The organism is Allosphingosinicella sp., assembly GCF_059502505.1.
Window position 1 is genome coordinate 1 of record NZ_JCACEU010000020.1, and the last position, 53182, is coordinate 53182.

Consider the following 53182-nt stretch of genomic DNA (forward strand, 5'->3'; position numbering starts at 1 on the left):
GGCCGTCAAGGCGCCGGGCTTCGGCGATCGCCGCAAGGCGATGCTCGAGGACATCGCGATCCTGACCAATGGTGAGATGATCAGCGAGGATCTCGGCATCAAGCTCGAGAACGTCACGGTCAACATGCTCGGCCAGGCCAAGCGCGTCACCATCGACAAGGACAACACCACCATCGTCGACGGCGCCGGCCAGGCCGAGAACATCAAGGGCCGCGTCGAAGCGATCCGCCAGCAGATCGAGAACACCACCAGCGACTATGACCGCGAGAAGCTCCAGGAGCGTCTCGCCAAGCTCGCCGGCGGCGTTGCCGTGATCAAGGTCGGCGGCTCGTCCGAGATCGAGGTCAAGGAGCGCAAGGACCGCGTCGACGACGCGCTCCACGCGACCCGCGCTGCGGTCGAAGAGGGCATCGTCCCCGGCGGCGGCACCGCTCTCCTCTACGCCACCAAGGCGCTCGAGGGCATGAAGGGCGTCAATGACGACCAGACCCGCGGCATCGACATCGTCCGCCGTGCGCTGCAGTCGCCGATCCGCCAGATCGCCGAGAATGCGGGCCATGACGGCGCCGTCGTCGCCGGCAAGCTGATCGACGGCTCCGACCAGACGCTGGGCTTCAACGCCCAGACCGAGGTCTATGAGAACCTGGTCCAGGCCGGCGTGATCGACCCGACCAAGGTCGTCCGCACCGCCCTCCAGGACGCCGCGTCGGTCGCGGGCCTACTCATCACCACCGAAGCGGCGGTGAGCGAGATGCCCGAGGACAAGCCGGCTGCCGGCGGCATGCCCGGCGGCATGGGCGGCATGGGCGGCATGGATTTCTGACAAGACGGCCGGCGCTAAGGCAGCGGTCGCCCTGCGACCGCAACTTAGCGGCGGACTCGTCGAAGTCCGGCCGGCGGGCCGGCGATCTCTAAAGATCGCCGAACCCGACCGACGGCGCGGGCCGCCCCGCGCCGCTGCACCAGACCGAAAAGAAAGGGCCGGAGGCGCAATCCTCCGGCCCTTTTCTTTTGCTCTGAAGCAGTTAGTCTCCCCGAATAGGGGGGATGATCATGCACAAGGCCATCGCGCTTTTCGGAGCGCTCATCGTCGCGGCCTCGCCTGCGCTCGCGATCGAACCGCGGACGATCAGCTCACCCAGGCAGATCAAGCCGCAGCACGGCGCGGTGCGCCTCTCCGTCCAGAGCCAGGTCCAGCAGCAGGGCACCGTCCACCTCTGGTTCCTGCGCGAAGGCGGCGACCCGTCACGCTCCGCCGACATCCTGAAGTTCGAGCGCAAGCAGGGCGTGCCATTGCTCGGCATGAACACGGTCGACAGCCGTCCCGCCGTCTATTCGGTCGCGCCCGGACGCTATCGCTTGCTCGCCTACGGCGTCGCCTGTCCGAACCTGCCCCCGCCCGGAACCTACGCCTGCACGGCCACGATCAACAATATCCCGATGGGATCGATGCCGGCGCGGCGTTACGACGGCGAGGTCCCATCGTTCGAGGTCGAGACTGGCAAGCTAACGGAAGCGGGCGAGTTCATCCTGGAAGCGCGCCCCGATGCACCGATCGGGGAGGACGAGGCCCTCAAATTTTTGATGCGCGATCACCGCGCCTTCGAGATCCGTGTTCGCCCCACGGCAGTCGAAGGCCCGGCGGCCTTCAAAGGCACGGCCGCCGGTCCCGAGCCGAGCGTACCGCTCGCCTTCGTCTCTCAGATCACATGCCGGCAGCGCCCCAAGGGCGCGATGATGTACCTGCCGTTCACCTGCTGAACAGAAGCCGCTTTTCCCGCGGCGCCGACGATCACTGCGCGTTCGCCGCCGCACCCTCCGTTACATTCGCCTCGGCCGCCGCATCGGCCTCGCCGCTTCCTGCCTCGCCATTGCCGAGGCCGGTCTCGTCCGGCGCGGCCAGGCTGTCAGGTGACGCGTCCAGCATCTCCGCGGCCTCGTTCAATTGCTTCGATTCCTCCGCGGTGACGCCGCCCTCGCCCTCGCCGCCGCCGCAGCCTGCGAGCAGCACCAGCGCCGCCGCGCCCGCGATCAGGGATGCCCTCATGTCCGTCTCCTTCAAGCTCTTTGGCCAAGACTAGACGGACGGCAGGCAAAGAAAAGGGGCCGCGAGCACATGGCCCGCGACCCCCATCTCAACCTGGAACGCTTACTGGGCGTTCGTGGTGTTCTCGGCGACGTTCTCGAGCGCCTCGGTGCCGTTCTCGATCGCGTTGCCGGCCGCGTCGAGAGCGTTCTCGGCGGCGTCGATGGCATTGGCGTCGGCGGTGGCGGCGTTGACGTCGGCGGTCGCCTCGGTTGTGGTCTCGGTGGCGTTCGCCTCGGCGGTGTTCGCCTCGGTGGTCTCGCTGCCGCCGCAGGCGGTCAGACCGAGCGACGCAACGGCGGCGAGGGTGAGAGCAATCTTCTTCATTGGCTTTTCTCCACGTGGAGTAACTGTTTTCGCTGGGCGAGGTGCCGGCGGAACATCCGACGACTTCCAGCGGATTTGAGCGTTTATAGGTGCCGGAGCAGTATGTCTACTCTTTTGGTAGGCAATTCGTCGCATCCTTTCAAACACCTGGCTTCCTCCCCACATGGCCATCAGGGAAACGAGCGGAGACATCATGGAACAGTGGCACGGCACGACGATCCTGTCGGTCCGCAAGAACGGTCAGGTGGTGGTGGCGGGCGACGGCCAGGTGTCGCTTGGCCAGACCGTCATCAAGCCCAATGCGCGCAAGGTCAGGCGACTTGGCGACGGCTCGGTGATCGGCGGCTTCGCGGGCGCGACCGCCGACGCCTTCACCCTGTTCGAGCGGCTGGAGCGCAAGCTGGAACAGCATCACGGCGCCCTGATGCGGGCGGCGGTCGAGCTCGCCAAGGACTGGCGCACCGACAAATATCTCCGCAACCTGGAGGCGATGATGATCGTCGCCGACAAGGATGTCACCCTCATCCTCACCGGTAATGGCGACGTGCTGGAGCCGCAGGACGGCGTCGCCGCGATCGGCTCCGGCGGCAACTTCGCCCTCTCCGCCGCGATGGCCCTCAACGACTATGAGCAGGATGCCGAGACGATCGCCCGCAAGGCCATGAAGATCGCCGCCGACGTCTGCGTCTACACCAACGGGAATCTCACGGTCGAAAAGATCGAGCAGGCGGCGAGCTCCGACACCGCGCCGAGCTAATCTCCAGAAACCCGTTTGCTTCGAGCGAAGTCGGGAAGCCGGCGTGGTGAGAGGCGTTTCCCGACTTCGCTCGAAACGAACGATGATTGGAGACGGTCTGCTCTAGCCAACCCGCCCTTCTAGCGCCGCTTCCAGAACCTCACGCGCGGCAGCCGCGTCGAACGTCCGCGGATTCCCCCCCGCCGACGGATCCTGCTCCGCCATAACGGCGATCCGCTCGAGGCTTTCGGCGGTGACGTTCAGCTCCGTCAGCCCATGCGGAATGCCGAGGCTTCGCCGCAGCTCCAGCACCCAGCCGAGGAAGCCGCCGAACGACGCATCTTCAAGCCCGATAAACCCGGCCAGCCTTGCCATTCGCTCCTCCACGGCCGGGCGATTGAAGGCCAGCACGTACGGCATCAGCACCGCATTGGTGAGCCCGTGATGGCTGCCGAGCATGGCTCCGATCGGGTGGGACAAAGCGTGCATGCCGCCCAGCCCCTTCTGGAACGCCGTCGCACCCATCGATGCGGCGACCAGCATGTGGCCGCGCGCATCGATGTCGGTTCCGTCCTCCACTGCCCGCGGCAGCCACTCGCGGATCAGCTTCACGCCCTCGGCCGCGATGCCGTCGGCCATCGGGTGGAAGCCGGGCGCGCAATAGGCCTCGATGCAGTGGGACAGCGCGTCCATGCCGGTCGCGGCGGTGACGTGCGGCGGCAGCCCCACCGTCAGCTCCGGATCCATGATCACGATGCCCGGCAGCATCTTCGGGTGGAAGATGATCTTCTTGAGCCCGGCATCCTCGTCGAGGATCACGCCCGCTCGCCCCACCTCCGAGCCCGTGCCGGCCGTGGTCGGCACGGCGACGATAGGCGCGATGCCGGCGGGATCGGCGCGCGACCACCAGTCCTCACGGTCCTCGAAATCCCAGAGCGGCCGCGTCTGGCCGGACATGAAGGCGATCGTCTTGCCGGCATCGAGCGCGCTGCCGCCGCCGAACGCGATCACGCCGTCATGGCCGCCATCCGCATAGGCAGTCAGGCCCGCCTCCACATCCGCTCCAACCGGATTGGCATGGATGGCCGAGAACAGGCCCGCGCCTTCCAGCCCCGCCAGCGCCTCCCCCACCATCGGCAGCGCCGCCAAGCCCGGATCGGTGACCAGCAGCGGCCGTTCGATGCCGAGCTCCCGGCACGCCTGCGGCAGTTCCGCGATGCGGCCGGCGCCGAAGCGGATCGCGGTCGGATAATTCCAGTTGGCGTTGGGAAGGGCCATCAGGCGGTCCTCAGGTGGAAGGATCGGGGTCGGGTGACGCTTTCGAAACCCCAGCGGCCCAGCGAAGCGCCGCGGCCGCTATCCTTCACGCCCGTCCAGGCGAGCAACGGGTCCAGATAGTCGCAGCGGTTCATGAACACGGTGCCGGCCTCGATCTCGGGCGCCAGCCGGTCGGCGGCGGGCAGGTCGCGGGTCCAGATCGAGGCGGTCAGGCCATAAGCGCTGTCGTTCATCAGCCGCACCGCCTCTTCGTCGCCGGCGACCGGCATGATTCCCACCACCGGCCCGAACGTCTCCTCGCGCATCACCGTCATCGAGTGATCCACGCCGGTCAGCACCTGCGGCATCAGATAGGCGCTGTCCGCCTTGTCGGCCGGGAAAAGCTGGCGTTCGACATGGGTCACGGCGCCCGCGTCCACGGCTTCCCGCACCTGCTGCCGCACCTGTCCCGCTGCCCGCGCACTCGACATCGGCCCGAGGCTGGTCTCGGCATCGAGCGGATCGCCGAGCCGGTAGCGATGCGTCGCCTCGACGAAGCCATCGAGAAACGGCTGCCACACCGCCTCATGGACATAGATGCGTTCGATCCCGCAGCATGATTGGCCGCTGTTGAAGAAGCTGCCGTCGACCAGGCTCTCGACCGCGGCGGGCAGGTCGGCGTCCTCGCGCACATAGGCCGCATCCTTCCCGCCGAGCTCCAGCGTCAGCGTGGTGAAGGAGCCCGCCGCCGCCCGCTCAATCGATCGCCCGCCCTCGACGGAGCCGGTGAAGGTCGCATGATCGACAAGGCCCGAGCCGAGCAGGCGCGCCGTCTCCTCATGGCTGAGGAACAGGTTGGCGAACAGGCCGTCCGGCAGCCCCGCTTTCTTCAGCGCCTCGGCGAAGCGTTCGCCGGCGAGCAGGGTCTGCGAAGCATGTTTCAGGAGCACGGCATTGCCCGCGATCAACGCAGGGATGATCGTATTCGCGGCGGTCAGGAACGGATAGTTCCAGGGCGCGATCACCAGCACCAGGCCGGCGGGCACCCGCGCCACATAGCGCCGCGTTCCAGCGCCCGGTGCCGGCTCGACCGGCGCCAGCGCCTCCTCCGCGATGGCGACCATCCCGCGCACCCGCTCCACCAGCGATCGAAGCTCGCCCTCGTAGCGGACCGGCCTTCCCATCTGCCAGGCAAGCTCCGGCACGATCTGAGAGTTCAACTTCTCCATCGCGCCGACGAAGCGAAGCGCCATCCGGCAGCGCTCGTCGACCGGCACCCGCCGCCACTCCCGCTGCGCCTGCCGCGCCCGCTCGATGGCGCGGTCGACCTCGGCCGGCAGGGTGGGCGCCCGCCGCGCATATTCCCGCCCATCGACAGGCGAGATGCAGATGAGGTCGCTCAAGCCGTCGCTCCCGGTCAGATGATCTCGAAATAGCGGGCGAGTTGCCAGTCGGTGATCGCCTTGCGCGCCTCTCGCTCCTCCCATTCGCGGGTGGCGGCATAATGTTCGACGAACTCGCTTCCGAACAGCGCCCGCGCCGGCTCCGAGGCTTTCAGGCGCTGGGCAGCATCCCAGAGCGTGGACGGAAGCGTTCGCTCCGATCCAAGTTCCTGCTCGTATGCATTGCCGACGATCGCCTCGTCCGGCTCGATCTGCCGCTCGATCCCCCAGAGACCCGATCCGATTGCCGCGGCAAGCGCCACATAGGGGTTTATGTCGGCCGCGCCGATCCGATACTCGACGCGCTGCGAGTTGGCCGATCCGCCGATCACCCGCAGCGCGCAGGTGCGGTTCTCATAGCCCCAGGTCGCCGAGGTCGGCGCCCAATAGCCCGGGATCATCCGCGTGTAGCTGTTGACCGTGGGCGAGACCATCGCCAGCAATTCGGGCATCAGCGCCTGCTGCCCGCCGACGAACCAGCGCATCCGGTCCGACATCGCATGCGGCTTGCCTTCCTCGTGGAAGAGCGGCTGCCCCGTTTCCTTGTCGAGCAGCGACATATGCAGGTGCCCCGACTGACCCGGCCAGTCGCGCGACCATTTGGCCATGAAGGTCGCCATCCACCCGCGCCGCTGGGCGAGGATCTTCGTGATCGTCTTGAACAGCGCGCCCTTGTCCGCCGCCTCGAGGGCATCGTCGACCTTGATCGCTGCTTCCAGTACGCCCGGGCCGGTCTCGGTATGCAGCCCCTCCAGCTCGATCCGCATCTGGTCGCAGACCGACCAGAGCTCCTGGTAGAAATCCGAATGCACCCCGGAGCGGAGCATCGAATAGCCGAAATAGCCGGGCGTGATCGGCTTCAGGTCGCGATAGCCCTTCTCGCGCACCGAATGTGGCGTCTCCTCGAAGACGAAGAACTCGAATTCGGCCGACGCCTTGAGCTTGAAACCCATGCCCGCCGCGCGGTCCAGCACCCGCCGCAGGACACCGCGCGGATCGATGGCTTCCGCGCGGCCGGTGAACTCGCCCAGGATCAGCGGCATGCCGCCCTCGAACGGCATCTCCCGCAGCGTCTCGGGAAGCAGCCGCGCCTCCGCGTCGGGATAGGCGGTGTGCCAGCCGGTGAAGCTCAGATTGTCGACCAGCTGGTCGCTCGAATCCCAGCCCAGCACCACGTCGCAGAAGCCGAAGCCCTTCTCCAGTGCGGAGGCGAGCTTGTCAGCGGCCATATATTTGCCGCGGAAGATGCCGTCGATGTCGAAGACGCCGACCTTGGCGCAGGCCGGCTCCCGTTCGCGCACCACCTTCAATATCTCTTGCGGCGAGAGCATCGCGTCTCCTTCTCCACCGGCCGCTTCTGGAAGAGCGGGTGCAAAGGCACAAGCCGTGGACGCGGCGGCGGTTCCAACGCTACAAATCCCGGGTGCAAAGCCCTCTTGTCGACCGCCGCCAATTGCTGTCCGCAGGCGCCGCCGCGGCAGGTGCACTGGTCCTGCCGGGTTGCGCAACAACGACGCCGGCTTTGCGCGTCGCCACCCCGACCGGCTGCCTGCCGCCGGTCCGCGTGGCCGAGAACCGTGTCATCCGCACCGTCGCCGGGCTCCGCCCTTACCGCGCTTCGGGCTTCGTGGTTCGCGCCGAGCCGCTCGGCGACAAGCGTCTGGTCCACAATTACGGCCACGGCGGCGCCGGCATCACGCTCAGCTGGGGCAGCTCGCGCCTCGCGGTCGATCTCGGGGTGCCCGGCCATCAAGGGCCGGTGGCGGTGATCGGCGCGGGCATCATGGGCCTCACCACCGCGCGGCTGGTGCAGGAGGCGGGCTTTCCCGTCACCCTTTACGCCAAGGCGCTGCCGCCGGACACCACGTCCAACATCGCCGGCGGGCAGATCTCGCCCTACGGTCATTTCGATCGCAGCCGGGTAACGCCGGAATGGCGCCGCCAGTTCGCCGCCGCGATGGACTATAGCTGGCGGCGCTTCCAGCTCATGGTGGGCGAAGAATACGGCGTGCGCTGGCTCACCACCTATAATGACGGCGACGGCCCCGATCCGTCCGATCCGCTCGACCGCTACCATCCCGCCGGCCGCGTCTACACAGCCGACCAGCACCCGTTCCCGGTCGATCGGATCGCCAGCTACGACACCATGTATGTCGAGACCGGCCGCTTCCTCCGCCGGCTGCTCGGCGACATCGAGAATGCCGGCGGCCGCATACAGACGCGCAGCTTCGCGACGCCTGCGGACATCACCCAGCTGCCCGAGCAACTCGTCTTCAACTGCACCGGCCTCGGCGCCCGCGACCTGTTCGGCGATACCGAGCTGGAGCCGGTCCGGGGCCAGCTCGCGGTGCTGCTCCCGCAGCCGGAGGTGCGCTACGCCTTCACCGGCCAGGGCTATATGTTCCCGCGGCCGGATGGCATCATCCTCGGCGGCACGTTTGAACGGGGCGAATGGTCGACCACGCCCGATCCAGACGACATCGCCCGCATCCTCGCCGGCCACAAGCGGCTGTTCGAAGGCTTCCGCTGCACCGCTTGATCCCGCCCCGCCAGCCTCCATCTAGGGCCAAAGCGAACCTTTCGGGCAAAAGCACTGACATGAACGACTCTCTCACCCCCAAGGCGGTGGTTGCCGCCCTTGACGCGCATATCGTCGGCCAGACCGAGGCCAAGCGCGCCGTCGCGGTGGCGCTGCGCAACCGCTGGCGCCGGCAGCGCCTCGAGAACGGCCTGCGCGACGAGGTCACGCCCAAGAACATCCTCATGATTGGCCCCACCGGCTGCGGCAAGACCGAGATCAGCCGCCGCCTGGCCAAGCTCGCCGACGCGCCGTTCGTGAAGGTCGAGGCCACCAAGTTCACCGAGGTCGGCTATGTCGGCCGCGACGTCGAGCAGATCGCCCGCGACCTCGTCGAGGAAGCGGTGCGCCTGGAGAAGGAGCGCCGCCGCCTCGCCGTCAAGGACGCCGCCGAGGAGGCTGCGATGGACCGCCTGCTCGACACCCTCACCGGCAAGGGCGCCAGCGAAGCGACCCGCGAGAGCTTCAAGCGCCGCTTCCATGACGGCCATCTCGACACCAGCGAGGTCGAGGTCGACGTCTCGGACCAGCCCTCCACCCCGTTCGAGATCCCCGGCATGGGCGGCCAGGTCGGCATGATCAATCTCTCCGACATCATGGGCAAGGCGCTCGGCAAGCAGGCCCAGAAGCGCCGCCGGCTCAAGGTCCCCGACGCCTGGACCAAGCTCGTCGAGGAGGAGGCCGACAAGCGCCTCGACACCGACGACGTCAATCGCGCCGCTTTGGCCGACGCGGAGGCGAACGGCATCGTCTTCCTAGACGAGATCGACAAGATCGCCGTCTCCGACGTGCGCGGCGGTTCCGTTTCGCGCGAGGGCGTCCAGCGCGACCTCCTGCCGCTCATCGAGGGCACCACGGTCGCCACCAAATACGGCCCGATGAAGACCGACCACATCCTCTTCATCGCCTCCGGCGCCTTCCACGTCGCCAAGCCGTCCGACCTCCTCCCCGAGCTCCAGGGTCGCCTCCCCATCCGCGTCGAACTGAAGGCGCTGACCGAGGAGGATTTCGTCCGCATCCTCCAGGACACCCGCGCCAGCCTCACCGAGCAATATCGCGCCCTTATCGCTACGGAGGGAGTCGAGGTCGACTTCACCGACGACGGCATCCGCGCCATCGCCCGCATCGCCGCCGAGGTGAACGGCCAGGTCGAAAATATCGGCGCCCGCCGCCTCCAGACGGTGATGGAGAAATTGCTCGAGGACGTCAGCTTCGAAGCCGAGGACCGCCAGGGCACGACGGTGCTGGTCGACGCCGCCTACGTCGACACCCAACTCGCCAGCATCGCGCGGAACACGGACCTCAGTAAGTACGTCCTGTAGCACCGCGAGCAAGGCGGACGACGCGAAGCGACGCTCCGCCTTGGTCAAGAGATGCGAAAGGCCGGCCGGTCTCGCTTTGGCGAGGACCGACGGCGCGGGGCCGCCCCCGCGCCGCTGCGCCTACTTGTTCGTCCGCCCCTCTTCCATATTCACCCCGCCGGCGACGCCCGCGTCATTGTCGGTGTCGCCTTCGAAGGTGTTGTCGCCTTCGATCAGCTCCGTGTCCTCGCCGCCTTCGCGGGCGAACAGGCCCTTGGACGAGCCGATCCCCGGGTTCCGCTCCAGATCGTCCTGAAGCTCGACCGGCTGCTCGCCGGCGTTCGGATGCTTGCTGCTGCTCATCGCCTTCTCCTCATTCCCTGCTGAGCGCCGACGGCTTGTGCGCCGCCTCGCCGGAGCCGCTGTCGGACTTCACCAGGAACTGCGGATCGTCCTTGGACGCCCGCACCTGGTGGCTCTTGATCTTCGTATCGGAGGTGAGCTTCTTGACGACATGGCCGTGCGCCTCGCCGCCATGGCTCTTCCACTTCACCTTGTCGCCTGCCTTCAGGTCCTCGGCCATCTCCGTCTCCTCATGCCGGCCTTGCCAACGAGCGGACGGCGCGGGCGGTTGCGGGCGCCGGGGCGAAAGGTGGTCAGGAGGCGACCGGCGTCGTCAGCAGCGCCTTCAGCGCCGCCTCCAGCGCGTCCTGGCTGAACGGCTTGGTGAGCGTCGGCCGGTCCTGCCATTCCTCGGGCATGCTGAAGTCGCCATAGCCGCTGACGACCAGGAACGGGATGCCGCGCTCCGCGAGCGTCCGCGCCACCGGAAACACCTTGCCGCCCCGTATGTTGAGGTCGATCACGGCCGCGTCGATCTTCTCGCCCGCGGCCATCTCCAGCGCGATCGCGAGGTTGCCCATTGGCCCGACCACGTCGCAGCCGAGGTCCTCGAGCATCGCCTCCAGCATCTCGGCCACGACGGGCGAATCCTCGACCACGAATATCCGGCGCGACGCGAGCTGGTCCATGAAGCATCCTGAGGCAGCGAAGGACGCTCGGCCCCCCTGTCGAGAACCCGAGCGCCGCATGGGGAAGACCATGCCTGGAGGCTAACCCGCCGAAGCGGCGGGTGTTCCAGCCGACCCGCCGAGCACATGACCGCCGGCGCGAAGCGCCGCCGGATCAAGTGCGAAGAGCCGGGCCAGGCCGGCCAGCCTGCGCGCAGCGACAGGACTGACGGCGCGGGCCGCCCCGCGCCGCCGCACCACCCACGCCGCAAATTCCCTCTTTCCTACACAAACCAACTTGGTTCACACCGCGAATCATGAAGAACCGCACCCCCGTCCTCTGCGACCGCTGCCGCGCCGAAGGCCTCGCCGGCCTCGGCTCCTTCTCCGCCATGAAGCCTTTGCTCGACTTCGCCCCCGTCCCGCGCCGCCCGCGCCACGACGGCTGGACCCCGAAGCGCCAGCGCGCCTTCATCGCCGCCCTTGCCGAGACCGGCTCGGTCAGTCAGGCCGCCGCCGCCGTCAACATGACGCCTGAAGGCGCTTATTATCTCCGCCGCCAGCCCGGCTCCGACGAGTTCCGCGCCGCCTGGGACGCCGCCCTCGATCACGGCGCCGAGATCGTCGACGGCGCTGCGCTGGAGCGCTCGATCCACGGCGTCGCCGTGCCGATCTTCCAGGGCGGCAAGCAGGTCGGCGAGCGCCGCGTGTTCAACGAGCGCCTGACCATGTTCCTCCTCCAGCACAGGAAGCCCGCCAAATACGGCCATGCCAAGCGCGGCGACCTCAAGGCCGAGGATGCGAAGCGCGCCGAGGAGATCCGTGCCGAGACGATCGAGCGCCACGACGAATGGATCGATCGCCTGTCCTGGCTCTACGGCAAGCGCATCGGCCAGGAGCGCAAGGCGCGGCTCGAAGGCAATGTCATCGCCGCCGATTTCTACCTTCGCCAGCTCACCCACATGGAGGTGCTGCTGGAGCTGGGCGGCGGCGGCAAGCATCTGCTCTTCTGGGCCGAGGGCGGCAACGGCTCCGGCGAGGACCCGCCCTTCAACAGCGGCAAGAGGATCGCCGCCACTCAGGTCACCGAAAATCTCGACGCGATGCGCCGCGAGGTCTGGGCCGAAGCCGGCGAACCCGACCGCCCGGCCCCGTTCGGCAATCGCGAGGTTCTCCACGGCGGCATGTGGGGTGGGCCTGAGCTGGAGCAGCGGCAGGCGAAGCTGGCCGATGCCCGGGCGCGAGCCGCGCAGGCGCAGAGAGATTGGGAACAGGCGGTCAGGGACCAGGTCGAAGCCTTGCGCCCGAGCCCGCCGAGCACATGACCGCCGGCGCGCAGCGCCGCCGGATCAAGTGCGAAGAGACGGGGCCAGGCGGACGGCCTGCGGCTTCAGCCGACAGGACCGACGGCGCAGGCCGCCCTGCGCCGCTGCGATTAGGCCGAGAGCCGCCTCTGGTGACGCTCAATCGCAATGAGCAGGAAAAAGAACATTAGCACCAGAAAGCCGCCAACGATCTGCAAGGCCGTCCAAAGTGTCGTCTTGCCCATGAGGTTGCCGAAGCTAATCTCTTCGCGCTTACGCGCCGCCTCGGCCTCATATCTTTCCCGCCGCTCGTTCATCAACGAAAAGTACCGATCCTGGAAGGCGCGGAAAATCTGCGCATGTGTCTGGGTATCCTCCGGGAATTCCTGGGTCCGGACTGTTTCGGTATAAGGCACTTCCACCGCCCGAATGGTCGGGCAGCCACCGTTTTCGTACCAACCGATGCACGTATATCCATCCGGGTCCCAGCCCTCGCGCACTTCGGTGCGTGTCCGCTGAATCTTTCTCGCCACGGTCACCTTTTTGGCAGTCTTGTACTTCTGCAACCGCTGTTGAGTTTGCGGTTTGCCGGCCGCTTCAGTCATGACAGCGAGCAGTCGGTCGAGTTCAGCTTTATCTGCTTGGAAAAAAAGCTCTCCCTTCGCGATTGCCTGAATACGCTCGTTAGATTTTACAAAGGCGTCATCGAATTGATCACGGCTTAGAGGCTTGTCTTCCTTCTGACGGAAGGGCTCGAACCCTTTCCGGTAGAGCCCATAATAGCGGTTCACAAAGTCGGTGTAGTAGCGTTGATGGATTGGGTCGACGAACGGTCTTGGTGCTCCGTTGCCGGCCCTCGGTCTTGCGACAGGCATTTCGGCATCGGTCAGTTCATCGGCCGCTACTGTCGCTTGCTGCTCAACTACCGAGGCTGGTGATTGAGCAATTTTCCACAGGCTCCAAGCCGCCAGCCATGCTGCATAGAGCAAGAGGCCCGTCGCGATGATCAGGATAGCCGCTCGCAATGCCTTCAGGTAAAAGCGCTCCGCTCGATCAAGCGCCGATCCCAATCGTGTCCGAAACGCCTCCTGCGGCGGGATGCTAATATCGTTCATTGCGCTGCCCCCTTAGGCGCCCCCGCCTATCTAATAATTTGAAGCGGTTGGACGTGAAGGTGTCAAGGTGGCGGCAAGGCAATTCAACATTGATCATGGTCTGCGATCACCGCCTCGCGCCACGGGACAGACTGTTAGCTCAGTGGCGATCAGCCCATGCCAAAGACGATGATGCTAGCGACGGAGGGGCATGAGCCGCCACGGGCGCGGTAAAACAGCAGTGGGGGGGCAGGGTACCGCGCGTATCAATTAAGGCTCTTCGCTCGCTTGCATTGACTCTGACGCCATTTCCGTTCCATGTCTGTTCCAGTGGCCGGGTGTGAGGATGCAGGGTGAGCGCCTACTACGGATCGAAAATACCGGAACCACCGCCGCCCCAAGAACCTCACTTTGGGCGCGTTATTTGGACACTGCTTGGTGGAGTCATAGCCGCAGCCTTCGTCCTGTTCCTTCAGGGAGCAGGGATCAAGTTGACCGGAGGTAAAATGAGTTTCGAGGTATTCGCCGGCGTCCTCTTAACCGCAGTGGCCGTTATAGTCGCCGTGTTTGGTGCGGGCTTGGCAATCTTAGCCTTCTGGGGTTTCTCTCAGTTAAAGAAAGAATCTATCAAAGCATCCGTGAGTGCTGCGCGACAGCAGGTAGATCGCCTAATTCGCGAGGAGATCGCATCGCCGGAGATGGAGCAGAGAATACGTCATAGAGTGGATGAGATCGTTTTGGGTAATGCTCGAGACAGAGAGCTCGACGCTGATCTTGATGAAGAGGGAGGCGCCGGTGCCTAGCCGTGAGTGGCAGCGACTGCCCGAACAACAAAAGCAGATTATTAGAGAACATCAAAATGACTTCCCTATCCAACTTGCTCCATTAGCACGGGCACTTGGCATTAGAGTACAAGCTTCAACTCTGGCCCCGGGAATTTCTGGTGAGTTACGACCAGACGGTGCAGGAGGATTTGTAATTCGAGTGAATCGGCATGATGCGCCTGTAAGGCAGCGTTTTACGGTCGCTCATGAGATCGCGCATTTCCTGTTGCACCGGGATCACATCGGTGGCGGGATTAGGGATGATGTTCTTTATCGATCTGCTCTTTCGGATGCTCGTGAGGCAGAAGCAAATAGGCTAGCAGCTGACATTCTCATGCCTGAGGATAACGTGTGGAATTCATATCGGCGGCAGCGCGGTCGGGAGAGAGATGAAGCCATTATGGAACTTTCTCAGCAGTTTGGAGTGTCCGAATCTGCCATGAAGATTCGGCTCGATTTATAGGTAACCTGATAATCTATGGCCCTTCGTGAGCTCAGTGACGTGCCCTACCTCCCAATGCTGTCTTTACGGCCAGCGGAGATGCGCGCCCTAGAGGAGCTTCCCAATCGAACGAAGGACCTATTGCTTCCGATCATATCCCTTCGGCCGTGGGGAGCGGCACATCATCTTGAGAGTGCCCTTGAAAGAGTGCAGCGCACGTACGGCAGTCGCCCTGTCGTTGTAGGGATGGGGTACCCTGAGCCAATTAGGTCTCGCCGTCCGGTTCACGACGCACTGGATGAGCTGCGGGAGGTCGATGCCGGCTACGAAAGCTGGTGCGATTTCATCGAGCATCACGACAACTTTATCCCCGCAGTGCAACTCGGATCGGTTCGGGACGAGATCCGGCAGTTTGAGTGCTTCCACGGGCTTGGGCGGGGTATGGTGGTGATTGTGGAGCAGCCCGGCTTCGGCGGCGTTCGTGCGCTCTCGAGCAGAGTCTCTGATGCCACCGATGGCGGCGAAGATGTTTGCTTCGTGCTGGATTATCTTCGGGTTTCGCGGGATCACCTGCAGCGTGCAGCGGCAACCGCGGGGATCATTGACACTATTTTGGCGGAGGCGCCGGAAGCATACATCAGCGTCTCAGCCTCTTCGTTCCCTGATAACTTTGTGAATGTGCCCGAACAGCAAATCTATGAGCGTCGGCTTTTTGATGCCGTCATGCAGGCAGTCGATACTGACCGGATGATCTATAGTGACCGCGGCAGCGCGAGGGTTGAAAGACAGCAGGGTGGGGGCGGCACTCCCAGTCCCCGGATCGACTATCCCATGCCAAGGGACTGGAAGTTCTACCGCTCAGAAGACTCAGTGGGATTCCGTGGTTACCGCGAGCAGGCGCGGCGCCTGATGGCCGACGCGGTATGGAACGGGGACCTGCGCGTTTGGGGAACACAAATGATTGAGAGGACTGCCGCCGGGGACTCATCCGCCATCTCGAATCCGGCTCGATCGACTGCTGCCAGGATAAATATTCATCTGCAGGTGCAGAGTTTCTACGACGACCCCGCCTCAGCCGCCGATACTGACGAGGAGTGGGAGGACTAATCCTCCAGGTCAACGCTGGCTTCGGCCCAACGGCGCCAAAATTCGTCCCGATTTTCGGCATGCTTACGGTGAAGCGTCCGCAGTTCAGCAAACCTACTCAGGCTAGCGAGGTCCTCCTCCCTGATCCCACGTCCTCTCACTTGATCCCAGAAAGCCGCGCTTGTCCGTCCATACCGAGCTCTGAATGCTTCAGCGAAATAGGCTCTCGGTGTCTCTGGACTTGCGCCTGCTTGCGTTCCAAAAAAGCGTCGCCTTTCCTGCTGAGGCAGAAGGTCAAGTAGCACCATGGGGTCTTTGGCTGGCCCAGTACCCGCCGGAATGACCTCCTCGATTTGCCCGGCGCCTGTCAGCCGCCATAGCGCTGCGCCCTTCAGCCAAGCGGAATCTATACCTCTGATGTGCTTGTCAGCGACTACGAGCACCACTCGATCGAAGTACGTAGCGTATGCATCGAGCTGACCTCGGAGCCGCCGCAACGTATCGCTCGCACTTTTGATCTCTACGCCAATGAAGTCTTCCGCCAATATGGCCAGGTCCGCTCTAACCCCGCTCTTGGGCAAGGGGAACTCAGGCGCGACAGTTGGCTTGGCTCGCCGGCCAGCGGCCCGGCGCACCTGCGCGAGGATCGCGGCTTTGATTCTTCCTTCGTCCATGCTCAGCAACTCACGAGTGGCACGAAATTCTGCTGTCACTCCTCCCCCATCCGCAGCGCTGCGATAAACGCCTCCTGCGGAATGCTCACCGAGCCATATTCCCGCATTCTTTTCTTCCCCTCTTTCTGCTTGTCCAGCAGCTTGCGCTTGCGCGAGATGTCGCCGCCATAGCATTTCGCCGTCACGTCCTTCCGCAGCGCCGCGATCGTCTCCCGGGCGATGACCTTGCCGCCGATCGCGGCCTGGATCGGGATCTTGAAGAGGTGGCGGGGGATGAGGTCCTTGAGGCGCTCGCACATGTGGCGGCCGCGCGCTTCCGCGGCGGCGCGGTGGACGATCATCGAGAGCGCGTCGACCGGCTCGTTATTGACCAGGATGTTCATCTTGACGAGGTCGCCCTCGCGGTGGCCGATCTGGTGATAGTCGAAGCTGGCATAGCCGCGGCTGATCGACTTCAGCCGGTCGTAGAAGTCGAACACCACCTCGTTGAGCGGCAGCTCGTAGGTGAGCTGGGCGCGGCCGGCGACGTAGGTCAAATTCTTCTGGATGCCGCGGCGGTCCTGGCAGAGCTTCAGGATCGGCCCGAGATATTCGTCGGGGACGTAGATGGTCGCCTCGATCCACGGCTCCTCGATGCTCTCGATGCGGTTGGGATCGGGCATGTCGGCCGGGTTGTGGAGCTCGATCGTCTTGGCCGCCTCCTCCTTCGAATGGCTGAGGTGGATGCGGTAGACCACCGACGGCGCCGTGGTGATGAGGTCGAGATCATATTCGCGGGTCAGCCGCTCCTGGATGATCTCGAGGTGGAGGAGGCCGAGGAAGCCGCAGCGGAAGCCGAAGCCCAGCGCCGCGCTGGTCTCCATCTCGAAGCTGAACGAGGCGTCGTTGAGGCGGAGCTTGGAGATGCTTTCGCGGAGCTTCTCGAAGTCGTTGGCGTCGACCGGGAAGAGGCCGCAGAAGACGACCGGCTGGACTTCCTTGAAGCCGGGCAGCGCTTCCGCGGCGGGCTTGCGGACGTCGGTGATGGTGTCGCCGACGCGGGTCTCGGAGATGTCCTTGATCTGGGCGGTGATGAAGCCGACCTCGCCGGGGCCGAGTTCGGCGAGCTGCTCGATCTTGGGGCGGAAGGCGCCGACGCGGTCGACCAGGTGCTGGGTGCCGCCGGCCATGAACTTGACGTTCTGGCCCTTGCGGATCGCGCCGTCGATGACGCGGATCAGGATGACGACGCCGAGATAGGGGTCGTACCAGGAGTCGACCAGCATCGCCTTCAGCGGCGCGCCCCTGTCGCCCTTCGGCGGGGGGATGCGGGTGACGATCGCTTCCAGCACCTCGTCGATGCCGATGCCGGACTTGGCGCTGGTCAGCACCGCGTCGTCGGCGGGGAGGCCGACGATGTCCTCGATCTCCTTGCGCACCTTGTCCGGCTCCGCGGCCGGCAGGTCGATCTTGTTGATCACCGGCACGATCTCATGATCATGCTCGATGCTCTGATACACGTTCGCCAGGGTCTGAGCTTCGACGCCCTGCGCCGCATCCACCACCAGCAAAGCCCCCTCGCACGCGGCGAGAGAGCGGCTCACCTCATACGCAAAGTCCACATGCCCAGGCGTATCCATCAGGTTGAGGACGTAGGCGTTGCCGTCCTTCGCCTTGTAATCGAGCCGCACGGTCTGCGCCTTGATCGTGATCCCGCGCTCCTTCTCGATCTCCATATTGTCGAGGATCTGCCCATGCGTCATCTCGCGCTCGGTCAGCCCCCCCGTCCGCTGGATCAGCCGATCCGCAAGCGTGGATTTCCCATGATCGATATGGGCAATAATCGAGAAATTACGGATACGGCTAAGGTCGGTCACGTGATACGCCAATGTCGGGAGTTTCGCGCCCGATAGCAGCGGCGGCGGGTGAGGCAAAGGGCGGCGACGACAAGCCGCGACCTAGCCGCACGCAGTGGCTATGCGCCGCCGACGGAGGGCCCTCTCCCAGCGGCTGAAGCCTGACCAGGTGGCGCGACATTGGGGGCATGGGCAAACCTTGCCCTGGCTGCTGCGGAGAAGGTCCTGCCGACCGGCACCAGGCTGTCGTCCTTCAGGCAGAGGAAAAGCTTCTGCCCCTCCGTCCGCATGCCTGCGACCGCGGCCTCAGCGACCCACCAGCGGCGATGGACCTGCACGCCCAGCTGGGGATCGAGCAAGGCGACCGCATCGGCCATCCGCATCAGGATCAGGTGGCTCCCTCCGACCGCATGAACACGAAGATAGTGATCCTCGGTCTCGAGAGCGATGATGTCGCCGCCGATTCCGGGCGGCAGTTTGCTGAGCAGCGCGGCCGGAAAGGCAGCAGAGGCGGCCTCGTTCGCTGGTACCGGAGGAGCCGGCGCACGGCCGGCTACCTGCACGTGGTTACCCGTGGGCGAGGTGGTCGTCGTCGCGTAGACCACCAGCAGTTGAACGGCCGCAACCCCCCAGTACAGGGCCGTCAGTTGCTGGGGCGTGTAGAAGCGGCCCGGCTGAACCAGCGACACGGTCCATGCCACGACGAACGTCATCGGCAGCGCGGAAACCAGAGCGACGGCTCCGATCCGGATCACACCGGCGCGAAGCCTGGTGAGGGGCAGCACGGCCTCCACCGCGACTGCGGCGATCACACCAACGACCGTCAGTCCTAGCCAGAATGCGTAGCGGGTCGCGGTCGGGAAGCCCGGGTAGGAACCGAAGGGACCCAGGAAGCCGAGGAGCAGGCCCACCGGTATCGCGGCCATGAATGGCCTCCATGCCCCTCGGGAAGGCCGTTGGCGCTGCGTGAACTGCATCCTTCTCACACTGGCGAAAAAGCGGAAGCTATTGGCGAAATCCCGGATTGTCCATGCGGCGAAGGCAGGTGGATGTGGATCGCCGCTCGGCGGGGATTTGCAGACGACTGAACACAGGCGTTCGAGCGGATTCCAGTTCAGCGAAGACATATTCCGATAGCCCAAGCGGGAAGCAGAGGAGCAGAATAGATGCGCAGTTACATTGCGTTCACGATCGGGGCCGCATTCCTGGCCCTCGCATGCGCAAGCCCAGCAAGCGCTGCAATGGTCGTCGTGGACTTCGAGGATCTTGATGGAACGGGAGTCCTGGTTCCGGATGGTTATGAAGGGATCGAATGGGGTGGCAAGTTTCTGACTTACGATACTGCTATGCCTCCGTTCACACCCACCTCAGGGTCGACGGCCGCATACTTCAACTATGTCAGTGGGGATATGGTCGAAGGGTTCGTCTACACGCAACCGCTCAAGTTTGCCTCGTCAGTCCTCTTCAAGGGCGCATACTTCTCGGGCGATACGGGTCGCGTCACTGCAGAATTCTACCGGGCTGGCAAACTGGTCGGTCAGAATTCCGTATTCACGGGCGCCGTCCCGCAGTTTCTTCGGGGGAGTGACGAGGTCGTTGACGAAGTTCGCATCACCGGAGGCGCCGGCAACTTCGTCCTAGATGACGTGACCTTCGACACTAGTGTGGTGGCAGCCGTTCCAGAGCCATCGACTTGGGCGTTGATGCTTGGCGGCTTTGGGATGCTCGGCGGAGCATTGCGCTCGGCCCGCAAGAAACAAAGGGTGGCCGTCACCTACGCCAGGTGATCGAGGGTGCCCGCTCGAGCCGCTGGCTGGGACGCTGGCGGCGTTCCCCTGTCCCCAAAGCTTGTCACACATGGAGAAATGAAGATGAAATGCTTGATGACGCTTGCCCTGGCAGCGGCCTTCGCGGCTCCTGCAGCACTTGCCGCACAGCCCGCAAAGTCGGTTGCCCTAAACTGCGACGCGGGAGCCGCTGCGGCGGGCGGCGAGGCTCCGAACCTTCACGGCCACTGGGATTTCCTGATGGTTCCCCGGGGAACGCCCAGTTTCGGCCTGATGTCGATCGGCTTCGTCGGCGCCGACTATGGCGGATCGCTGGCGCCGGCGAGGACCGCGCCCGTCGTCCTGCGCAAGGTCACCTTGACCGGCAACAACATCCACATGGCTGTCGCATCGACCGAAGGCGACGTCCTGTTCGACGGCAGGCTCTCGGCCAAGGGGGACTTCATGTGCGGAACCGTAACCTACCACGGAGGCGAGACCTTCCCGATGGTGGCGCAGAAGCGGCCTTCGACCTATCAGTCGCAGCCCCAGTCCCAGCGGGCGCGCTAAAGGGCTGCAGGGTCGGACGGCGCCGGGAGTTTCTGGCGCCGCCGTTTCCGGTGCACATCGCGATCGGGGATAGATGAGAGGCAGCACCAGCCACGCTTACCGTCTCGCCCTACCGGTTTGGGACCGCGCCGGCGGCTTCCACCCGCTCCGCCCAGGCCTCCGCCTCCGCGCGGGCCTTTTCCTCCCACAGGCGTTGCGCTTCGGCGGCGATCTCCTGGTCGCGGGCGCGGGCTTCGGTCCAGCGGCTCCGGTCGCCGTCGAGAGACGGCATGTAGGCGGTCCGCTCACCGGTCGCGATGCCGTCCCGGGTCTGGCCGAGCGGCGCCGGCGCGGGGCGGTCGGGCTCGCCCTTCTCGCGCCAGATGTCGCGTCGGCAGCTGTCGAGAAACAGGCTCATCGGCGTGGCGGACGCATTGACAGTCGCCATGTCCGGCGGCGTCAGGCTGCCGAAGACCTGGATGAGATCATGGGCGGCCATGCCCTGGCTGCCGAGGTCGAGCATCACCTCGATATAGGTGAGCTGGCGGACGAGGAAGTCCGCCTCGACGATGCGGCCGTCGAGGCGCGCCTCCCGCTCGGCGACGAGCTTCAGCGCGTATTTGCGAAGGATGCTGCCGAACACCTCCTCCTTGAAGGCCTGCTCGGCCTCAGGATCATCGAAGACTGGCCCGGGCGCGGCGGTCGTCATCGCCAGCCGCTCCCCGCGGGACGGACGGCCGGTGCGGACCGGCTTCGGATTGCGGCGGTGATAGAGAGCGAGCGCCGCGTCCCAGGCGGCAGCGAATTCCTCGGCGCCGGCGGAGGTGCGGACCTTGTAGGCGCCGCTTTCGGTGCGGCGGACCCGCTGCGCCGCCCGCCATGGGCTGCCGGTTTCGACCAGGGCGGCGACGAAGCCGCGCTGGATTTCGGGCGGCCAGCCGTCGTGGCGGACGCATTTGCGCTGGACGGGGGTGAAATCGAGGAGGGCCTCGATTTCGGGATCGGCCTCAGCGGGCGGGGCGGATTGTTCTGCTTGGATGGAATCGCTCATATGCGAACCAAACAGGAACATTTCCTACATTGCAAGATGGCAGTTTCGGTGCAGCGGCGCGGGGCGGCCCGCGCCGTCGGTCCTGTCGCTTTGCGCAGGCCGGCCGGCGTTCGCCTGATCCTCGCCTAAGCCTCGGATTGCTGCGCAACCCTCGCTTAGTCTCGCGGCTTACGCTCGGGCCTCAGCGGACGTTCGCGACCTTATACTCATAGGCTTCGGCCTGGGTGAGGCAGCGGCGGGTGGAGCCGTCGCCGGCGCTTTCGACCGCCGACTGCTTGTACATGATGTCGGTGAGGAGCTTCCGCGACACGCCCATGCGGATCAGGAAGTCGTTGTCCTCGCTGGCGAGCATCGCCGAGCCCTGCTCGATTTCGGCGATCAGGCCAACCGTGTTCTCGGTGCCGCGGGCGACCTCGGACTTGATGAGTTCGCGGTCCTGCGTGTGCGTGAACATGTGGACGATGAAGTGGCCGCCCGGATCGATGATGCGGGCGCGGCCGCCCATGAACAGGAAGTTGCAGGCGGAAAAGCAGCCCCAGCCGGCCGGGATGCGGGTGACGACCGGCGTCTTGCGGATGAGCAGGCCGGCCTGGTTGCCGACCTTGGCATTACCGCCGGGAGAGCGGATCCAGATTTCGTCGACCGGCTGCTCGAGCGCCTTCTGGAGGCGGGGGATGAGATCGTCGTCGATCGCGCCTTCGGCGATCAGGATCTTCAGATCGCCCTGCTGCTCGACCCGGAACTGCATTGGCGTCAGCGCACCCCAGCCCGGCTCCTTCGGGCAGGTCGGGTTCTTCGGATCCATCGCCGGCTGCATCGCCGCCACCAGCATCGCGGAGGCGGCGAAGGCAGCGAGGGCGCGGCGCAGGCGCATCAGGCCGACAGCACGTAGCCGCTGCCGCCGGGGGCACGGCACATCTGCTTGGAAACGGTGGTCTCCTCGCCCTCGACGATGATGACGTCGTCGACGGTCATGCAGGAGGCGCCGTCGGCGCGGGTATTGGAGGCGGTGACGACGGAGGCGCCGGTGACGCCCTGGCGGGTGGCGCTCGTCCAGGTGGTCTTGGTGCCGACGCCGCCGGCGATCGCCTGCTCGGTCGCGGCGACGGCCTGCTTCTGCTCGTCCTTGTCGAGCTGGCAGGCGATCGCGTCGGTGAGGGCATTGGTGAAGACGTTCAGCGGCACGAAGCTGGTGATCGCGCCGGCGCGGCCGCCGATTGCGCGGTTAGCGAGGCCGCCGAGCAGATTGCCGGCCATGCGCGAGCCGCGTTTCCTCTTGTCGGAAACTTTGCAGCCGCCCTCTTCCTGGCTCTCGCTCTTCTGCTTCGAGCCGGAGCTGATGCCGAATGGAAACTGCGCCGCCGCGGGCGCCGCCGCGATCAGGCTAAGTCCCGACAGGGAAAGCACAAACTTACGCATCATCGCCGGAAAACCCCCATCCGTTGCGAGAGGCTCAACTCTACGCCTCGGGAGGTTGAGGGTCAATCAAGCCTACAGTCGCACTGGTCGCGCCGTCGGCCGCTTTGGTCGAAAAAGATCAAGCGTTGCAGGGGGATGTGGCGGAGCGGCCGTTCGGCCCCCATTTTCGAAAACCCTTCGAATCGACATGGAAGCGAAGGCCGCTGTAGAAGCCGAGGCCGATGTCGTAGCCGCTCCCGCGCCATTCGTGGATGCGGCAGAGGCTGCGGATCATGCCGTCGCGGCTGATCTCGCGGAGCGGGACGAGATCGAGAGCGAAGAAGCGGCGATGCGCGCTTTCCTTCGCGCCGCCGGAACATTGGTTGAGCTCGGCATTGCGGTAGCCGGACATCGCCTCGACATCGCCCACCACCGGCTCGACATGCGCCTTGATGAAGCGCAACGTCCTTGAAATGTGCTGCCACTCGGTGAACGGCGCGACCTCGAAGCGGGGGCCGTTGCACTCGCGCCACATGCTGGCGGTGCGGACGAGCTGCCAGGTGGGCAGCACCTCGTCGATCTTCTCCATCTCGAGGAACTGTTTGAAGGCGAGGAGCTGCGCGCGGGCGGCGGGCTCGCGGGCGAGCCAGGCGTGATAGTCGGCCTTGTCCTGCCCCTCCGCCTGCTCCTGCGCGGCGGCGGGGCCGGCGCCGACCAGCGCCAGGAGGATAAAGCCGACGAAGCACCGCATCCGTTCGACATAGGGACGCACGCCGCGGTTTGCAGGATCGGAGCGGGGCGCTAGCATGGAAGGACAACGAGGGAGCGGCGCATGAGGTTCAAGCTGAGAACGGCGGGCGTGATCTGCGCGGCGTTGGCGGCGGCCTGCGCGCCGGCGCAGCAGCAGAGCGGCGGCGGGCTGATGGCCAAGGCCGGCGACGCGGGGACCTTGCTGGTCGGCAACAAGGGCGAGGACACGGTGAGCTTCATCGACCTCGCCAGCGGCGGCGAGCTGGCGCGGGTCAAGACCGGGCGGATGCCGCACGAGATCGCCGTCTCGCCCGACGGCGAACGGGCCGCAGTGGTCGCTTATGGCGGCGCGAGCATCGATATCTTCGAGGTCGACACGTTCAGGCTGCTGCGGCGGATCGACCTCTCGCCCAACCAGGGGCCGCACGGCCTGGTCTGGCTGCCGGACGGGCGGCTGGTCGCGACCACCGAGCGCAGCCAGACGCTAACCATCGTCGACACCAGGCGCAAGGATGCGGTGAGCGCGGTCCGGACCGACCAGCAGGGCACCCACATGGTCGCGGTTTCACCGGACCTGTCGCGCGCCTACACCGCCAACATCCCGGCGGGGACGGTGACGGTGATCGACCTCAAGGCGGGCCGCAAGCTGCGCGACATCGCCGTCGGCGGTCGGCCCGAGGGGATCGCGGTGACGCCCGACGGCCGCACCCTCTGGGTCGGCGACCTGGAGGGGGCGCGGGTGCAGGCGTACGACACCAAGAGCTTCGAACGGGTGGCGGAAGTGAAGACCGGGCCGGTGCCGATCCGGGTGCTGGCCAGCGCCGACGGCAGGTGGATCGTCACATCAAATCTCGGCAGCGGCAGCCTCAGCATCATCGATGCGAAGACGCGCAAGCTGGCGCGCGAGGTGCCGGTCAGCGGCAGCGAGGAAGCAGGTCAGGTGACCATCCTCCTCTCGCACGACGGCAAGCGCATCTATGCGGCGGAGACGGGGCGGGACGAGGTGGCCGAGGTCGACCTCGGCAGCGGACGCGTGCTCAGGCGGATCAAGGCCGGCAAGAACGGCGACGGCCTGGCGATCGCGCCGCCGGATTGATCAGCAGTTGCTGACGGCCCCGCTGCGCGCGTTGGTGATGTCGTGTTCGGTCCGGCCGCGGACGATGAAGGCGCTCTCGTAGCGCAATATCCGCGGCTCGATCACGCCGCCAATCACGGGCGCATATTGGTAGCTCACCTCAACGAACATCACGGCGGTATTGGGCACCGACTGGATCTCCCGGCCGGCGGGCCCCATGCCCTGCAGGCTGCCGTCCTCCTTGCCATCATCCTGCTCGCCATAAGCGGGATCGACATCGAGGTCGCCGAAGCAGCGCTGCCAGTTGATCATCTGGCCCTCATCCTCGTCCTCCAGATCGTTATGCTGGAGCGACGACAGGACGACCCGGCCATTCTCGGCGAAGTCGATCGGTTCACCGACCAGCTCGGCGCCGGCGAAGACCTCGTCGATATCAGCCTCGTCGATCCTGGTGGTGACGCGGCCGGCATTGTCGGCGACAGTCAAGGCGATCTGGCTGACGCGCATATGGGTCAGCGCCAGATTTGCCAGCTCGATGCCGCCAAGCGCGAGCGCCGTCACCAGCGGGATCGTCAGCGCGAACTCGATGATGCCGACGCCGCTGCAGTCGGCTGCGAGGGCTGCGAGCGGCCGCTTGCGTGCAAGGAGCTTCATTCCTGACACTCCGTCGGGGGGACCGGCTGGTTGGCGTAGGGCTGGTTGCGCACGGCCGAGCGCACCTGGATATCGTAATTGGGCGCCATGCCGATCAGCTCGGCCATCGGCAGGATGCGCGGCATGGACAAGGACGCCGTGTAGATGGCGATGTCGTCGGCGCTGCCGATGCCGCCGCGGCTGGGCGCCTCGTCATATGAGCCATTCTCCTGGAGATCGAGCCAGCAGTCGCCATCGTCGATCTCACCATTATCGTTCTCATCGTGGAGGATCTTCTCGGGCGCGCCAACGCTCGAAAACTCGTCGAAGCTCTCGACATCGACGTCCCACTCGGCCTCGGATGCAAGTCCCGAGAGGCGGTCACGGATCGCGGCGCTGATCCGCTCCTCGATCGTGCCGGTGCCGGTGAAGTTCGGGTTCTGCACGACCGCCATTCGCGAGACGTCGTTGACCGCTCCCTGCATCGTCGATCGCAGATACATTGCGAAGCCCATGTCGAGCACGCCCAGGAGAACGATGGACAACGGAATGATGAGAAGCCCGAATTCCATCAGGACTGCGCCCTTGGCATCGTGGAGGAGGGTGCGGAGCCGGTTCATCGCGTCAGCCTCAGCTTGCCGATTTCCTTGCCGATCGTATCGAAGGCGTCTTCCAGACTGTCGCTGTCGTCGGCTTCGAAATAATGGTCGGAGCCTGAGGCGCACGAGCTGATGTCGGAGGATGGCGCATCCAGCGCGATCACCCAAACCGTCATCCCCATCTGGCGGGCGCGGTTGCAGGCGTTGAGGAAGCGGGCCTGGTGCTTGGCTTTGAGATTGGCTTCGGTGACGCCGCTGGACGACCAGAGGTTGGTATAGCTCGGCATGCCATAGGCGGAATAGTTGAAGCCGTAGGAGGTCATCGAGCCGTCGGTCAGGAAGACCAGGTGCTGGTCGACCCGCATGTCGTTGATCTCGGTTGGGTTGTCGTCCGAGAACATGCCCGTGCGCGACAGGTAGCGCATCCCCCACGTGATCCCGAGATCGTGATTGGTCGTGCCCCCAACCAGCGCGATGCTGTCCTCGAGCTGCTCCTGGAATTCGGCCTCGGTGTCATAGACTTCGAGCTTTCGTGCCGGCGCGGGGCAGAACCAGCGCAGATTGTTCGGCCAGACGCTGGTGTTGTTATAGGGCGACGGCGGGAATTCCTCGCGCCGGTTCGTGACCGGGTCATAGGGGTGCCATTTCAGCTTGTCGTTGGTGGTGCTGACGGTGTCGATGTCGGCCTGAGCAACCTCCGGGCCGATCACGACGGCGGCGGCCGCGTTGCGGGAGATAGTCGCCCGTTCTTCAATGCACCCCCCCCAACTGTTGGCGAACCAGGTGGCGTTGTGCGTCACATTCTGCCGGACGTTGTTGCTCCCGCTCCTGACCCAGTAAGGCGAAGTGGTCCGCAACCAGCTCGTGTTGAAACCATCGGTGTCGTCGGCGTTGCGGACGTTGACGGTCATCGAATAGGGCATGAAGCCGTAGCGTGTCTGCACGCCCTCGTCGGCCGTGGCCAGCGCACGGTAGAGCGCCGCCGCCGCCGTCCGCAGCGCATCGAGACGTGAATTGTTCTGCTCGGTCGCCTGGTAGACGCAACCGTCGCCGGTGCCGGCGGCGCAGTACATCGAGCCGGTGACGTCGAGCACCAGCATGATGTCGTTGTGGACGAAATCCTGGTCGGCATTGCACGACACGGCAACGTCCATATTTTCCTTGCCGAAGATGCGCATGATGCTGGTCGGAACCTGCGTAGAGGCGGTGACCTCGACCACGTCGGTATCGGTCGCGTTGACGCCGATCTCGAGGTCGACCTCGGGCGTTCCCATCGTGCCCTCGGGGAAGTTGAAGTCGAAGAACTTTTCTCCTTCCGCCTCGGCAGCCGCGCTGAAGGCGCTGCCGCCCATGAAGCGGCGAGTGGCGAGGGCAGCGGAGTCGCATGCCGTCTGAAGCTTGGCCTTCGTCATGTAGGCGCGGCTGATGTCGAGGCCGGATCCTACCATGCCGGCCATCGGCACGATCGCGGCGGCCATCATCGGCAGGACGTTGCCCGACTGGCACTTCCTCAGCCGAGTCAGGAAGGAGCCGGCGTGGGGCCGGTCGCGTCTGTAATCGCTCGCCTTCATAAACAGCTGCACCCAAAAAGGACCTGAGCGCAACGGCTTAGCCGCAACAGAGTGAATCGCTTGTCAAGGGCTAGGGTAAACCGTCCCTTGACCACGTTCAGCGGCTCCTACGGGCCCGCCTTGCGACGGGGCGGCATTCAAGCATGGTCGAAAAAGCCTTGTGCAGGGTCGCCCGGCCGCTAAGTCTTCCTGCCATGGACAAGCCCGTCGTCATCGACCTGCCCCACAAGCTTGGCGTCGAGGAAGCCAGGAACCGCATGCAGCGCGGCGTCGGCAAGCTCAGCAACCACATTCCCGGCGGCGCGCAGGTCGATTCCCGATGGGAAGGCGACCGGATGCACCTGCGGGTCCGGGCAATGGGCCAGGCGATCAACGGCACGATCGACGTAATGGAAAGCAAAGTGCGGCTGGAGCTGATGCTGCCCGCTTTCCTTGCCATGTTCGCGGGCAAGATCGAGGGCCTGCTGCGCGGCAAGGCGGCCGAGGTGCTCGAGGACAAGACCGGCAACAAGCCGCGTTAGCCTTGCTTGGCGGCGCCCGGGCGCTAGCATCCCCACTCGAACAGGGAGACGGGCATGCGGCATGTGGCGGTGATCGGATCCGGGCCGGCCGGCTATTACAGCGCCGAAGGCCTGCAGAAGGCGATGGGCGAAGGTGTCGCTATCGACATCATCGACCGCCTGCCGACGCCATTCGGCCTGGTCCGCTCCGGCGTCGCCCCCGACCACCAGTCGCTGAAGGCGGTCGCCAAGCGTTTCGAGAAGGTGGCGCTCGGCGACAATGTCCGCTTCGTCGGCAACGTCACCGTCGGCAGCGACGTCTCGATCGCCGAGCTCCTCGGCCTCTACGATGCCGTGATCCTCGCGACCGGCGCGCCGGGCGATCGGTCGCTCGGGATCACCGGCGACGACCTCCCCGGCGTGATCGGCTCCGCCGCCTTCGTCGGCTGGTATAACGGCCATCCCGATTTCGTCGGCATCGACCCGCCGCTGAACGTCTCGGCCGCGGCGGTGATCGGCAACGGCAATGTCGCACTCGACGTCGCGCGGATCCTGTCCAAGACCTCTGCCGAGTTCGCCGGCTCCGACATCGTCGCCCACGCCTATGACGCGCTCGAGCGATCCGAAATCCGCGACATATACGTTCTTGGCCGGCGTGGGCCGCACCAGATCCAGATGACGCCCAAGGAGCTGGGCGAGCTCGGCCATCTGGAGGCGGCCGCGCCGCGTGTCGACCCGGCCGACCTGCCGGCGGTGGAAGCCGATGCAGCGCTGGACCCGGGGCAGCGCAAGTCGGTAACCCACCTGCGCGACTTCGCCGCGGCCCCCGCGGAAAAGCCCAAGACGGTCCATTTCGACTTCTTCGCCAGGCCGGTCGCGATCGAGGGCAACGGCAAGGTGGAGCGCATCATCGTCGAGCGCACGCGGCTGGAGGACGGCGAGCGGGCGGTCGGCACGGGCGAGACCTATGCGATCGACTGCGGTCTGGTCGTCGCCTGCATCGGCTACCGCACCTCGCCGATCCAGGACGTGCCCTACGACACCGACCTCGGCCGCTTCGTCAACGAGGAGGGCGTGATCGGCGACGGCCTCTATTGCGTCGGGTGGGCCCGGCGCGGTCCGACCGGTACGATCGGCACCAACCGGCCCGACGGCTTCGAAGTGGCCGACAAAATCGCCGCTGCTCTGGTCGGCGAGACGGGCGGCAAGCCGGGCGGCGCCGGCCTCGACGCACTGCTCAAGCAGCGCGGGGCCGACGTCGTCACCTTCGCCGACTGGCAGCGCATCGAGGCGGCCGAAGCTGCCCGCGCCCGCGACGGCAGCCCTCGCGAGAAGTTCGTCGTCATCGCCGAAATGCTGGGCGCACGCGGAGCCTGATCGACGGGCCAAGTTGCCGGAACGCGCGCTTGCGCTCCCGCGGGCGCGTGCCTATAGGCCGCCACCTGTCTCCCGGTGGGCGCTTCGGCGCCGGACGCACCGGTCGGGGAGTAGCTCAGCCTGGTAGAGCACTGTCTTCGGGAGGCAGGGGCCGGAGGTTCGAATCCTCTCTCCCCGACCATTTTCTTCCTCCTGAGCCGAATACAGTATTAACCGCAGGCGGCCGCGCAGGCTCGCCGCAAGCAGGCTTGGCCTAATTCTCGCCTTGCCGGCTGGACTGGTCCCTATCCGGCGGCGGCGGCAGCCAAACCCCACTTGGCGCCGCCGCCCATCTCCCTTCCCAAGACGCCGCCCCGGCTGGTAAGACCGCGCCCGCGCCATGCGGGGGACGTTCGTGCAGGAAGCCGAAAGGCCGGTGATCGGATGGCGCGAATGGGTGGGGCTGCCGGCCCTGCTCGATTTGCCGATCAAGGCGAAGATCGACAGCGGCGCCCGCACCTCGTCCATCCACAGCTTCGGCACTCGCCGCTTCTCCGATGCGGGCACGCCGATGGTCGAGTTCCTCCTCCATCCGCTTCAGCGCCGCAGCCTGCCCGAGATCGCCTGCGTGGCGCCGGTCAAGGACGAGCGCTGGGTGCGTAGCTCCAACGGCGAGCGCGAGCTTCGCCTCGTCGTCGAGACGGAGGCACGGCTGGGCGCCGTCAGCTGGCCGATCGAGTTGACGCTGGCCGACCGCGACGTGATGGGCTTCCGCATGCTGCTTGGCCGCGAAGCGGTCCGGCGGCGCTTCCTGATCGATCCGGCGCGCAGCTTCCGCCAGTCGCGCCGCACGCCCAAAGCCATCCGAGCCTTCGACGCCGCCCCATGAAGATCGCGCTCCTCTGCCGCAGCCCGCAGCTCTACTCGCACCAGCGGATCATGGCCGCCGCGCGCGAGCGCGGGCACGAGATCGACGCGATCAACCACCTCAGGTGCACGATCGACATCGCCTCGCACCGGCCCAACATCCATTATCATGGCCGGCAGCTCAGCGGCTACGACGCGGTCATTCCCCGCATCGGCGCCTCGGTCACCTTCTTCGGCACCGCGGTCGTGCGACAGTTCGAGATGATGCGCGTCTATACCGTCAATGAATCGGTCGCGATCGCCCGCTCGCGCGACAAGCTCCGCAGCCTCCAGCTGCTTTCGCGCAAGGGCATCGGCCTGCCTGTCACGGTGTTTGCTCACAAGACGTCGAATCCACAGGACGTCATCAAGCTCGCCGGCGGCGCCCCGGTGGTGGTGAAATTGCTCGAGGGCACGCAGGGCATCGGCGTAGTGCTCGGCGAGACCCAAAAGGCCGCGGAGAGCATCATCCAAGCCTTCGGCGGCGTGAACACCAACATCCTTGTCCAGGAATATATCGAGGAGGCGAAGGGCGAGGACATTCGCTGCATCGTCATCGGCGGCAAGGTCGTCGCCTCGATGAAGCGGCGTGGCAGGGAGGGCGATTTCCGCTCCAACCTTCATCGCGGCGGATCGGCCAAATCGGTCAAGATCACCCCGCAGGAGCGGGCGACGGCGATCGGCGCGGCGCGGGCGATGGGCCTCAATGTGTGCGGCGTCGACATGCTGCGCTCGAACCACGGCCCGGTGGTGATGGAGGTGAATTCCTCCCCCGGCCTGGAGGGCGTCGAGCAGGCGACCCATGTCGACGTTGCGGGCAAGATCATCGAGTTCATCGAGAAGAATGCAAAGCCCGGCAAGACCAAGACCAGGGGGAGCGGCTGATGGCGACGGGCGGTCGGGCGCGGAGGCGGAAGCCGTTCGAGATTGGCGGGATCGAGGTCGCGCCGGGTGAGCGGCAGCTCGTCCACCTCCCCTTGAGCGCGCTGTCAAACCAGACGCCGATGGCGCTGCCGGTCAGCGTCATCCATGCGCGGCGGGACGGGCCGGTGCTGTTCGTGAGCGCCGCCATTCACGGCGACGAGCTCACCGGCGTGGCGATATGTCGTCGCCTGCTTGCCTCCAGGGCCCTGGCGATCACCCGCGGGACCCTGATGATCGTGCCGATCGTCAACGCCTTCGGCTTCATCAGCCACAGCCGCTATTTGCCTGACCGCCGCGACCTCAACCGCAGCTTCCCGGGCAGCGTGAAGGGTTCGCTCGCTGCCCAGCTCGCCAACCTGTTCCTGACCGAGGTGGTGGCGCGCAGCAGCCACGGAATCGACCTGCACAGCGCCGCGATCCACCGGTCAAACCTGCCCCAGATCCGCGTCGACAGCCATGACGAGCCCGCATACCGCCTCGCCGAGGCGTTCGGCGCGCCGATCATCGTCCATTCGGGCCTGCGCGACGGCTCGCTCCGCGCGGCGGCGCTCAAGAAGGGGGTGCCGGTGATCGTCTACGAGGCCGGCGAGGGCCTGCGCGTCGACGAACTGTCGGTCCGCGTCGGCATCGAGGGCGTGCTCCAGGTGCTCGCGCATCTCGGCATGACCCGGCGCCGCCGCAGCCCGCCTCGCCCGCCGGTCCTCGCCACCAGCAGCCGCTGGGTCCGCGCCGACGAAAGCGGCCTCTTCCGCCCCTTCCGGGACATCGGCGACCATGTCGCGAGCGGCGAGCGGATCGGCGTCGTCGCCGACCCCTATGGTGAGCGCGAGACTGAGATTCGTGCGAGCTCAGGCGGCATCATCATCGGCCGCGCCAACATCCCGGCAGTCAACCAAGGCGACGCGCTCTTCCACATCGCCAAGGTCGATAATGCCTCTCAGCTCGGCGAGCATTACGGCGCGCTGGAACGCCAATTGGGTGCCGAGCCGATGCTTGACGAGGACGAGATCATCTAGGCGGGCGCTACTTCGCAATCCTGCGGATCAGCGCCTCGCCGGTGGCGACGGCGATGCCGAGCTTGCGGACGGTGAGCGTGCTGCGGGCCGTCATCCCGTCGGCGAGCGGCGTCAGCCATTGCTCGACGGCGAGGCCGCCCTTCATGCGGAACCGGAAGCGGAAGCGCTCGCCGACCTTCTCGACGTTCACCGGGCCGAGCGCCTCGGACATAGTACCGGCGAAGCGGCCTGGCCCGACTGGCCGTATCCGCCAGCGCCGCTCCTTGCGCGGCTCGCCGCCTTCATCGACCTGCTGGACGAGCAGCAGCGTACCGTCGGGCTCGATCCGCCCGACACCCTCCGAGCGGGCCTTGTAAGGCTTCCTCAGCACCACCTTGGTGGTCCCCTCGCTGACCGTGCGCCCTTCGAAGAAGGCGAGCGGGCTGGCGGAGGAGGGCGACGCGGCGGCGGGGGTGCCGAGCACAAGCGCCGCGACGGCAAGGAGGAGGGAGCGCATCCGACCGCGGGTAGAGGGAAGTCACGGGAAATGAAAACGAAATTGCCTGACACGGCAAACAGATAGCCAGGCTTGTCCCGATCCGGCGCATTCTGAACGCCGCGCCGTCGCCGCGCCCCATCGGATCGCTGTTGCGGCAACCGGCGAACCACGCCCGGAGCCGCTTGCCCCGGCCGCGGCCCGCGCTTAAAGGAGGCGCGATTTTCTTTCGCGCGCCCAGTGCCAGCGGCCGCGCGTCATCTTAAGAGGTCGCGAGAATGGACGATCGGTTCAACACGATTGCGGGCTGGGCGCTTGGCGCGGGCATCGTCGCGCTCGGTGCGTCGATCGTCACCGGCGAGGTGTTCAAGAGCGAGCGGCCCGAGAAGATGGGCTATCCGATCGAGGGCGTGGTCGAGGAAGGCGCCGGCAGCGCCGAGGCCGAGCAGCCGATCGCCGTCTTCCTCGCCTCGGCCGATCCGGCCAAGGGCGAGCAGGTGTTCAAGAAGTGCACCGCCTGCCACAATGCGACCCAGGGGGGCGCCAACGGGTTGGGCCCGAACCTGTGGGCGACGATGGGCAAGCCGGTCGCCCACGTTCCCGGCTTCGCTTATTCGGACGCACTGAAGTCCCATGGCGGCACCTGGACCTGGGAAGCGATGAGCGAGTGGCTGAAGTCGCCCAAGAGCTTCGCGCCCGGCACCAAGATGACCTTTGCCGGCCTTTCCAAGCCTGAGGATCGCGCCAATCTGATGGCTTGGCTCAACAGCCAGGGCAGCAACATTCCGCTCCCGCCGCCGCCCAGCGCGGCGGACAACCCGGCGCAAGTCGCGGCCGAAGCCTCCGACCAGCCGGCCGCCGGGGACAAGGCCGAGGATGAGCCGATCCTCACTGAGGCCGATGCCGCCAAGCAGCCTGTCGGCAACGTCAGGGGCGAAGGCGCGCCGTCGGTCGCAGGCCGCGAAGAGCAGGCCAAGTCCAAGGCGGAGTGAGGTCCGGCGGTGGTCGGCAGCAAGGCCGCACCACCGAAGTCGGTATAGCCGAGCTGCTGCCGAAGCTGACCTGCGTTACTTCACCAGTTCCAGGTTCTGGTCGGCTTCGGCATAATAGTCGCAGACATGCTGCCAGGCCTCGTCGGCAGTCTCGACGAACTTGAAAAGATCGAGGTCGCGGGCGGAGATGACGCCCTCTTCGACCAAGGCCTCGAAATTGACCACTCGGCTCCAGAAGTCGCGTCCGAACACCACGATCGGCAGCGGCTTGATCTTGCCGGTCTGGATCAGGGTCAGGAGCTCGAACCATTCGTCGAACGTGCCGAAGCCGCCGGGGAAGACCGCTACCGCGCGGGCGCGGATCAGGAAGTGCATCTTCCTGAGCGAGAAATAGTGGAACTGGAAGCTCAGCGACGGCGTCACATAGGAGTTCGGCAGCTGCTCGTGCGGCAGGACGATGTTGAGGCCGATCGACTCCTTGCCCTCGTCACACGCGCCGCGATTGGCCGCCTCCATGACCGACGGCCCGCCGCCCGAGCAGACGACGAACTGCTTCTTGCCGTCGGCGTCCGGCCCGACGCGGCTGACGATGCGGGCGAGCTGCCTCGCCTCGTCATAATAATGAGACTTGGCCTTGAGGCGCTCGGCGATGCCGCGTTGCTCGTCGGTCGAAGCGGTATCGACCAGGGCGTCCACCTTACTGGGCTCGGGAATGCGCGCCGAGCCGTAGAAGACGAAGGTGGACGCGATGTTTGCTTCGTCGAGCAGCAGGGTCGGCTTCAGCAGCTCGAGCTGGAAGCGGACCGGCCGCAAGTCGTCGCGCAGCAGGAAATCATGATCCTGGAAGGCGAGCCGGTAGGCCGGGTCCTCGGTCTGGGCGCTGGAGGTCGCCTGCTCGGCGATCTGGGCTTCTTCGCGGGCGGGCGAAAATATGCGCTTGGGCGGTTTCGGATCGTTCATTGCGCCGCCTTTCGCATCAACCCCGCGAGGTGGAAAGGGCTTTCAGCTCAGCGGCAATAGGGCCCGGGGCCCATGTCGAAATGGAAATGATCGCGGTGGTAGCCGTTCGCCTCAGGACCGAGCGTGACGCCGAAGCGGCGGCAGCCAGCCTGTTGGACGGCGCGGAGGAACTTGCGGGCCTTCTCGTCCTCGCCGTTCCAATGCTCCGCCACCGTGATCCGCCGCCCGTCCTCCAGCACGAAGGCGCCGATATCAACGGCATTGGCGCGGCCATGCTCGCTGAGCCTGGCGCCTGCCTGGCCGTTGACGGGCCGACACGAATAGGTGCCCATGCTCTCGATCCGCTTGATCCGCATGTCGAGCCATTGCTGTGCCGCCGGCTGCACGGCCTCCCGGGCCCAGCGTGCGAACTGCCTTGCTGTCGGGCAGGTCATCGCACCCAGATTCGCGACAGGCGTCCCGATCTCGGTAAGCTGCACCGCGCCTAGTGCGCTGCACCCGCCGGCGAAGCTGCGGTCGGGCAGGACGCGAAAGCCGATTTCCTCCCGGCGCAGATCGGCGTGACAAAGCTCCGTTATCTTGTCAGGCCGCGCCGTAGTCTGCGCCTCGCCATGCCGAGCCGGTGGCTCGCTCCTCGGTATACAGGCGGCGACCAGCAGGCTCGCCGCAACAACGCCCCAACGCATGATCGGAGGCTGCTCAAGACGAATCCGCAGGTCAAGCCCGGATCAGGTCGCGCGCTTCCTACGGAACAGATTGAGGAGGAGGAGGCACGCGATCGTGCCGATCGCCGCGACCAGCAGGGTGCGGATGTCCAGCATCGCTTCAAGCAGGTTGCCGCCGCCGAGAACCGGTCCAAGGAAGAAGCCGCCCAGCAAGGCACCGAACATACCGACGATCACGTCGTGAAGGCGCTGGCGCGCGGAGCCGCCCATGATCAGCCCGGCGATCCAGCCGATAAGGCCGCCGATGATCACCGATAGAATGAAGCCCATGCGCACTCCCGCGGTCTGCTGCGACAGGAGACGCTTAGGGAGGTGCAAGGTTGCTTGAAAGAGGCGGCGGACGCGTGCCCGCCGCCGAGGATCAGAACTTCTGCTGGCGCTCGTAGAGCGACTTGTAATGCTGGATGCGCGTCACGCGGAGGCCGGGCATGCCCGAGCGGTCGACCGCTCGCTGCCAGCCGGCAAACTCCTCGAGGGTCAGGCCGTAGCGCTCGCACGCCTCGTCGACCGAGAGCAGGCCGCCATTCACGGCCGCCACGACCTCCGCCTTGCGCCGGACGACCCAGCGGGTGGTGGAGGGATGCGGCAGCGTGTCGAGGGTCAGCGGCTCGCCGAGCGGGCCGATCACCTGGGCCGGACGTATCTTCTGGTTCTCGATCATTCCTACCTCGGTTTCCCCCTGATCGCCCCGGGGGCGGATGTTCTCGTTGCCTTGGCCTTACATTCGGGCTCTTGAAGGAAGGCTAAAATGCGAAGGTAAATGCCCCGGTCATCTAAGTTACGGCCGCCGGGCCAGGAGCTTTACCTGGCCGCGGTTGAAGCAGCCGCGCTGAGCCCCGACGGCGTCGCGCCAGGCGCCGCCGCCGAGCAGCAGCTCGACCAGAGGATCGTGGCTCGGCGACAGATCCGTCGTCTCCCGGGCAAGGCGAACGCTGCGCGCGGCCGGGCTCGCCGACTGCAGCGCCTCCAGCGTCGCGACCAGAACCCGATAATCGAGCGGAGCGGCACTGCTGCGGGCGAAGACCCGTTCGGCGCGCCGGAAGAAACTCAGATCCATCGCCAAGCCATTAAGGTGCAAGGCTGAAGACGAGGTAAAGGAGGCGGCAAGGCTGTCCGCAGGCGGCTTCGCGCACTATATGGCGGCGCAATGACCGAGGATCCGTTCCAGCTTGGCCGCCTGGCAAAGGGCGCGCGGATCGTCGTCGCCATGTCCGGCGGCGTCGACAGCTCGGTCGTGGCCGCGCTCGCCGCGCGGAGCGGCGCCGAGGTGATCGGCGTCACGCTCCAGCTTTACGACTACGGCGCCGCGGTGCAGCGCACAGGCAGCTGCTGCGCCGGGCAGGATATCTTTGATGCGCGCACGGTCGCCGACCGGCTCGGCATCGCGCACTATGTCTTCGACTATGAGAGTCGCTTTCGCGAAGGCGTGATCGACCGCTTCGCCGACGAATATATGCGCGGACGGACGCCGATCCCCTGCATCTCCTGCAACCAGGGCGTGAAGTTCACCGACCTGCTGGGGCTGGCGCGGGAGCTCGGCGCCGATTGCCTCGCCACGGGCCATTATGTGCGGCGCGTGCCCGGCCTGCGCGGTGCTGAGCTGCACAAGGCGGCCGATCCGGCGCGCGACCAGAGTTATTTCCTGTTCGCGACGACGCAGGAGCAGCTCGACTTCCTTCGCTTCCCGCTCGGCGACTTGCCGAAGCCGGCGGTGCGGGAGATCGCGCGGGAGCTCAGCCTCGCGGTCGCCGACAAGCCGGACAGCCAGGACATCTGCTTCGTCCCCAATGGCGACTACGCCTCCGTCGTGAAGAAGGTGCGGCCCGAGGCGGCGGCCGAGGGCGAGATCGTGGACATGGAAGGCCGGGTGCTCGGCCGCCACCGCGGACTGATCCATTTCACCGTCGGCCAGCGACGCGGGCTGGAGATTGGGGGGCAGAAGGAGCCGCTCTACGTCGTGCGGCTCGACCCGGACGCGCGGCGCGTGGTGGTCGGGCCGAGGAGCGCCCTTGCCGTCAGGGCAGCACAGCTTGGCGGTCTGAACTGGCTCGGCGGCGAAGATGCCGACGTGGGCATGACGGTCAAGGTCCGCTCCCTCGCCAAGCCGGCGCCGGTGCGGTTCGACGGCCGCAGCATCCATTTCGAGGCACCGGAATATGGCGTCGCGCCCGGCCAGGCCGCCGTGCTCTACCGGGGCGACCGCGTACTCGGCGGCGGCTGGATCGAGGAAACCGTGCCGGCCGAGCTTATCGCCGCCTGACCGCGCTCCGCCGCGCCGCGACGTAAAGCAGCAGGCCCACGGCCAGCAGGCCGAGCAGCATGCGCCAGGCCGGCCATTCTGTCTGGAGCGCCGCCCACAGGCAGATGGCGAGCCCAACCAGAGCGGCGAGAATGGCGAGCGCGGTTCGGCCGGACGCCGCCCTTTCCGCCTTCGGCAGCGCCGCAATGCAGGCGGAATAGACCACCAGCCGTGCAACCGTGCTGACCACCGCCAGCCAGACGAAGCTGCCGCTGAGCGCCAGCGCCGCCCCGGCGACGCCCATGAAGACAATCGAATTGGCGGGCGTGCGGAAACGCTCGCTCACTCGGCCGAACCAGTCGGGAAGCAGCCCGTCGCGCGCGAGCGCGTAGGTGACGCGCGGCGTCGACGTCATCGAGCTGCTGGTATTTCCCGCGATCGAGAAGAGCGCCGCCAGCGTCAGGATCACCGCGCCAATCGGCCCCGCCAAGGCTTCGCCGAGAGCGAGCAAGGGCGCGTCCTCCCGTGCCGGGGGCGCGACGGTCACGAAGGCGAGCTGCACGAGGAAGTAGAGCACGGCGATGGACACGATCGTGGCGATGAGCGCGCGAGGGATGGTGCGGCGGGGCTCGCTGGTTTCACCGGCCGGGATGAGCGAGTTTTCGAAGCCGACGAAGGCATAGAGGACCAGCAGGGCGGCCGCCTCGATGCCGGTGATCGGCGGCAGCGGCCCGGGCGCGGGGATGCGGTCAGCAAAGAGGATGAGCCCGGCGATCGCGAAGCCGAGGATCGGCAGCAGCTTCAGAAGGGTGATCGCGTCCAAAACCCGGATCGCCCGCCGCACGCCGACGACGTTGACGAAGGTGAGGAAGGCGCAGAGCCCGGCGATGAGCGCAACCCGGCCCGCCCCCGTGTCGAGCGGCGCCCAGAGCGAACCGGCATAGGTCGCGAACACATTGCTGTTGGCGGCGAGCGCCGTCACCCGCGCGACATAATAGACCCAGCCGACCTGGAACGACAGCAACGGCCCGAAGGCGGCGGTATAGGCGACCGGGCCGCCCGAGTTCGGGAAGAGCGAGGCGAGCCGGGCGAAGGGAAGCGCCAAGGCGAGGACCAGCAGCCCGAACAACGGGAACAGCCACGGGCTGAATGCGCCGAACTGGAGCGCGAGCGTCGCCGGCAACGCGAAGATGCCCGCGCCGACGGCGCCATTGAAGGAGAGGAAGGCCGAGCCGACGAACCCGATCTCGCGCTGAAGGGCGGGTTCTTCAGCTCTGCTTTCTTCGCCGTTCGACGCGTGCATACGGCAAGGACTAGGCTAAGTAGGTCCAGCAGGCGAGACCCATCGCTTGCGGGGGGCAGAACCATTGGGAAAGCTGAGCGCCGGCATCATCCTCTATCGCCGCCTGAACGGTGAGTTGGAGGTCCTGCTCATCCACCCGGGCGGCCCCTTCTGGCGCGGCAGGGGTCGAGGCGCGTGGATGATCCCCAAGGGGGGCGTCGAAGAGGGCGAGGACATCACCGCCTGCGCCCTCCGTGAATTCGAGGAGGAGCTGGGCACTCGCCCGCCGGGAGATCCGCGGCCGCTCTGCCGCATTCGCCAGGCCGGCGGCAAATGGGTGGAGGCGTTCGCGCTGGAAGGCGATCTCGACGCGGATCGGATCGTCAGCAACGAATTCACGATCGAATGGCCGCCCCGCAGCGGCGAGATGCAGTCATTCCCGGAGGTCGACCGCGCGGCCTGGTTCAGCCTGGCGGAAGCGCGGGCGCAGATCCTGGCCAGCCAGGCACCGATCCTTGACGCGCTGGAGGCGTCGCTCGCCTAGGCGTCGGCGCTTTTCCAGAGGCGATAGCCGGCGCCGCGCTCGCTGCGGATCTTGTAGGGGCTGTTCTGGAGCTCGAGCTTGCGGCGGAGCTGCCCGACCAGCACGCGGACGTGACTCTGGCCCCGCGTCTTGTCCTTGCTCCAGATGGCGTCGATGATCTCTTCATAGGTGACGACATCGTCCCCGCGGCTTTCGAGCAGGCTGAACAGCCTGCCTTCAAGGCGCGCGAAGCGGACCTCTGCGTCGGGCACTTGCGGGCCGGGTGTTGCGCCGTCGTCATCCTGGATATCGTTGGCCGCCGCCGCCATCGACGGCCCGCGGCGCCGGAGGACGGCGCGGATGCGGGCGAGCAGCTCGCCCGGCAGGAACGGCTTGGCGATGAAGTCGTCGGCGCCGAGATCGAGCGAATCGATCTTGTCCTGCTCCGTGCCGCGGCCTGAAACGACCATGATCGGCACATCGCTGTTCGTGCGCAGCGTCTTGATGAGATGAGAGCCGTCGAGATCCGGCAGGCCGAGATCGAGCAGCACCGCGTCATAGGAACGATCGCTGAGGCGCTGCAGGGCGTCTAGCGCAGTGGTGGCGACATCGCTGCCGAAGCCGCCATATTCGAGCGTAGCCTCCAGCACGTGCAGGGTGGCGGGATCGTCTTCGACCAGCAGGAGATGGGGAGCTGGGGTGGCCAATTCACTGTTACTCTTCAATGGCCGGAGCCGGGTCGGAACGGCGACCGATGCTGAGCCTGACACTCCATAGTCGCCATTCTATCACGTTTCGGACGGGCGGAAGTTAACATTCTCATCCCGTTACGCAGTCGCTCATGCGATTGTGCAGCAAAGACAATGTCTCTTCCAATATGAATATTCAGCCTCACGGACGCGAGACCTGGGTTCACCATGTTCGGGAGGTTCCGGTCTCCGCCGGATTGCGCCTGAGCAATAGTGCGCCAGAGCGTCAAAACAAGCGGGAAAAGCCGCGGGTTCCGTAGCGACCGGCGCCCGGTCTCAAAGCTTCAGCTCGCCCTCGATGACGGTGACGCAGCGGCCGCCGAGAATGGCGCGGTCGCCCGCATGCCGGCACTCGACATGACCGCCGCGGCGGCTTGCCTGGAATGCGGTGAAGCGGTCGCGGCCAAGGCGCTCCGCCCAGAAGGGCGTGAGCGCGCCGTGGGCGGAGCCGGTGACCGGGTCCTCGTCGACGCCCCAGGCGGGCACGAAGACGCGACTGACGACGTCTGTGTCGCTGCCCTGCGCGGTGACGATCGCCATCAGATCGATGTCACGCAGGGCGCTCATGTCGGGCGTGCAGGCGCGGACCGCGGCTTCGTCTTCGACCAGGATGATCGCCGTCGCCTCGGCGCCTTCATAAGAGAGGAATATCCGGCCGGTCGGCGTGCCGAGCACTTCGAGCAGGCGCGGGTCCTCGGCCTCCCGGACCTTCGTGAGCGGCAGATCGAGGGTCAGCGCCTCGCCCTCCCGGCGGACCACCAGCACGCCGGCCTTGCGCGTGCGGAAGCGGACCTCGTTCCCCTCGATCAGCACATGGCCGCTGGCGAGCGTGGCGTGGCCGCAAAGCGCGACCTCGGTGGTCGGCGTGAACCACCTGAGCTCGTAATCCGCATCGCCCGAGGCGGGGACGGTGAAGGCGGTCTCGCTGAGATTATTCTCCTCGGCGATCGCCTGCATCATCTCGTCCGGCAGCCACTCCTCGAGCGGGATCACGGCAGCGGGATTGCCGGTGAAGGGACGGTCGGCGAAAGCGTCGACCTGAACGAACCTCAGATTCATGGGCGTTTTCCAAACCAGGGGGTGACGTCCGTCTCGACCAGCTTGTTGCCCGGCTGGTCGATATGGCCCTCGGGATCGAGGTGGATCAGCACCTCGACGTCGGGGAACTGCTCGGCGATTTTGCCCTCCACCTCGTCCATGACCGTATGTGCATCCCTGATGCTCATCTCGGGCGCGACGTACATGTGAAACTGGGCAAAGTCGCGCGAGCCGCTGCGTCGCGTGCGGAAATCATGGATGCCGCGCAGTTCGGGATGCTGGGCGGCGAGCGCAAGGAAGCGCTGACGTTTCTCCTCCGGCCATTCCTTGTCCATCAGTTGGTCGATGGCGTGGCTCGACGCCTGGAACGCACCCCAGGCGAGCCAGAGCGCGATCGCAATGCCGAACACCGGATCGGCGCCCGTCACTCCGACATAGCTTTCCAGCACCAGCGCCGCGATCACCGCCAGGTTGAGCAGCAGATCGCTTTGATAGTGGATGTTGTCGGCCCGGATCGCGACCGATCCCGTGCGAGCGATCACGCGGCGCTGGTAGAGGAGGAGCGCAAAGGTGACGGCGATCGCGGCCAGCGACACGCCGATGCCGAATTCGGCGGCGACGGGGGGTCGATCGAGCCGCAGATGCTCGACCGCGCGCCAGCCTATGATCGCGGCCGAGGCGGTGATCAGGGCGACTTGGAACAAGGCCGCTAGCGCTTCCGCCTTGCCGTGGCCGAAGCGGTGGTCATGGTCGGCGGGGGTGGCGGCAAGGCGGACGCCGTAGAGCGTGACGAGCGAGGCGAGGAAGTCGAGGCCGGTGTCCGAAAGCGAGCCGAGCATCGCGACCGAGCCGGTGCTCAATGCCGCCAAAGCCTTCAGGACGAGCAGGAACAGGGCCGCGCAGACGCTGGCGATCGCCGCGCTTGCGGCGAGGCGGCTGCGCTCGTTGCGAAACGCCATCATGGGTAGAGCAGCCCTTCGCTCCAGCCGCCGTCCGCATGCTCGAACAAGCGACGCTCATGAAGGCGATGAGCGCGGTCGCTCCAGAATTCGATGCGTTCCGGCACCAAGCGAAATCCCGACCATCGCGGCGGCCGCGGCACCTCGCCGCCTTCGAAGCGGTCGCGCATCTCGCCGTAGCGGCTCTCGAACAGGTCGCGGGAGGCGAGAGGCTTCGACTGGTCCGAGGCCCATGCACCGAGCTGGCTGTCCCGGCTGCGGGTTGCGAAATAAGCGTCCGCCTCCGCCAGCGTCACCGGTTCGACGGCGCCTTCGATCCGCACCTGCCGCCGCAGCGACTTCCAGTGGAACAGCAAGGCCGCACGCGGATTGGCCGCCAGCTCGCCGCCCTTGCGGCTGTCGAGGTTGGTGTAGAAGACGAAGCCGCCCTCGTCATGACCCTTGAGCAGCACCATCCGAACCGACGGCCGCCCGTCCGCCGTGCTGGTGGCAAGCGCGACCGCGTTGGCGTCGTTCGGCTCCGAAAGCCGCGCCTCCGCGAACCATTCCTCGAACAGGCTGTGCGGGTCCGTGACCATGGCCGATCTCTTGCCGTCCGGGACGGTTTCGCACAAGGTCACCGCTTGCGGAGGGCGCGGTCTCAACCCATCTGCAACAGAGTTGCGTCTATGCAACAATGGACTTTTCGGCATCTTCCGGAGAACGACGTTTCCGATGGCGGATCTTTATTCAGAGCTGGGTGTCGCTCGAGGCGCGGACGAAGCCGCGATCAAGAAGGCCTATAGGAAGCTCGCCAAGGAGCTGCACCCGGACCGGAACAAGGACAATCCGAAGGCGACGGAGCGCTTTTCCAAGGTGACGCGCGCGTACGACATCCTCACCGACAAGGATAAGCGCGCCCAATATGATCGCGGCGAGATCGACGAGGACGGCAATCCGCGCATGCCATTCGGCTTCGGCGGCGGCGGCGGCGGACATCCCGGCGGCTTCAGGCCGAACCGCGGTCCCGGCGGCTTTGAAGGCGCGGGGGCGGAGCAGGTGGATCTCTCCGATTTGTTCGACAGCATCCTAGGCGGCCGTCGCAATGGTGGTGGCGGCGGCGGCTTCGGAGCGTTCGGCGGCGCGCGCAGGCCGCCGCCAGCGAAGGGCGCGGATGCGGGCTACCGGCTCGCCGTGAAGTTCGAGGATGCGGCGACGCTGAAGGACCAGCGCGTCTCCTTAGGGAGCGGCAAGACCGTCGACATCAAGCTCCCCAAGGGGGTCGAGGAAGGCACAAAGATCCGGCTTGCGGGCCAAGGCCAGCCCGGCGCGGGCGGCAATGGCGATGCGATCGTCACCATCCACATCGCGCCCCACCGCTTCTTCACCCGCGACGGCGACGATGTCCGCCTGGACCTGCCCGTGTCGATCGACGAGGCGGTGCTCGGCGCCAAGGTCAAGGTCCCGACGGTGGACGGTCCGGTGATGGTCGGGGTTCCGAAGGGCTCGAGCTCGGGCAAGGTGCTTCGCCTGAAGGGCAAGGGCTTCACCGGCAAGAACGGCAGCCGCGGCGACCAGCTCGTCACCCTGATGATCGACATTCCCGCCGACGATCCCGAGGTGCTGGACTTCGCCCAGAAGTGGAAGGGCCGCGGCAAAGGAAACCCGCGGGCTGCTCTGGGCGTCTAGCCGTTCGTGCAGACAATCTCTCCCGAATCTCCGGAAGCCAGGCGAAAGCGGCTCGCCATTGCCAAAGCCCGGGTCGGACGCGAAGTCGCGAAGGTCAAACCGGGCACCCGGCCCTTCGAAGTCATGAAGCGGGTCGCGATCGGCGTTTATTCCGACGGCTTCATCCACGCCGGCAACCTCGCCTACCTGGCTTTGATGACGCTCTTCCCGTTCGTCATCGTCGCAGCCGCCGTCGCGCGACTCGTCGGCGAGAGCGAGGGCGGGATGAACGCGGTCGCGACCTTGCTCCAGACGATGCCGCCGACGGTTGCTGAGGTGCTGAGGAAGCCGATCAACGACGTGCTCCAGGCGCGATCGGGCAATCTCCTCTGGCTCGGCGCCCTAGTCGGGCTCTGGACCACCGGCAGCTTCATCGAGACGATCCGCGACATCATCCGCCGCGCCTACGGCGTTACCTATACCCGCCCGTTCTGGGAGTATCGTCTCTGGTCGATGGGGCTGATCTTCGGATCGGTGTTCCTGATCCTGATCACCTTCGCCCTCTCCGTCGTCTTCTCGAGCGCGCAGGAATTCGTCCTCGAGGCACTACCGAACAGCGACGAGATCAGCGGCCTCCTCTCGCTGCTGCGCTTGGCGCCGGCGCTGATCCTGTTCGGATCGCTCTACCTGCTGTTCGTGTCGTTGACGCCGAAGCGTTATCGCAAGAAGGGCTGCGTCAAATGGCCCGGACCTGCCTTCGTCGCCATCTGGTGGCTGGGGACCACCTCGCTGCTTCCGGTCGTGCTGTCGAGCCTCGGCGGCTATGACCTTACATATGGCAGCCTGGCCGGCGTGATCATCGCCTTGTTCTTCTTCTTCATGATCGGGCTGGGCGTCACGATCGGCGCACAACTCAACGCAGCCCTAGCGGAAACGCCCGAACCCACTGTACAGGACGTGCGCGAGGCCAAGGCCGAAGAGATCGCCGAACATGCCAATGAGGCATCGCGAGAAGCGGCGGTGGACGAAGAGGAGAAGGAATGACGGGTTTGATGGGGGGCAAGAGAGGCCTGATCATGGGCCTCGCCAACGACCGGTCGCTTGCCTGGGGCATCGCCAAGGCGCTCTCGGCGCAAGGTGCGGAGCTCGCCTTCAGCTATCAGGGCGAGGCGCTGCAGAAGCGCGTGGCACCGCTCGCCGCCGAGCTCGGTTCCGACTTCCTGATCGACTGCGACGTGTCTGACATGGCCGCGCTGGACCGCGCCTTCGACGAGATCAGGAGCCGGTGGGGCCGGCTCGACTTCCTCGTTCACGCGATCGGTTTCTCCGACAAGAACGAACTGCGCGGCAAATTCGTCGACACCAGCCTCGACAACTTCCTGATGACGATGAACATTTCCGTCTACAGCTTCGTCGCGGTGACGCGGAAGGCGCGCGAGCTGATGGCGGACGGCGGCAGCGTGCTGACGCTCAGCTATTATGGCGCCGAGAAGGTCATCCCGCACTACAATGTGATGGGTGTCGCCAAGTCGGCGCTGGAGACCAGCGTCAAATATCTCGCCATGGACCTCGGCCCCGAGAAGATCCGGGTGAACGCCATCTCGGCCGGCCCGATCAAGACGCTGGCGGCCAGCGGGATCGGCGACTTCCGCTACATCATGAAGTGGAACGAATATAACAGCCCGCTTCGGCGCAACGTCACGATCGAGGATGTCGGCGGCGCAGCCCTCTACCTCCTCTCCGACCTCGCCAGCGGCGTCACCGGCGAGATCCATCATGTCGATGCCGGCTACAACGTAGTTGGCATGAAGGCCGAGGACGCTCCGGACATCGCGACCACCTGAGGAGCATCCGTGCCCCAGATCACGATCGAGTATAGCGCCAATCTGGGAACGGCATTCGAAGCTCGCCCCTTCGCGCGGCGGGTGCACGACCAAGTCGCGTCCACGATCGACACGCAGCTTGCAAGCTGCAAGACGCGCCTGGTCGAACTTCAGGAGACGGTGATCGGCGACGGCTCCAACACCCATGCCATGATTCACGTCGATCTGCGTATCCTTTCCGGCCGCCCGGCCGAGCAGAAGCGGCTGCTGGGCGAACGGATCATGGCCGAACTCGGCGACGCCGTCGCCAAGCCCGACGACCTTGACCTGCAACTGACAGTCGAGGTCCGCGACCTCGATCGCGACAATTATCATAAGCGGCAATTGTAGCCGGTGAGCGTCAACAGCTTCGGCCGGGTCTTCCGTTTCACGACCTGGGGCGAAAGCCACGGGCCGGCGATCGGGGCTGTGGTGGACGGATGCCCGCCGGGCATCTCCCTCGACGAGAGCGACATCCAGCCCTGGCTCGACCGCCGCCGGCCGGGACGATCGGCGCAGACCAGCCCCCGCGCGGAGCCCGACCGGGTGAGGATCCTTTCCGGCACCTATCAAGGCCGCACGACCGGAACGCCGATCAGCCTCGTCATCGACAATATCGATGCCCGTCCCGGCGATTATTCCGGTTTGCCGCAGCGGGCCGGCCATGCCGAGCGATCCTACGAGGCGAAGTACGGCCTCAGAGACCCTCGTGGCGGCGGCAGGGCCTCGGCGCGGGAGACCGCGGCACGCGTGGCGGCGGGCGCGGTGGCGCGGCTGGTCATTCCGGAAGTCGCCATCGACGCAAAGCCGGTCGAGATCGGCGGCTCCGCCGACCCGCAGTCGTGGGAGCGGCTGCTCGACGAGGCGCGGGAGGCGGGGAGTTCGCTCGGTGCGGTGATCGAGTGCGTCGCGACCGGCGTGCCCGCTGGCTGGGGCGCCCCCGTCTATGCCAAGCTGGATGCCGAGCTTGCCGCTGCAGCCATGTCGATCAACGCTTTGAAGGCCGTCGAAATCGGCGCCGGCTTCGACACCGCCCGGCTGCGCGGCGAGGACAATGCCGATCCGGCGATGGCCGGCGGAATCCTCGGCGGCATCTCGACGGGCGAGCCGATCGTGCTGCGGGTTGCATTCAAGCCGACATCCTCAGTGGCTGCCCTCGGGGTCGGCGGCCGCCACGATCCGTGCGTCGGCATACGCGGCGCACCGGTGGTGGAGGCGATGGTGGCGCTCGTCCTGGCGGACCAGAAACTGCTCCATCGGGCGCAGTGCGGATGAGGAGCATCGAGCAGAAGCTGGAACGGCGGCTCAGCGGCTACTGGAAGATGGAGGCCGCCAACGTCGTTATCATCCCGCTCGTGGCGTTCCTTGCGGCCAAGCAGGACGAGGCGGTGGAGATCGGCGCCATGGCCGTGGTCTATGCCGGCGTGGCGCTGCTGCTGGTCGTGGGGGCGGCTTATTGGAGGGGTGTCCTGAAACGGAGGCGCGGCGAGACGCAGCCGCTGGAGCGGGCCCTTCGCCTGGCCGATGTTGCCGAGCGTCCGGCCCTCATCCTCATCGTCCTAGCCGCTATTGCCAACATCGCACTGATGCTGGGAGGCAGTTTCGCCGGTCCGGAGATTGCCTGCCTGGGCGGCCTTCTTCTGCTGATCCTGGAATATGTGAACTACTATCGGGTGCAGCTTCAGCATTTCGATCACGCCGCCGATCTGAAACGGCTGCTCTCGGGCAAGGGCTTTCGCCGCGCGCATATGGCCCGCGATCTTGCCGCCTATCGGGCGCGCAGGCGATGATCGCGCGACGCCTCATCGTGCACGGACGGGTGCAGGGCGTCTTCTACCGCGCCTGGACGGTGGAGACGGCCAACGCGCTCGGCCTTACCGGATGGGTGCGCAACCGGCGTTCGGGCGAGGTCGAGATCCTGGCCTGCGGCGTTGCCGAAGCGGTCGACGCGCTCGTCGAACGGTGTCGCTCCGGCCCCCCGGCCGCATCCGTGACCCGGATCGACGTCGAGGAGGCCGAGGCTGAGCCGCTCGCAACATTCGAAACGAGATCGACCGCCTAACGGCGCCTTCCGACCAGCGTCCCCTTGGTGCCGCTCTGTACAAGCTCGAAGGTGAAGTCCGGCCAAAGCTTGCGCCAGCGGCGCGCCACAATGCGCTCCCCCGGACGGGCAGCATCGTCCAGCAGGATCGTGCCGCCCGGCGCGATCTGGCCGAACAGGCTCTCGGCAGAACCGCGGGTGAAAGGATGGATCGTCCAGGGCGGCCCGTCGATCAGCATCAGCTCGATGCCGTCCGGCAGCGGCCCGTGATCGTACCACAGGCCAGGCCAGTCGTTCGCTGGCCGCAGCGGCACGGCGCGCAGATCCGCCTGCAGGCCGTGCTCGGCGAGCCAGCTTCGCGTCGCCTCGACGAACTCGGCATGCTGCTCGAAGCTGATGAAGGTGCCGCCGCCCGCCATCTGCATGGCGCGGGCGATGATCAGGGTCGAGGCGCCGGTGCCGAATTCGACCACCAGCTTCGGCCGGTGCGTGAGGATGTGGTCGGCTACCAGTGTCAGCAGCCCCGTATCCGCCTTCCAGCTGCCGAGATTGGGCAGCGCGTCGTGCGGCAGCTCGAGCCGGTCGAGCAGCGCGCGCTTCTGCGCCTTGGTGCCGCCGCTCAGGCTCCGCAGCAGCCAGGGCCACTGGATCGCGCCGATGCCGATCAGCGCCGCCCAGTCGCCCCGCGAGCGTCCCGATGCGCCCACGACATGATCGCTGCTCGACCGCGGGAGCAGGCCGGTGGTCTCGCGCGATGTCATGGCGTCAGTTCGCGAACGGATCGCGGACGAGGATCGTGTCCTCGCGCTCCGGGCTGGTCGAGACCAGAGCGACGGGACAGTGGATCAGCTCCTCGATCCGCCTGATATATTTGATCGCCTGCGCCGGGAGCTGCGCCCAGCTCCGCGCACCGGCGGTGGACTGGTGCCAGCCCTCGATCGTCTCGTAGACCGGCTCCACTGCCACCTGATCCGCGGCATGGGCCGGCAGATGATCGAGAGCGGCGCCGTTCAGGCGGTAGCCGGTGCAGATCCGGATCTCGTCGAGGCCGTCCAGCACGTCGAGCTTGGTGAGTGCTATGCCGGTGACGCCCGCCACGGCCATGGATTGCCGGACCAGCACCGCGTCGAACCAGCCGCAGCGACGCTTGCGGCCGGTGACGGTGCCGAACTCGCGGCCGCGCTCGCCGAGGCGGTTGCCGATCTCGTCATCGAGCTCGGTCGGGAAGGGGCCGGAGCCGACGCGGGTCGTATAGGCCTTGACGATGCCGAGCACGAAACCGGCCGCCGCCGGCCCCAGCCCGGTCCCCGCGGCGGCCGTGCCGGCGATCGTGTTGGAGGAGGTCACGAATGGATAGGTGCCGTGGTCGACGTCGAGCAGCACGCCCTGCGCGCCTTCGAACAGGATGCGGTCGCCGCGCGCGCGCGCCTCGTTCATCGTGATCCAGACGGGGCGGGCGAACTGGAGCACGAAATCGGCGATGCCGCGCAATTCCTCCTTCAGCCGCTCGCGGTCAATGGCCGGCTCGCCGAATCCGGCGCGCAGCGCATCGTGATGAGCGCAGAGACGGTCGAGCTGCGGGTCGAGCGTGTCGATATGGCCGAGGTCGCAGACCCGGATCGCCCGGCGCCCGACCTTGTCCTCATAGGCTGGGCCGATGCCGCGGCGCGTCGTACCGATCTTGCCCTTGCCGGACGCATCCTCGCGCAGCGCGTCGAGGTCGCGATGGATCGGCAGGATGAGCGGGCAGGTATCGGCGATCTGCAGCGTCTCGGGGCTGATCGTCAGCCCCTGCTCGGTCAGCTTCTCGACTTCCGCCTTCAGCGCCCAGGGGTCGAGCACGACGCCGTTGCCGATGATCGAGCGGGTCCCGCGCACGACGCCCGAGGGCAGCAATGACAGCTTGTAGACCTGCTCGCCGACCACGAGCGTGTGGCCGGCGTTGTGGCCGCCCTGGAAGCGCGCGACCATGTCGGCGCGGCTCGCCAGCCAGTCGACGATCTTGCCCTTGCCCTCGTCGCCCCACTGGCCGCCGATCACAGTGACATTGGCCATAGCTTCAAACCTGCCTCATACTGGATGAGGCGCCTGCTAGAAGGCAAAGGGCTGTTGGTCCAATGCTTCGTGCAGCATAGTGTGGTGCCCGATGAAGACGTCGATCCGTAACCTGGCTCTGGCCGCCGGCCTTATCTTGGCACCCGCGGCGACCCCGGCTCAGAACCTCTCCGGCCCGGATTTCGGTAGGATGCCGGAGGGGCCGCCCCCGCCGCCTCTCGTGCCGACGACCATCCGCTATGCGCCGAAGCGCGATCGAACGATCGATTACCTTAAGCCCCAGGCCGGAGCGCTCGCCCCCTTGATCGTGACGCTGGGCGGGGCAACCGAAAGTGGGCCGACGCAATGGGCCGAGTATCGCTTCCTGAAGCAAGGCTTCGCAGTTGCTGATGTGAACTACGTCATCGGCGACGGAGACACGCTCGCCGATGCCGCGGCCGACGTGGCCAAGGCGATAGCTGTGCTGGTGGAGCAGCACCGTAAGCGAGACTTCGATCCGGAGCGGATTGTCCTGCTCGGCTACGGGCGAGGCGGCTTGCTGGCGACGCTGCTGGCCACCGACCCCACTTATCTGAGCGCCGCCGGCGTGCCCTTCGAGACATTGCGTGCCGCAGCGTCCGTCAACAGCGATGCGTTCGACATTGCGGGCGCGCTGAAGGAGGTGCCCGGACATCTGACGGGCTGGTTCCGGCGGACCTACGGAAAGGAGCCAGCCCTCCAGGAAAGCCTCTCGCCGGTGAATCATCTCGAGCCGCCGAACGTCCCGAATTTCCTGTTCCTGGCGGCCGAGGACGAGCCGCGATTGCGGCGGCAGGCCGAAACTGCAGCCGCCCTTTTCAGCGCGGCCGGCCTGACGGCGCGTTACAAACGCTGCCGAAGTGGCGGAAGGACGACCCTGAAACCTACCTTCTCGTCAAGGAAGGCGGGCCTGGCCGGGCGCTCCTCGACTTCTTCAAAAGCGCAGCGGCTTCACCGTCCTCACGCCCGGCAGGGCTTGGAGGCGCTTGAGGACTGCCGGCTCGACATGACTGTCGACCGACACGAGGGCGACCGCCTCCCCGCCCGCCGCCTGGCGGCCCAGATTGAAGGTGCCGATGTTCACGCCCGCCTCGCCTAGCGTCGTCCCCAGGCGTCCGATGAAGCCGGGCTGGTCGTCGTTGACGATGTAGATCATCTCGCCGGTGAGCTCGGCCTCGACGCGGATGCCGAAGATCTCGACCAGGCGCGGCGCCGAATTGCTGAACAGGGTGCCGGCGACGGACTTCTCGCCGTCCGGCGTGCGGACAGTGACGCGGACGAGCGTGTGATAGTCGCCTTCGCGGTCATGCCGCACCTCGCGCACGTCGAGCCCGCGTTCCTTCGCGAGGTGCGGCGCGTTCACCATGTTCACCGTCGCCGAATAGGATTGCATCACGCCGGCTAGAACGGCGCTGGTGATCGGCTTCTGATTGAGGCTCGCGGCCGCGCCTTCCACTTCGATCGCGAGGCCCTTGAGGCGGCGCCCCTCGAGCTGGCCGACGAGCGCACCGAGTTCCTGGGCGAGCTCCATATAGGGCCTGAGCTTGGGCGCCTCCTCGGCGGACAGCGCCGGCACGTTCAGCGCGTTGGTGACGCCGCCGGTGTTGAGGAAATCGGCCATCTGCTCGGCGACCTGAATCGCGACGTTGACCTGCGCCTCCGTGGTCGACGCGCCGAGATGCGGCGTCGCGACGAAGCCCGGAGTGCCGAACAGCGGGCTGGCCTTGGCCGGCTCCTCGATGAAGACGTCGAGCGCCGCGCCCGCCACCTGGCCGCTCTCCAGCGCTTCCTTTAGCGCATCCTCGTCGATCAGTCCGCCGCGCGCGCAGTTGATGATGCGCACGCCCTTCTTGGTCCGCGCCAGCGCCTCGCGCGAGAGGATGTTGCGGGTCTGGTCGGTGAGCGGCGTGTGGAGGGTGATGAAGTCGGCCCGTGCCAGGAGTTCGTTCAGGTCCACCTTCTCGATGCCGAGATCGACCGCCCGCTCGGGCGTCAGGAAGGGATCATAGGCGATCACCTTCATCCGGAGCCCAAGCGCGCGGTCGGCGACGATCGAGCCGATATTGCCGGCACCGATCAGGCCGAGCACCTTGTTGGTCAGCTCGACGCCCATGAAGCGGTTCTTCTCCCACTTGCCGGCCTGAGTTGAGGCGTCGGCAGCCGGGAGCTCGCGGGCGAGCGCGAACATCAGGGCGATGGCATGCTCGGCCGTGGTGATGGAATTGCCGAAAGGCGTGTTCATTACCACGACGCCGCGCGCCGAGGCGGCAGGGATGTCGACATTGTCGACGCCGATGCCGGCGCGGCCGACGACCTTGAGGTTCGTGGCGGCGTCGAGCACGTCCGCCGTCACCTTGGTGGCGGAGCGGATCGCGAGGCCGTCATAGTCGCCGATGATCGCCTTCAGCACGTCCCTGGACAGGCCGGGCTTCTCGTCCACCTCGATGCCGTGCGCACGGAAGATCTCGGCGGCTTTCGGATCCATCTGATCGGAAATCAGGACTTTGGGCATTTCTTCTCCCTCTCCCCTTCAGGGGAGAGGGTCGGGGAGAGGGGGAGTCCATGGCCCTTCCCGACCCTCTGTTCGAAAACTCAGACTCCCCCTCTCCCAACCCTCTCCCCTCAAGGGGGAGAGGGCTTAAGCGGCGCGTGCCTCGTGGAAGGCCCAGTCGAGCCAGGGGCCGAGCGCGACAACGTCGTCCGTCTCGACGGTCGCGCCGCACCAGATACGGATGCCCGACGGCGCGTCGCGGTAGCTCGCCACGTCATAGGCGGCGCCCTCGCCTTCGAGCAGGCTCGCCATCTTCTTGACCAGAGCCGCCTGCGCCTCGACGTCTCCGCCGCCGGCGAACTTCAGGCAGACGCTGGTCGTGCTGCGCGTCGCCGGATCGGCCGCAAGATGCTCGATCCAGGGCGTCGCCTGAACCCATTCATCGAGCGCCGCGGCATTGGCCTGCGACCGGGCAATGAGAGCGTGCAGGCCGCCGAGCCCCTGCGCCCATTCAAGCGAGTAGATATAATCCTCGACGGCGAGCATCGACGGCGTGTTGATCGTCTCGCCCTGGAAGATGCCTTCGATCAGCTTGCCGCCTTTGGTCATGCGGAAAATCTTGGGCAGCGGCCAGGGCGGCGTGTAGCTTTCCAGCCGCTCGACGGCGCGCGGGCCGAGGATCAGCATGCCGTGGCCGCCCTCCCCGCCCAGCACTTTCTGCCAGCTGAAGGTGGTGACGTCGAGCTTGTCCCAGGGCAGCTCCATCGCGAAGGCGGCCGAGGTCGCATCGCAGATGGTCAGGCCCTCGCGCGCCTCACTGATCCAGTCGCCGTCAGGCACGCGCACCCCCGAAGTGGTGCCGTTCCAGGTGAAGACCACGTCCGTAGCGGGATCGACCGCCCCGAGGTCCGGCAGCTCGCCATAGGGCGCCTTGATCACGGTCGCGTCGAGCTTCAGCTGCTTGATCGCGTCGGTCACCCAGCCTTCACCGAAGCTTTCCCAGGCGAGCATCGTCACCGGCCGCGCGCCCAGCATC

General features: G+C 66.3%; 61 protein-coding genes, 1 tRNA gene and 1 pseudogene (1 of these 63 cut by a window edge). 29 read left to right on the plus strand and 34 right to left on the minus strand.

Features of this window, described 5'->3' with window-relative positions:
- Positions 1 to 823 (plus strand): chaperonin GroEL (gene groEL / locus AC5JBD_RS15710; RefSeq protein WP_495722766.1); only part of this gene is annotated, 823 nt, incomplete at its 5' end.
- A 224-nt stretch (positions 824 to 1047) separates the two neighbouring features.
- A complete protein-coding gene (locus AC5JBD_RS15715; RefSeq protein WP_495722767.1) occupies positions 1048 to 1761 on the plus strand; it encodes a hypothetical protein in 714 nt (237 codons plus the stop codon).
- A 31-nt stretch (positions 1762 to 1792) separates the two neighbouring features.
- Here AC5JBD_RS15715 and AC5JBD_RS15720 read toward each other — a convergent pair whose 3' ends face one another.
- Positions 1793 to 2047 carry a hypothetical protein gene (locus AC5JBD_RS15720; RefSeq protein WP_495722768.1) on the minus strand — a complete coding sequence of 85 codons (255 nt, stop codon included), beginning with the start codon at positions 2045 to 2047 and terminating at the stop codon, positions 1793 to 1795.
- Between the two features lie 102 nt (positions 2048 to 2149).
- A complete protein-coding gene (locus tag AC5JBD_RS15725; protein WP_495722769.1) occupies positions 2150 to 2413 on the minus strand; it encodes a hypothetical protein in 264 nt (87 codons plus the stop codon).
- 193 nt (positions 2414 to 2606) lie between these two features.
- Here AC5JBD_RS15725 and hslV point away from each other — a divergent pair, with 193 nt between their 5' ends.
- Positions 2607 to 3170 carry an ATP-dependent protease subunit HslV gene (gene hslV, locus AC5JBD_RS15730; RefSeq protein WP_495722770.1) on the plus strand — a complete coding sequence of 188 codons (564 nt, stop codon included), beginning with the start codon at positions 2607 to 2609 and terminating at the stop codon, positions 3168 to 3170.
- A gap of 102 nt (positions 3171 to 3272) precedes the next feature.
- On the opposite strand, the gene AC5JBD_RS15735 is transcribed toward hslV, so the two are convergent.
- From AC5JBD_RS15735 to AC5JBD_RS15745, 3 genes are read right to left on the minus strand one after another with little or no spacing between them, the layout of a single operon-like run.
- Positions 3273 to 4427: an iron-containing alcohol dehydrogenase gene (locus AC5JBD_RS15735; protein ID WP_495722771.1), complete on the minus strand. Its 1155-nt coding sequence runs from the start codon at positions 4425 to 4427 to the stop codon at positions 3273 to 3275.
- Positions 4427 to 5809, minus strand: a complete 1383-nt coding sequence (locus tag AC5JBD_RS15740; protein WP_495722772.1) for an aldehyde dehydrogenase family protein — start codon at positions 5807 to 5809, stop codon at positions 4427 to 4429. The genes AC5JBD_RS15735 and AC5JBD_RS15740 overlap by 1 nt, the downstream gene beginning before the upstream one ends.
- 14 nt (positions 5810 to 5823) lie before the next feature.
- Complete coding sequence (locus tag AC5JBD_RS15745; RefSeq protein ID WP_495722773.1) at positions 5824 to 7179, minus strand: glutamine synthetase family protein; 1356 nt, start codon at positions 7177 to 7179, stop codon at positions 5824 to 5826.
- 92 nt (positions 7180 to 7271) lie between these two features.
- Here AC5JBD_RS15745 and AC5JBD_RS15750 point away from each other — a divergent pair, with 92 nt between their 5' ends.
- Together AC5JBD_RS15750 and hslU are read left to right on the plus strand one after the other, a co-directional pair.
- Entirely contained in the window at positions 7272 to 8387 is a 1116-nt protein-coding gene (locus AC5JBD_RS15750; RefSeq protein ID WP_495722774.1) for an FAD-dependent oxidoreductase, read from the plus strand.
- Positions 8388 to 8446: 59 nt separating this feature from the next.
- Positions 8447 to 9748, plus strand: coding sequence for an ATP-dependent protease ATPase subunit HslU (gene hslU, locus AC5JBD_RS15755; protein WP_495722775.1), 1302 nt, complete (start codon positions 8447 to 8449; stop codon positions 9746 to 9748).
- Between the two features lie 120 nt (positions 9749 to 9868).
- Here hslU and AC5JBD_RS15760 read toward each other — a convergent pair whose 3' ends face one another.
- The 3 genes from AC5JBD_RS15760 to AC5JBD_RS15770 all read right to left on the minus strand — a co-directional run bounded on the left by AC5JBD_RS15760 (position 9869) and on the right by AC5JBD_RS15770 (position 10758).
- Positions 9869 to 10090, minus strand: a complete 222-nt coding sequence (locus tag AC5JBD_RS15760; protein ID WP_495722776.1) for a hypothetical protein — start codon at positions 10088 to 10090, stop codon at positions 9869 to 9871.
- A gap of 10 nt (positions 10091 to 10100) precedes the next feature.
- The gene (locus tag AC5JBD_RS15765; protein WP_495722777.1) at positions 10101 to 10310 is read right to left on the minus strand and encodes a hypervirulence associated TUDOR domain-containing protein; all 210 of its coding nucleotides are present in this window, start codon (positions 10308 to 10310) and stop codon (positions 10101 to 10103) included.
- Between the two features lie 73 nt (positions 10311 to 10383).
- On the minus strand, positions 10384 to 10758 hold the full coding sequence (locus AC5JBD_RS15770; RefSeq protein ID WP_495722778.1) for a response regulator: 375 nt from the start codon (positions 10756 to 10758) through the stop codon (positions 10384 to 10386).
- 296 nt (positions 10759 to 11054) lie between these two features.
- Here AC5JBD_RS15770 and AC5JBD_RS15775 point away from each other — a divergent pair, with 296 nt between their 5' ends.
- Positions 11055 to 12062, plus strand: a complete 1008-nt coding sequence (locus AC5JBD_RS15775; protein ID WP_495722779.1) for a hypothetical protein — start codon at positions 11055 to 11057, stop codon at positions 12060 to 12062.
- A 110-nt stretch (positions 12063 to 12172) separates the two neighbouring features.
- Here AC5JBD_RS15775 and AC5JBD_RS15780 read toward each other — a convergent pair whose 3' ends face one another.
- Positions 12173 to 13156 carry a hypothetical protein gene (locus AC5JBD_RS15780; protein WP_495722780.1) on the minus strand — a complete coding sequence of 328 codons (984 nt, stop codon included), beginning with the start codon at positions 13154 to 13156 and terminating at the stop codon, positions 12173 to 12175.
- A 332-nt stretch (positions 13157 to 13488) separates the two neighbouring features.
- Between AC5JBD_RS15780 and AC5JBD_RS15785 the strand changes: the two genes are divergently transcribed.
- Genes AC5JBD_RS15785 through AC5JBD_RS15795 form a run of 3 tightly spaced genes read left to right on the plus strand, consistent with a single transcriptional unit; the run spans position 13489 to position 15508 of the window.
- Positions 13489 to 13938: a hypothetical protein gene (locus AC5JBD_RS15785; protein WP_495722781.1), complete on the plus strand. Its 450-nt coding sequence runs from the start codon at positions 13489 to 13491 to the stop codon at positions 13936 to 13938.
- Positions 13931 to 14422: an ImmA/IrrE family metallo-endopeptidase gene (locus tag AC5JBD_RS15790; protein WP_495722782.1), complete on the plus strand. Its 492-nt coding sequence runs from the start codon at positions 13931 to 13933 to the stop codon at positions 14420 to 14422. The genes AC5JBD_RS15785 and AC5JBD_RS15790 overlap by 8 nt, the downstream gene beginning before the upstream one ends.
- A 54-nt stretch (positions 14423 to 14476) precedes the next feature.
- Complete coding sequence (locus AC5JBD_RS15795; protein WP_495722783.1) at positions 14477 to 15508, plus strand: beta family protein; 1032 nt, start codon at positions 14477 to 14479, stop codon at positions 15506 to 15508.
- Here AC5JBD_RS15795 and AC5JBD_RS15800 read toward each other — a convergent pair.
- The 3 genes from AC5JBD_RS15800 to AC5JBD_RS15810 form a co-directional block, all read right to left on the minus strand.
- Complete coding sequence (locus AC5JBD_RS15800) at positions 15505 to 16161, minus strand: sce7726 family protein (RefSeq protein ID WP_495723001.1); 657 nt, start codon at positions 16159 to 16161, stop codon at positions 15505 to 15507. The two genes, AC5JBD_RS15795 and AC5JBD_RS15800, sit on opposite strands and share 4 nt — an antisense overlap.
- Positions 16162 to 16196: 35 nt before the next feature.
- The gene (gene lepA / locus AC5JBD_RS15805) at positions 16197 to 18017 is read right to left on the minus strand and encodes a translation elongation factor 4 (RefSeq protein ID WP_495722784.1); all 1821 of its coding nucleotides are present in this window, start codon (positions 18015 to 18017) and stop codon (positions 16197 to 16199) included.
- 98 nt (positions 18018 to 18115) lie between these two features.
- Positions 18116 to 18922, minus strand: coding sequence for a LytTR family DNA-binding domain-containing protein (locus AC5JBD_RS15810; protein ID WP_495722785.1), 807 nt, complete (start codon positions 18920 to 18922; stop codon positions 18116 to 18118).
- 240 nt (positions 18923 to 19162) lie between these two features.
- Here AC5JBD_RS15810 and AC5JBD_RS15815 point away from each other — a divergent pair, with 240 nt between their 5' ends.
- Together AC5JBD_RS15815 and AC5JBD_RS15820 are read left to right on the plus strand one after the other, a co-directional pair.
- Entirely contained in the window at positions 19163 to 19783 is a 621-nt protein-coding gene (locus AC5JBD_RS15815) for a PEPxxWA-CTERM sorting domain-containing protein (RefSeq protein WP_495722786.1), read from the plus strand.
- 84 nt (positions 19784 to 19867) lie between these two features.
- Positions 19868 to 20332, plus strand: a complete 465-nt coding sequence (locus tag AC5JBD_RS15820; protein ID WP_495722787.1) for a hypothetical protein — start codon at positions 19868 to 19870, stop codon at positions 20330 to 20332.
- Between the two features lie 109 nt (positions 20333 to 20441).
- Here AC5JBD_RS15820 and AC5JBD_RS15825 read toward each other — a convergent pair whose 3' ends face one another.
- The 4 genes from AC5JBD_RS15825 to AC5JBD_RS15840 form a co-directional block, all read right to left on the minus strand.
- Positions 20442 to 21362 (minus strand): hypothetical protein, encoded by a 921-nt coding sequence (locus tag AC5JBD_RS15825; protein WP_495722788.1) that lies wholly within the window; start codon positions 21360 to 21362, stop codon positions 20442 to 20444.
- 181 nt (positions 21363 to 21543) lie between these two features.
- A complete protein-coding gene (locus tag AC5JBD_RS15830; RefSeq protein ID WP_495722789.1) occupies positions 21544 to 22236 on the minus strand; it encodes a hypothetical protein in 693 nt (230 codons plus the stop codon).
- A complete protein-coding gene (locus AC5JBD_RS15835) occupies positions 22236 to 22784 on the minus strand; it encodes a hypothetical protein (protein ID WP_495722790.1) in 549 nt (182 codons plus the stop codon). The genes AC5JBD_RS15830 and AC5JBD_RS15835 overlap by 1 nt, the downstream gene beginning before the upstream one ends.
- Positions 22785 to 22899: 115 nt before the next feature.
- The gene (locus AC5JBD_RS15840; RefSeq protein WP_495722791.1) at positions 22900 to 23568 is read right to left on the minus strand and encodes a D-Ala-D-Ala carboxypeptidase family metallohydrolase; all 669 of its coding nucleotides are present in this window, start codon (positions 23566 to 23568) and stop codon (positions 22900 to 22902) included.
- 24 nt (positions 23569 to 23592) lie between these two features.
- Between AC5JBD_RS15840 and AC5JBD_RS15845 the strand changes: the two genes are divergently transcribed.
- Complete coding sequence (locus tag AC5JBD_RS15845) at positions 23593 to 24606, plus strand: YVTN family beta-propeller repeat protein (RefSeq protein WP_495722792.1); 1014 nt, start codon at positions 23593 to 23595, stop codon at positions 24604 to 24606.
- On the opposite strand, the gene AC5JBD_RS15850 is transcribed toward AC5JBD_RS15845, so the two are convergent.
- Genes AC5JBD_RS15850 through AC5JBD_RS15860 form a run of 3 tightly spaced genes read right to left on the minus strand, consistent with a single transcriptional unit; the run spans position 24607 to position 27400 of the window.
- Positions 24607 to 25239 (minus strand): TadE/TadG family type IV pilus assembly protein, encoded by a 633-nt coding sequence (locus AC5JBD_RS15850; protein ID WP_495722793.1) that lies wholly within the window; start codon positions 25237 to 25239, stop codon positions 24607 to 24609. It lies immediately after the preceding gene.
- Positions 25236 to 25838 (minus strand): TadE/TadG family type IV pilus assembly protein, encoded by a 603-nt coding sequence (locus AC5JBD_RS15855; RefSeq protein ID WP_495722794.1) that lies wholly within the window; start codon positions 25836 to 25838, stop codon positions 25236 to 25238. Before AC5JBD_RS15855 ends, AC5JBD_RS15850 begins: the two co-directional genes overlap by 4 nt.
- Complete coding sequence (locus AC5JBD_RS15860; protein ID WP_495722795.1) at positions 25835 to 27400, minus strand: TadE/TadG family type IV pilus assembly protein; 1566 nt, start codon at positions 27398 to 27400, stop codon at positions 25835 to 25837. The genes AC5JBD_RS15855 and AC5JBD_RS15860 overlap by 4 nt, the downstream gene beginning before the upstream one ends.
- Positions 27401 to 27582: 182 nt before the next feature.
- Here AC5JBD_RS15860 and AC5JBD_RS15865 point away from each other — a divergent pair, with 182 nt between their 5' ends.
- The 6 genes from AC5JBD_RS15865 to AC5JBD_RS15890 all read left to right on the plus strand — a co-directional run bounded on the left by AC5JBD_RS15865 (position 27583) and on the right by AC5JBD_RS15890 (position 32090).
- Positions 27583 to 27909 (plus strand): polyhydroxyalkanoic acid system family protein, encoded by a 327-nt coding sequence (locus AC5JBD_RS15865; RefSeq protein ID WP_495722796.1) that lies wholly within the window; start codon positions 27583 to 27585, stop codon positions 27907 to 27909.
- Between the two features lie 54 nt (positions 27910 to 27963).
- Positions 27964 to 29265, plus strand: coding sequence for an FAD-dependent oxidoreductase (locus AC5JBD_RS15870; protein ID WP_495722797.1), 1302 nt, complete (start codon positions 27964 to 27966; stop codon positions 29263 to 29265).
- A gap of 104 nt (positions 29266 to 29369) precedes the next feature.
- Positions 29370 to 29446, plus strand: a tRNA-Pro gene (locus tag AC5JBD_RS15875).
- 213 nt (positions 29447 to 29659) lie between these two features.
- The gene (locus AC5JBD_RS15880) at positions 29660 to 30133 is read left to right on the plus strand and encodes an ATP-dependent zinc protease family protein (protein ID WP_495722798.1); all 474 of its coding nucleotides are present in this window, start codon (positions 29660 to 29662) and stop codon (positions 30131 to 30133) included.
- A complete protein-coding gene (gene rimK / locus AC5JBD_RS15885) occupies positions 30130 to 31035 on the plus strand; it encodes a 30S ribosomal protein S6--L-glutamate ligase (RefSeq protein WP_495722799.1) in 906 nt (301 codons plus the stop codon). Before AC5JBD_RS15880 ends, rimK begins: the two co-directional genes overlap by 4 nt.
- Positions 31035 to 32090 carry a succinylglutamate desuccinylase/aspartoacylase family protein gene (locus AC5JBD_RS15890; protein ID WP_495722800.1) on the plus strand — a complete coding sequence of 352 codons (1056 nt, stop codon included), beginning with the start codon at positions 31035 to 31037 and terminating at the stop codon, positions 32088 to 32090. The genes rimK and AC5JBD_RS15890 overlap by 1 nt, the downstream gene beginning before the upstream one ends.
- Positions 32091 to 32097: 7 nt before the next feature.
- Here AC5JBD_RS15890 and AC5JBD_RS15895 read toward each other — a convergent pair whose 3' ends face one another.
- A complete protein-coding gene (locus AC5JBD_RS15895) occupies positions 32098 to 32586 on the minus strand; it encodes a DUF3833 family protein (RefSeq protein ID WP_495722801.1) in 489 nt (162 codons plus the stop codon).
- Between the two features lie 257 nt (positions 32587 to 32843).
- Between AC5JBD_RS15895 and AC5JBD_RS15900 the strand changes: the two genes are divergently transcribed.
- The gene (locus AC5JBD_RS15900; RefSeq protein ID WP_495722802.1) at positions 32844 to 33557 is read left to right on the plus strand and encodes a c-type cytochrome; all 714 of its coding nucleotides are present in this window, start codon (positions 32844 to 32846) and stop codon (positions 33555 to 33557) included.
- A 75-nt stretch (positions 33558 to 33632) separates the two neighbouring features.
- Here AC5JBD_RS15900 and AC5JBD_RS15905 read toward each other — a convergent pair whose 3' ends face one another.
- The 5 genes from AC5JBD_RS15905 to AC5JBD_RS15925 form a co-directional block, all read right to left on the minus strand.
- On the minus strand, positions 33633 to 34517 hold the full coding sequence (locus AC5JBD_RS15905) for an LOG family protein (protein WP_495722803.1): 885 nt from the start codon (positions 34515 to 34517) through the stop codon (positions 33633 to 33635).
- 47 nt (positions 34518 to 34564) lie between these two features.
- Positions 34565 to 35203, minus strand: coding sequence for an extensin family protein (locus tag AC5JBD_RS15910; RefSeq protein ID WP_495722804.1), 639 nt, complete (start codon positions 35201 to 35203; stop codon positions 34565 to 34567).
- A 42-nt stretch (positions 35204 to 35245) separates the two neighbouring features.
- The gene (locus AC5JBD_RS15915; RefSeq protein ID WP_495722805.1) at positions 35246 to 35512 is read right to left on the minus strand and encodes a GlsB/YeaQ/YmgE family stress response membrane protein; all 267 of its coding nucleotides are present in this window, start codon (positions 35510 to 35512) and stop codon (positions 35246 to 35248) included.
- A gap of 91 nt (positions 35513 to 35603) precedes the next feature.
- Positions 35604 to 35903: a CtrA inhibitor SciP gene (sciP, locus tag AC5JBD_RS15920; RefSeq protein WP_495722806.1), complete on the minus strand. Its 300-nt coding sequence runs from the start codon at positions 35901 to 35903 to the stop codon at positions 35604 to 35606.
- Between the two features lie 117 nt (positions 35904 to 36020).
- Positions 36021 to 36299, minus strand: coding sequence for a hypothetical protein (locus tag AC5JBD_RS15925; protein WP_495722807.1), 279 nt, complete (start codon positions 36297 to 36299; stop codon positions 36021 to 36023).
- 90 nt (positions 36300 to 36389) lie between these two features.
- Here AC5JBD_RS15925 and mnmA point away from each other — a divergent pair, with 90 nt between their 5' ends.
- The gene (gene mnmA / locus AC5JBD_RS15930) at positions 36390 to 37502 is read left to right on the plus strand and encodes a tRNA 2-thiouridine(34) synthase MnmA (RefSeq protein ID WP_495722808.1); all 1113 of its coding nucleotides are present in this window, start codon (positions 36390 to 36392) and stop codon (positions 37500 to 37502) included.
- Here the strand turns inward: mnmA and AC5JBD_RS15935 are convergent.
- On the minus strand, positions 37489 to 38784 hold the full coding sequence (locus AC5JBD_RS15935) for an APC family permease (RefSeq protein WP_495722809.1): 1296 nt from the start codon (positions 38782 to 38784) through the stop codon (positions 37489 to 37491). The genes mnmA and AC5JBD_RS15935 overlap by 14 nt on opposite strands.
- A gap of 64 nt (positions 38785 to 38848) precedes the next feature.
- On the opposite strand from AC5JBD_RS15935, the gene AC5JBD_RS15940 reads away from it, so the two are divergent.
- Complete coding sequence (locus tag AC5JBD_RS15940) at positions 38849 to 39307, plus strand: NUDIX hydrolase (protein WP_495722810.1); 459 nt, start codon at positions 38849 to 38851, stop codon at positions 39305 to 39307.
- Here the strand turns inward: AC5JBD_RS15940 and AC5JBD_RS15945 are convergent.
- From AC5JBD_RS15945 to pdxH, 4 genes are all read right to left on the minus strand, one after another.
- Positions 39304 to 39993: a response regulator transcription factor gene (locus AC5JBD_RS15945; RefSeq protein WP_495722811.1), complete on the minus strand. Its 690-nt coding sequence runs from the start codon at positions 39991 to 39993 to the stop codon at positions 39304 to 39306. The genes AC5JBD_RS15940 and AC5JBD_RS15945 overlap by 4 nt on opposite strands.
- A 318-nt stretch (positions 39994 to 40311) precedes the next feature.
- Positions 40312 to 41094 (minus strand): PhzF family phenazine biosynthesis protein, encoded by a 783-nt coding sequence (locus AC5JBD_RS15950; RefSeq protein WP_495722812.1) that lies wholly within the window; start codon positions 41092 to 41094, stop codon positions 40312 to 40314.
- Positions 41091 to 42035, minus strand: a complete 945-nt coding sequence (locus AC5JBD_RS15955) for a cation diffusion facilitator family transporter (RefSeq protein WP_495722813.1) — start codon at positions 42033 to 42035, stop codon at positions 41091 to 41093. Before AC5JBD_RS15955 ends, AC5JBD_RS15950 begins: the two co-directional genes overlap by 4 nt.
- Positions 42032 to 42610: a pyridoxamine 5'-phosphate oxidase gene (pdxH, locus tag AC5JBD_RS15960; RefSeq protein ID WP_495723002.1), complete on the minus strand. Its 579-nt coding sequence runs from the start codon at positions 42608 to 42610 to the stop codon at positions 42032 to 42034. Before pdxH ends, AC5JBD_RS15955 begins: the two co-directional genes overlap by 4 nt.
- A gap of 136 nt (positions 42611 to 42746) precedes the next feature.
- Between pdxH and AC5JBD_RS15965 the strand changes: the two genes are divergently transcribed.
- From AC5JBD_RS15965 to AC5JBD_RS15995, 7 genes are all read left to right on the plus strand, one after another.
- Positions 42747 to 43700, plus strand: a complete 954-nt coding sequence (locus AC5JBD_RS15965; RefSeq protein WP_495722814.1) for a DnaJ C-terminal domain-containing protein — start codon at positions 42747 to 42749, stop codon at positions 43698 to 43700.
- A 123-nt stretch (positions 43701 to 43823) separates the two neighbouring features.
- The gene (locus AC5JBD_RS15970; protein ID WP_495722815.1) at positions 43824 to 44723 is read left to right on the plus strand and encodes a YihY/virulence factor BrkB family protein; all 900 of its coding nucleotides are present in this window, start codon (positions 43824 to 43826) and stop codon (positions 44721 to 44723) included.
- Complete coding sequence (gene fabI, locus AC5JBD_RS15975) at positions 44720 to 45523, plus strand: enoyl-ACP reductase FabI (protein WP_495722816.1); 804 nt, start codon at positions 44720 to 44722, stop codon at positions 45521 to 45523. The genes AC5JBD_RS15970 and fabI overlap by 4 nt, the downstream gene beginning before the upstream one ends.
- A 9-nt stretch (positions 45524 to 45532) precedes the next feature.
- Positions 45533 to 45892 (plus strand): 5-carboxymethyl-2-hydroxymuconate Delta-isomerase, encoded by a 360-nt coding sequence (locus tag AC5JBD_RS15980; RefSeq protein WP_495722817.1) that lies wholly within the window; start codon positions 45533 to 45535, stop codon positions 45890 to 45892.
- Between the two features lie 3 nt (positions 45893 to 45895).
- Entirely contained in the window at positions 45896 to 46816 is a 921-nt protein-coding gene (locus AC5JBD_RS15985; protein WP_495722818.1) for a chorismate synthase, read from the plus strand.
- Positions 46813 to 47331: a hypothetical protein gene (locus AC5JBD_RS15990; RefSeq protein WP_495722819.1), complete on the plus strand. Its 519-nt coding sequence runs from the start codon at positions 46813 to 46815 to the stop codon at positions 47329 to 47331. The genes AC5JBD_RS15985 and AC5JBD_RS15990 overlap by 4 nt, the downstream gene beginning before the upstream one ends.
- Positions 47328 to 47603, plus strand: a complete 276-nt coding sequence (locus AC5JBD_RS15995) for an acylphosphatase (protein ID WP_495722820.1) — start codon at positions 47328 to 47330, stop codon at positions 47601 to 47603. Before AC5JBD_RS15990 ends, AC5JBD_RS15995 begins: the two co-directional genes overlap by 4 nt.
- Here AC5JBD_RS15995 and AC5JBD_RS16000 read toward each other — a convergent pair.
- Together AC5JBD_RS16000 and AC5JBD_RS16005 are read right to left on the minus strand one after the other, a co-directional pair.
- On the minus strand, positions 47600 to 48343 hold the full coding sequence (locus tag AC5JBD_RS16000; RefSeq protein WP_495722821.1) for a class I SAM-dependent methyltransferase: 744 nt from the start codon (positions 48341 to 48343) through the stop codon (positions 47600 to 47602). The two genes, AC5JBD_RS15995 and AC5JBD_RS16000, sit on opposite strands and share 4 nt — an antisense overlap.
- Positions 48344 to 48347: 4 nt before the next feature.
- Positions 48348 to 49637: an adenylosuccinate synthase gene (locus tag AC5JBD_RS16005; RefSeq protein WP_495722822.1), complete on the minus strand. Its 1290-nt coding sequence runs from the start codon at positions 49635 to 49637 to the stop codon at positions 48348 to 48350.
- Positions 49638 to 49827: 190 nt separating this feature from the next.
- Here AC5JBD_RS16005 and AC5JBD_RS16010 point away from each other — a divergent pair.
- A pseudogene (locus AC5JBD_RS16010) lies at positions 49828 to 50421 on the plus strand (hypothetical protein); the annotation flags it as partial.
- A gap of 168 nt (positions 50422 to 50589) precedes the next feature.
- Here AC5JBD_RS16010 and serA read toward each other — a convergent pair.
- Together serA and AC5JBD_RS16020 are read right to left on the minus strand one after the other, a co-directional pair.
- The gene (gene serA, locus AC5JBD_RS16015) at positions 50590 to 52167 is read right to left on the minus strand and encodes a phosphoglycerate dehydrogenase (protein ID WP_495722823.1); all 1578 of its coding nucleotides are present in this window, start codon (positions 52165 to 52167) and stop codon (positions 50590 to 50592) included.
- A 126-nt stretch (positions 52168 to 52293) separates the two neighbouring features.
- A protein-coding gene (locus AC5JBD_RS16020; RefSeq protein WP_495722824.1) for a phosphoserine transaminase crosses the window boundary here: on the minus strand, positions 52294 to 53182 show its 3' portion. It continues 254 nt past the right edge of the window; the window shows 889 of its 1143 coding nt (coding positions 255-1143); the start codon falls outside the window, past its right edge; the stop codon is at positions 52294 to 52296.

Excerpts from the sequence above, each read along its gene's own strand:
- AC5JBD_RS15955 (WP_495722813.1), bottom strand. The coding sequence starts at position 42,035 with ATGATGGCGTTTCGCAACGAGCGCAGCCGCCTCGCCGCAAGCGCGGCG.
- AC5JBD_RS16005 (WP_495722822.1), bottom strand. The coding sequence starts at position 49,637 with ATGGCCAATGTCACTGTGATCGGCGGCCAGTGGGGCGACGAGGGCAAG.
- AC5JBD_RS15745 (WP_495722773.1), bottom strand. The coding sequence starts at position 7,179 with ATGCTCTCGCCGCAAGAGATATTGAAGGTGGTGCGCGAACGGGAGCCG.
- mnmA (WP_495722808.1), top strand. The coding sequence starts at position 36,390 with ATGACCGAGGATCCGTTCCAGCTTGGCCGCCTGGCAAAGGGCGCGCGG.
- AC5JBD_RS15795 (WP_495722783.1), top strand. The coding sequence starts at position 14,477 with ATGCTGTCTTTACGGCCAGCGGAGATGCGCGCCCTAGAGGAGCTTCCC.
- AC5JBD_RS15720 (WP_495722768.1), bottom strand. The coding sequence starts at position 2,047 with ATGAGGGCATCCCTGATCGCGGGCGCGGCGGCGCTGGTGCTGCTCGCA.
- hslU (WP_495722775.1), top strand. The coding sequence starts at position 8,447 with ATGAACGACTCTCTCACCCCCAAGGCGGTGGTTGCCGCCCTTGACGCG.
- AC5JBD_RS15895 (WP_495722801.1), bottom strand. The coding sequence starts at position 32,586 with ATGCGCTCCCTCCTCCTTGCCGTCGCGGCGCTTGTGCTCGGCACCCCC.
- AC5JBD_RS15775 (WP_495722779.1), top strand. The coding sequence starts at position 11,055 with ATGAAGAACCGCACCCCCGTCCTCTGCGACCGCTGCCGCGCCGAAGGC.
- AC5JBD_RS15765 (WP_495722777.1), bottom strand. The coding sequence starts at position 10,310 with ATGGCCGAGGACCTGAAGGCAGGCGACAAGGTGAAGTGGAAGAGCCAT.
- AC5JBD_RS15965 (WP_495722814.1), top strand. The coding sequence starts at position 42,747 with ATGGCGGATCTTTATTCAGAGCTGGGTGTCGCTCGAGGCGCGGACGAA.
- AC5JBD_RS15810 (WP_495722785.1), bottom strand. The coding sequence starts at position 18,922 with ATGGCCGCGATACCGGTGGGCCTGCTCCTCGGCTTCCTGGGTCCCTTC.
- AC5JBD_RS15725 (WP_495722769.1), bottom strand. The coding sequence starts at position 2,413 with ATGAAGAAGATTGCTCTCACCCTCGCCGCCGTTGCGTCGCTCGGTCTG.
- AC5JBD_RS15870 (WP_495722797.1), top strand. The coding sequence starts at position 27,964 with ATGCGGCATGTGGCGGTGATCGGATCCGGGCCGGCCGGCTATTACAGC.
- hslV (WP_495722770.1), top strand. The coding sequence starts at position 2,607 with ATGGAACAGTGGCACGGCACGACGATCCTGTCGGTCCGCAAGAACGGT.
- AC5JBD_RS15935 (WP_495722809.1), bottom strand. The coding sequence starts at position 38,784 with ATGCACGCGTCGAACGGCGAAGAAAGCAGAGCTGAAGAACCCGCCCTT.
- AC5JBD_RS15835 (WP_495722790.1), bottom strand. The coding sequence starts at position 22,784 with ATGATGCGTAAGTTTGTGCTTTCCCTGTCGGGACTTAGCCTGATCGCG.
- AC5JBD_RS15910 (WP_495722804.1), bottom strand. The coding sequence starts at position 35,203 with ATGCGTTGGGGCGTTGTTGCGGCGAGCCTGCTGGTCGCCGCCTGTATA.
- AC5JBD_RS15890 (WP_495722800.1), top strand. The coding sequence starts at position 31,035 with ATGGCGACGGGCGGTCGGGCGCGGAGGCGGAAGCCGTTCGAGATTGGC.
- AC5JBD_RS15970 (WP_495722815.1), top strand. The coding sequence starts at position 43,824 with ATGAAGCGGGTCGCGATCGGCGTTTATTCCGACGGCTTCATCCACGCC.
- AC5JBD_RS15800 (WP_495723001.1), bottom strand. The coding sequence starts at position 16,161 with ATGGACGAAGGAAGAATCAAAGCCGCGATCCTCGCGCAGGTGCGCCGG.
- AC5JBD_RS15915 (WP_495722805.1), bottom strand. The coding sequence starts at position 35,512 with ATGGGCTTCATTCTATCGGTGATCATCGGCGGCCTTATCGGCTGGATC.
- AC5JBD_RS15925 (WP_495722807.1), bottom strand. The coding sequence starts at position 36,299 with ATGGATCTGAGTTTCTTCCGGCGCGCCGAACGGGTCTTCGCCCGCAGC.
- sciP (WP_495722806.1), bottom strand. The coding sequence starts at position 35,903 with ATGATCGAGAACCAGAAGATACGTCCGGCCCAGGTGATCGGCCCGCTC.
- rimK (WP_495722799.1), top strand. The coding sequence starts at position 30,130 with ATGAAGATCGCGCTCCTCTGCCGCAGCCCGCAGCTCTACTCGCACCAG.
- AC5JBD_RS15830 (WP_495722789.1), bottom strand. The coding sequence starts at position 22,236 with ATGCGCCTGCGCCGCGCCCTCGCTGCCTTCGCCGCCTCCGCGATGCTG.
- AC5JBD_RS15900 (WP_495722802.1), top strand. The coding sequence starts at position 32,844 with ATGGACGATCGGTTCAACACGATTGCGGGCTGGGCGCTTGGCGCGGGC.
- AC5JBD_RS15715 (WP_495722767.1), top strand. The coding sequence starts at position 1,048 with ATGATCATGCACAAGGCCATCGCGCTTTTCGGAGCGCTCATCGTCGCG.
- AC5JBD_RS15950 (WP_495722812.1), bottom strand. The coding sequence starts at position 41,094 with ATGAATCTGAGGTTCGTTCAGGTCGACGCTTTCGCCGACCGTCCCTTC.
- AC5JBD_RS15770 (WP_495722778.1), bottom strand. The coding sequence starts at position 10,758 with ATGGACCAGCTCGCGTCGCGCCGGATATTCGTGGTCGAGGATTCGCCC.
- AC5JBD_RS15865 (WP_495722796.1), top strand. The coding sequence starts at position 27,583 with ATGGACAAGCCCGTCGTCATCGACCTGCCCCACAAGCTTGGCGTCGAG.
- AC5JBD_RS16000 (WP_495722821.1), bottom strand. The coding sequence starts at position 48,343 with ATGACATCGCGCGAGACCACCGGCCTGCTCCCGCGGTCGAGCAGCGAT.
- AC5JBD_RS15905 (WP_495722803.1), bottom strand. The coding sequence starts at position 34,517 with ATGAACGATCCGAAACCGCCCAAGCGCATATTTTCGCCCGCCCGCGAA.
- pdxH (WP_495723002.1), bottom strand. The coding sequence starts at position 42,610 with ATGGTCACGGACCCGCACAGCCTGTTCGAGGAATGGTTCGCGGAGGCG.
- AC5JBD_RS15995 (WP_495722820.1), top strand. The coding sequence starts at position 47,328 with ATGATCGCGCGACGCCTCATCGTGCACGGACGGGTGCAGGGCGTCTTC.
- AC5JBD_RS15735 (WP_495722771.1), bottom strand. The coding sequence starts at position 4,427 with ATGGCCCTTCCCAACGCCAACTGGAATTATCCGACCGCGATCCGCTTC.
- AC5JBD_RS15990 (WP_495722819.1), top strand. The coding sequence starts at position 46,813 with ATGAGGAGCATCGAGCAGAAGCTGGAACGGCGGCTCAGCGGCTACTGG.
- AC5JBD_RS15825 (WP_495722788.1), bottom strand. The coding sequence starts at position 21,362 with ATGAGCGATTCCATCCAAGCAGAACAATCCGCCCCGCCCGCTGAGGCC.
- AC5JBD_RS15815 (WP_495722786.1), top strand. The coding sequence starts at position 19,163 with ATGCGCAGTTACATTGCGTTCACGATCGGGGCCGCATTCCTGGCCCTC.
- AC5JBD_RS15760 (WP_495722776.1), bottom strand. The coding sequence starts at position 10,090 with ATGAGCAGCAGCAAGCATCCGAACGCCGGCGAGCAGCCGGTCGAGCTT.
- AC5JBD_RS15850 (WP_495722793.1), bottom strand. The coding sequence starts at position 25,239 with ATGAAGCTCCTTGCACGCAAGCGGCCGCTCGCAGCCCTCGCAGCCGAC.
- AC5JBD_RS15855 (WP_495722794.1), bottom strand. The coding sequence starts at position 25,838 with ATGAACCGGCTCCGCACCCTCCTCCACGATGCCAAGGGCGCAGTCCTG.
- AC5JBD_RS15820 (WP_495722787.1), top strand. The coding sequence starts at position 19,868 with ATGAAATGCTTGATGACGCTTGCCCTGGCAGCGGCCTTCGCGGCTCCT.
- fabI (WP_495722816.1), top strand. The coding sequence starts at position 44,720 with ATGACGGGTTTGATGGGGGGCAAGAGAGGCCTGATCATGGGCCTCGCC.
- AC5JBD_RS15840 (WP_495722791.1), bottom strand. The coding sequence starts at position 23,568 with ATGCTAGCGCCCCGCTCCGATCCTGCAAACCGCGGCGTGCGTCCCTAT.
- AC5JBD_RS15780 (WP_495722780.1), bottom strand. The coding sequence starts at position 13,156 with ATGAACGATATTAGCATCCCGCCGCAGGAGGCGTTTCGGACACGATTG.
- AC5JBD_RS15845 (WP_495722792.1), top strand. The coding sequence starts at position 23,593 with ATGAGGTTCAAGCTGAGAACGGCGGGCGTGATCTGCGCGGCGTTGGCG.
- serA (WP_495722823.1), bottom strand. The coding sequence starts at position 52,167 with ATGCCCAAAGTCCTGATTTCCGATCAGATGGATCCGAAAGCCGCCGAG.